Source organism: Flaviflexus sp., assembly GCF_052087705.1.
Taxonomy (GTDB): Bacteria; Actinomycetota; Actinomycetes; order Actinomycetales; family Actinomycetaceae; genus Flaviflexus; species Flaviflexus ciconiae.
The window spans coordinates 1-57,671 of the sequence record NZ_JBQCYC010000010.1; the positions used below are offsets into that span (position 1 = coordinate 1).

The following is a 57,671-nucleotide window of genomic DNA, read 5'->3' on the forward strand; positions in this document are numbered from 1 at the left end:
CGTTTCATGCCACGACGCGCAAAACGCCCGCTACACACTCAATTATGAAGAGCCCGTTATCGACTCCTGCACCGTTCGGGTGGGTATTCGCACCGTGGACGTCGTGGGGCACGAGTTCCACATCAACGGGAAACCGTTCTACTTCCGCGGGTTCGGCATGCACGAGGATCACGACACGATCGGCAAGGGCCACAGCGATGCCCTCATGGTCCACGACTTCGAACTCCTGTCGTGGATCGGGGCGAATTCGCTCCGAACCTCCCACTACCCGTACGCGGAAGAGGTTCTCGACTATGCGGACGAGCACGGCGTCGTCGTCATCGACGAGGCCGCTGCGGTCGGAATGAACAAAGTTGTGGGTGCAACCTTCGGTGGGAAGATCGACAGGGTGTTCGGACCGGATGATGTTTCCGAAGAAACGCAGGCAGCTCATGCGGCACACCTGTCAGAACTTGTTGCGCGGGACAAGAACCATCCCAGTGTCGTCATGTGGTCCATTGCGAAGGAACCCGAATCGCATACGGAAGAGTCCGAAGCTTATTTCGCACCCCTCTTTGAGCTCACTCGCCGCCTCGATCCGACGCGTCCCGTCGGATATGTGAATGTTCAGTTCTCGCCGGCTTCCGACGACCGGCTCGCCACATACTCCGACGTACTCATGATCAACCGGTACTACGGCTGGTACACGCAAACCGGTCACATCCCTCCGGCATTGACGCTCTCGACCAGAAGCTGACCGACTGGGAAGCGTACGGTAAGCCCAAGATCGCGACAGAGTTCGGGGCCGACACGGTTGGGGGACTTCACTCGCTTACCGGAGCCATGTGGTCGGAAGAGTTTCAGGCGGAGATCGTCGAAGCCTATCTCGACCTGTTCGCCCTCCACCCCGGTGTGCAGGGCGAGCACCTGTGGAACTTTGCCGACTTCCAAACCGGACATGGGATCGTCCGCGTGGACGGTAACAAGAAGAGCGCCTTCACCCGCGATCGGAAGCCCAAGGCCGTTGTGCATCTCCTGCGCAAGCGCTGGACTGGTCTACGCGATCTTGGAACACCGCAAGACTAGCGGGTAGGGGTCGAAGCCAGGGCGTACGCAGAGATCCGGGGTGCCTAAGCGTGAACCTATGTCGGAATGGGAACTGAGGGGTTTACAGGATGCTCGGGAAGAGAGCTTTCCGCTGGGTATGAGCGCTTGGAGGAGAGTAAAGAATTCACCAGGTGATGCTCGCCACCTTTACGGGAAACGTTCAGGCTAAACCCAGGTTATGACGCGGGAACAGTCACGGTAACCCCCGAGAATAGGAGGGAAGGCGCTGGGGCCCTCCGGAAGGCGGGGATGCTCGCCGCCGGAAGGACCTCCAACCGCCCGGCCGGTCACGTGACCGGAAGAAGAGTTCGTATGAAGTACGCCCCACGGGGCGCAGACATCATCCGACAGGTGAGGGAGACGATGGCAGAAGGACAGGCAGGACCGCATTCGCGCAGTATCGACGATATTGCCAAAGAACTTGAAGTACAGGTTGAAGGCTTAACGAACTCGCGAAGTGCCGTGAACGAGGAGTGTAATGAAACAGTGCCGGAGTACCCCAAGGGTGCTGCGGCACTGCCCGTCGATACTGCCAACTCATAATCGACTCGGTAACGATGTGCCACCGGACAGCCGAAAGCAACTTGCGCCGCGGGACGTCCTCGCCGGGCGACGAAGATTCACCTGGCTCAGGTGCGACGGAGGAGCGGATTACTGCCTGGTGGCGTGCCGTCGACACCGGGCTTCGTAGGCCTCGGCGCCACCCACCTGACGCTCATCAATCTCCAGAGGATCGCCCAAATCCTGGTTGGAAGCGGGCTGGTGAAAGGAGGCGGGTGCCCCGCATACCGAACAGTCCGCGGTGAGCTTCTCAACGCGCTCGGCGACTGCCATGAGCTCCGGAATCGGCGAGAACGGCCTGCCGTCAAACGTGACCGACAGGCCGCAGACCACGACATCGACGCCTCGATCGAGGAGTGCGTCTACCACATTCATGAGCTCCGCTCCAAAGAACTGTGCCTCGTCAACTGCCACGGCCTCCGCGACCTCGGCGAACGGCAAAATGTCGCGGGCCTGGGTTACGGGTATCGCCGGGATCGACCGACCATCATGTGTCGAAATATCACCAATCCCGCGGCGAGTATCGATGGCGTGAGTAAAAACAGCAACGATCTTTTCGTGAACTGCAAAGCTCTTCACGACCTCCAGCAAGCGAGCCGACTTGCCGGAAAACATGGGCCCGGCAATCACCGTGAGAGTGCCGGTGCCTCCGCGATTATCGTTACTGAATTCGTTCATCTCCATGCCTCCTCGCCCGATCTTATCGGGAGCAAAGGGCAAACCTCCCGGGCTACTTGATTGTGAATCGAGTGCTGAAACGGCGCCCATAACAAGTGTCAAGAAAAACGGGTGCGGCCACCTATACGACCGCGCCGGTTAGGAACTATTCGATCGTGTCAGCCAATGCATTGGTTCGCGGTGAAGCGTTACTGACCCTGGGGAGGCATGTACCGATAGTCGTTCTGGGGAGAATGCTCCGACCCCAGCCCGGTTCCCGACGCCTGCCAACCAGACTGCGGTGCTTGCTGGGGGCTGGGCTGGTAAGGGGAGTAGCCATGCGGGGCTGGAGGCTGCTGGTACGAAGCCTGCTGAGGATACGTTCCCTGCCCTTGGTAAGCACCGTGGGTGGGATAAGACACCTGCTGGTAAAAGTCCTGATGTTCGGCGACCGGCTGCTGAGGCTGGCCGACCGGTGACTGCCAGCCCTGCAGACCGCCCTGGGTTGGGGGCGCCCCGGCGGTCCCCGTGAGCTGGGCCTGGAGTTTGGCCAGGTCGTTCTTGTCGTAACCGAACTTGAGGGAGACGAGCTTCGAGTTCGTCGGTACGTGCCACAGCTTGCCGTCAACCAAGGCAAGGTCGCCCGGAAAGCGAACGGGGTAGGTGCCGGTCGTGATGCCGATCGGTGTCTTCACCTTCACTTCGTGGCGGCTGATCTGAACTGTCGGGATGAACCGAACGAGGCAACCAAGGATGAGGAAGATCGGGCCGGCGAAAAAGTAGATCGGCCGGTCGCCAAAGATCGCGATGCTCAGAAACACTGCACCGAGCACAAGGTACAGAATTGTGATGGGCAGGCTAATGCGAATGTTCAGAGGAGTCACCACGTTAGGGTAATCGAATCGGTTATCCGAAGTAACCGCGAGGCTGCCTTGCAGACGGGGTGAACTCCCCAAATTGCACACTCTCCTTAACAACATAGGGCAGGGCTAGTCTCTGTTGCGCGTATGAATTGCCCTCACTTGGCCATATTGGGCCTCGCCATACCCCATGACAGGCCGCGTTCAGGAAGGAGCTCGGCGGTCATGGACAACCTGCAGTCAGGAAGACGGGTATGCAGAAAGACCGCCTTCCATTCCCGCGCCGTGCGGGGATGGTGAGCGGCCTTCTGTTGTTGCTTGGCTTATGACGGGTAGGTAGAACTCCGGCGTCACCACTTGACGGTAACGGGGGAGTGAGGCGTTACGTTACCCTCGGCATCGGTTGCGCCCAGGCAGTCGGCAAAAGCGTCGATGAAGGCGCCCATGCCCTCTTCGAATGTTTGCCGGTCCGGCCCAAGGGCCTCGAGCGCCGTGCGATAAACATCGAGGGCGTATTCGAGGCTACGTTCGTAAAGGTCCCGGCCTTCCGGGGTTGGTTTGAACTGGTAGGCGGTTCTTCGGTCCGGTCTGGTTCGTGACAGCAGCCCCTTCTCCAAGGCGCCGTTGACCTGTCTATTTGCGGTTGACTGTTCGATTTGGAGACCTTCGGCGATCTCCTTGAGCGTGCGCGTCCGGCCATCCGTAAACAGCCACATGATTCTCATATGGGCCGACGTCATCGCCGACCTCAGTGTCAATATCCGGCGTAGTCGATCGAGCCGGTCCAAATGTCCGGCCATAACTCTCTCTTGTCTCTCCCTTGGGATCTCTTCTGCACTCATGTCCTCACATCCCTCAGCATCGCGCCTCGTCGCACGGGGCACGACGAACGCTTTCACGGTGCCGATCATCCTTTTCATTCATCACTGAACTCATATCATGCTAGTACTTAAGACCCGCCATGTATATGGCATTTAAGGTATGTCAACGTTTATGACAGGTCGACTTGTTGCCAAGCAGGCACTGTTTACATCGCTTACATCGGGTTATGGCCGTCTAGAGTTAAATCTGTTCACTTTGCTGTTGGCGGCTTATGAACGAATCCCCGTCTCTCGTAGCAAAATGCTCGCAATTGGCGCTAGCACGCACTTACGCGCATGCTGCCCTTCGGGTTCTCACGGTTATGCGCGGGAGTCGGCGATGGCAGGATGGGCAAGCGGGAGGACTCACCTCTCGCGTTTTGTCGGCGTTTCCCTGACGGATTCACCGGCACTCTCACCGGCGAAATTGCCTCGATCTATCTCAGCGTGTCCGAATCGGCGTGTCGGAGGATGTGGACACTCTTTGAGCGACGCTTACCTTCTTCATGTGGCCTGGATAGGTCGTGCGCCTTGGGAGTCCTCAAGCCGCTCGTCCTACTCGTCCGCGACAAATTGCTTCCTCCCCTTCCACGACGTGCGGCCCGTGGCCAATTTGGACTCTCGGGCATGTACAAATATGATGCTCACCACGCAAGAGGTCATTACGTGGGCAACCGTGATTTTTGTTGGATTTTCAATCTAAGATGAGAGCCGTATTATCCACAGAGTATGTGCGTCCACCCGGCGCTCCTAAGGTCATCGAATGTTTAGCTTCCGCCGTTCCACGGCCCTTCCACTTGTTGCCGCACTCAGTCTTGTTCTAGCGGGTTGTTCATCCGAAACGGATAATGGCGAAAGTAACGGGGGAGAGCCCGTTGAAGGTGGCACTCTCACCTTCGCTACCGGCGACGCCGAACCCACCTGCCTGGACCCTCATGTTGGCGGCAACATGCCCCAGCAGATCGCGGGCATTCACGTCACCGAGTCTCTGTTTACGATGACGGAAGAGGGCGAGATCGAGCCGTGGCTTGCGGAGTCGGGGGAGATGTCCGAAGACGGCATGACCTGGACCTTCACGCTCAAGGAGGACGTTGAGTTCACCGATGGAACCCCGTTTGATGCCGAGGCTGTGAAGGCAAACGTTGAGCATCTGCAGGACCCTGCGACCGAGTCCTCAACCGGTTACCTGGCCCTGGAGCACGTCGAATCGGTTGAGCCTGTCGGTTCTCACACGGCCGTGTTCCACATGACTGAGCCGGATGCTGCTCTCATGGAATCCTTCGCACAGACCTGGCTTGCCATGCAGTCACCGACCGCCATGGAGCGCGGCATGGAAGAGAACTGCGAATCCCCGGTCGGCACCGGCCCGTTCATCGTCTCCGAATGGAACAAGCAGCACTCGATCACCTACACGCGCAACGAGAACTACAACAGCGCACCCGCCACCGCCGATCACGAAGGTCCCGCCTACCTGGAGACACTGGAGATCCGGTTCATGCCGGATGCTACCTCCCGCTATGCTGCCCTTCAGGCCGGTGAAGTCGACGTCATCGACTCGGCCCAACCCGACACGATTTCTCAGGCCCGGGCCTCCGACGGCCCGATCAAGGACCTGCTTGGTGTCCGCTCCGGTGCCTCCACCCGCCTTGAGCTCAACACCGGCGGCAACACCTTCTCCGATCCGCTCGTCCGCCAGGCCTTCATGCACGCCTCCGATATCGAAACGGGTGTCGAAACGCTGTTCTTCGGGACGGTAGAACGGTCGACGAGCATGGTCGCTTCCAGCACCCCGCACGGCACCAGCCACGATGATGGTGCGTTCGACTACGATCAGGAACTCGCCAACGAACTGCTTGACGAGGCCGGTTGGGAGATGGGCGAGGATGGCATCCGCACCAAGGACGGCGAACGCCTCACCGTTCGGATCCCCGTCTCAACGCACCAGTCAATCCCTGCCGAGCAGTCGCTCATCGAACAGATTCAGGCCCAGTCCCGCGAGGTAGGCTTCGATGTGACGATCGATCCCATGGATCTGGCCTCCTGGTACGCGGCGGCCGGCGCCTGGAAATTCGATGCGATTACCGCCCCGTACGGCAAGTCAAGCCCCGACGTGATGCGTATCATCTTCCACTCCGACGGCATCGAACCCGCGCCGTCTGGCTACCACGCCAACAACATCAACGTCCGTAACGACGAGCTCGATGCACTTCTGGAACAGGCGAACCAGACGACAGACGAGGCCGAGCGCGGAGATCTTTACGCACAGGCTCAGCAGATCATTGTTGACGGTGCTTATGTCATGCCGCTGTACGACTGGCAGACCCGCGTTCTGTACTCCGAGGACGTCCAGGGGCTGCGGCTCGAGACAAACCTGTCGACTCCGTGGTTCGCTGACGCCTGGATTAACGAGTGACACGAGTCGCGAAAGCGACCGTACTACGGCTCGGAGGATTCATTCTTGTCCTCTGGGCCGTAGCCACCATCGTCTTCTTAGCGATGAAGGCGATCCCCGGCGACGAAGTCGATGCGATCCTCGGCCCGGGCTCCAATGCCTCGGATGAGGCGGTGGCGTTAGCGATCGACACCCACGGTCTCAACAAGCCCCTCGTCATCCAGTACCTCATCCAACTGAAGTCGATCTTCACTCTCGACTGGGGAATCAGCTTCTCGCTCGACGACCCCGTCATTGACGTCATTTCCGAGCAGCTGCCCGCAACCCTGACGCTGGCTTTCGCGGCCCTCGGTCTCGCCTGGGTCCTCGCTCTTGTCATGGCTCTCATCAGCGTCTTTGGCAGGCTCCCGTGGCGGATCATCTCCATGATCGAGGTTGTCTCGGCTGCGCTACCGCACTTCGCGCTTGCCATCGTCCTCATTGTCATCTTCTCGACCTGGTTGGGTGTCCTCCCTCCCGTCAGTACCCGAGACCCAATCTCAATTGTGCTTCCAGCCCTCACGCTCGCACTACCCACCGCAGGTTTCCTGGGGCAGGTGATGCGGGAATCGATGATGGATGCGATGGAGGCGCCGTTTGCGGTCTCCGCTCGTGCTCGCGGTGAAACCACCATCGGCCTGTTCCGCCGCCACCTGCTCCGCCACGCCATCCTCCCCGCCATCTCCCTGGCCGGATGGGCGTTTGGCTCGCTCATGTCCGGTGCCGTTGTGGTGGAAGAAGTCTTCGCACGCCAGGGAATCGGTAAGACCCTGCTATCTGCCGTCGGGGTACGGGACATGCCGCTCGTTATCGGAATTCTCATGGTGATTGCGGTCGTCTACTGCTTTGTCACCATTGTCGTCGATCTCGTTGAGGCCGCTGTCGATCCGAGGGTAAGGAAGGCCGCATGAGCGTCCCGGTTCTTGCCAAAACAAAGTCCCGTACCGGTCTCGGCTGGGCAGGCTGGCTGTCCGCCGCGTTTATCGCCCTGCTTCTTGTCTGTGCCTTCTTCCCTGGACTCATTGCTCCCGGCAATCCGCTCGCCGTTGATCCCGGTTCAGGCTTCCAGGCACCATCAGCGGAGCACTGGTTCGGTACCGACGAGTCGGGGAGAGACACGTTTACTCGCCTCGTTCACGGCACCGGTGATTCCCTCGTCATCGGCGTCGCAGCCACGAGCATAGGTCTCATTCTCGCCATCATTCTCGGCATTGGTTCTGCACTCGGTCCCCGCTGGCTCGACTTCACGCTCAGCCGCTTTATCGAGGTTCTGTTCGCCCTCCCCGGCATCGTCCTCGCCCTCCTCCTCATCACGGCCATTGGCCCCGGCGTTGTCACATCCACGATTGCCGTTGGCCTGGCCACCGCACCCGGATACGCCCGGATGATCCGCACCCAGACGGTAAAGATTGCTCGCTCCGGCTACGTCGAAGCGGATCGTGCACTCGGCCGCACACCGGGCCAGATCCTCCGCAGGAGGATCCTCCCGAACCTGGTCGTCCCACTCTTTGTCATCGCCACCCTTGGCATCGGCCAGGGAGTCGTGTGGGCATCATCCCTGTCCTACCTTGGCCTTGGCGTATCACCACCGTCGCCCGAGTGGGGAGCAATGATGAATGCTGGTCGCACCTACCTGACCTCGAGCGCCTGGTGGTTAACCTTCTTCCCGGGCCTCGCCATCATCCTGACCGCCGTATCGACAACTGTTCTGTCACGAGCGATCTCCGCAGCGTCGAGGAGGGCATGATGGAACCGATCTACTCCGTAAGCGACCTCTCGGTCTCGTTCGATCGCCAGGTGGTCAACAAAGTTTCCTTCGACCTCGTCCCCGGACGATGCCTCGCCCTCGTCGGCGAATCAGGTTCAGGTAAATCCGTCACCGCCCGTAGTCTCCTGGGTTTGGCGGGAACCGGTTCCTCGGTGACCGGCAGTTTGCGCCTGAACGATCAGGAGATGATCGACGCGAAGAACAGAACCTGGACGAAGACCAGGGGCCGAGACATCGGCCTCGTCCTCCAAGATGCTCTTGTCTCGCTCGATCCGCTTCGTCCTATCGGCCGGGAGGTGGGGGATGCTCTGCGGCTGTCCACGGATACCAAGCCCGCTGATATTCCGCTTCGCACAGTAGAGCTACTCACCAAGGTCGGGCTCGACGATCCGCAGCACCGAGCACGCCAGCGTTCCGAACAGCTTTCCGGTGGGCAACGCCAGCGCGCGCTCATTGCCGCAGCAATCGCGGCCGACCCGCCGATCATTATTGCGGATGAGCCGACCACGGCTCTTGACCGTACGGTTCAGCGTCACATTGTTGACCTGCTGGGTTCCTTGCGGGACGAGGGGAAGGCCCTCCTTCTCATCACTCACGACCTCTCCATCGTCGAACAGATCGCCGACGATGTGTACGTGATGATGGACGGGGAAATCGTGGAATCAGGCCCGGCGAGCCGGGTGCTCACCGCACCGGAGCATCGAAAGACCCGCCAGCTCATCGAATCCGTCCCCATGCGAGCAACGCGCCCGGCTCGAGCTCCTGCTAAGGCCGTACTTCAAGGAACAAATCTTGTCCGGATCTTCCCCAGCAAGGGTTCACTACCTGACAGTCACGCGGTCGACGGAGTAAGTGTGGCACTTGAAAAAGGGGAGACTCTTGGGCTTGTCGGGGCCTCCGGCTCGGGCAAGACAACCCTTGCTCGTCTCCTCCTGGGACTCGACACCCCGACAAGAGGTGAAGTCACGCTTCTGGGCGAGCCCTGGTCGGATATCCCCGAACAGGAACGGCGCCAGCGCCGGTCGAAGATCTCAATCATCTACCAGGACGCACTGTCGTCCTTCGATCCCCGTACCCGCGTTGGTTCGATCCTCGCGGATGCTGTTTCTCTCGGCGGCGAACCATCGTGGAAGAGGGCTAGCGAGGCCACGAAGGAGAAGGTTTACGGACTTCTTGACGACGTGGGCCTAGCGCACGAGACCGTGCAACGCCGTCCCCTTCACCTCTCCGGTGGCATGCGTCAACGCGTTGCAATTGCCAGAGCGTTGGCAACCGAGCCAGAAATCCTTGTTTCCGACGAGCCAGTATCTTCCCTTGACGTCACTGTCCAGGCCGAGATTCTTGATCTGCTTGATGAGCTACAGCAGTCCCGCGGGCTTACCCAGCTGTTCATTTCCCACGACCTTGGCGTTATCGGCCAAGTCGCCGACCGCATTGCGGTCATGGCTGAGGGCAAGATCGTGGAAATCGGCAATCGGGACGAGGTTCTCGACAATCCCTCCCACGACGTAACCCGCACTCTGATAGGTGATCTGGATAGCGGGGCATAGTCCGCATTTAGCTGCCGACGTTCTTTGTCGGCGCCGTATCGTTGTTACGCGGCGGTTTCCTCGAGGCTGGCCAACGGAGCATTCACGAAGGCGGGCACAATGATAATCGGCTCGACGTGGGGTGGCCCTGGCCGCATCATCCACGGGGCAGCGTCATCCACGTGCTGCACCGCATTGCTGTCGAGTACGTGAGGCGTGCCATCGTGGATAGTTTCGGAGTGGACGGCGAGAGAGCCTCCTAGGGGAGGAGATCGAAGCCGGCACGGATCGGTGAGCACGCGATAACGGCGATGAATGCACCGCCAAGAACGAACACCTTCTTCACGGTTCCGCAGTAAACGCCACTTGCAAACGTGCGGTTCATAAGAGATGTGCACGCGTGCGGTTAAGAAGAGCTGTACAAACGTGCAGATAAGAAATGAGGGCGGATAGTCATCCCCAATTAATTCGATACTGGGTTCGCCTTGGCTGTTCGCCCAGACCGTAATGAGAGCGGGGCTCTAGGGCTGTGGCTGAGCATATGGCTAGGGTGTCCATATGACCCATTACGATCTGCTCCTTATTGGCACCGGTTCAGGTAACTCGCTCCCGGGCCCAGAGTTTCACGACCTGTCCATTGCCCTCGTGGAGAAGGGAACCTTTGGCGGCACCTGCCTCAACGTCGGTTGCATCCCGACCAAGATGTTTGCCTACACCGCCGAAGTTGCTGCCACCCCCGCAAACTCTGCCCGGTTCGGTGTGGATCAGACTCTGAACTCGGTTGATTGGCCCGCGATTCGCGACCGCATCTTTGGTCGCATCGACCCAATTGCCGAGTCGGGCGAAGAGTATCGGGTGACCCACGAGGACAATCGGAACATGACCGTGTACCGCGGCGTCGGCCACTTCACCGGTCCGAAAACTATGGTGGTGGCCACGGCTAATGGGGATGAAGAGATTACCGCCGACCGTGTGGTTATCGCAGCCGGTTCGCGACCGTCGTTCCCCGATGTCGAGGGAATTGAAGCCATTAGCGCCCACACCTCGGATTCGGTCATGAGGCTCGAGGAACTGCCTGCCACGATGATCGTTCTGGGATCCGGGTTTATTGCGGCTGAGATGGCGCACGTATTCTCGTCCCTCGGTGTTCACGTCACCCTGATTGCCCGCTCTCAGGTCATGCTCCGGGCCCAGGACCACGACGTAGCCGAGACTTACACGCGACTTGCTGGCGACACGTACGACGTCAAGCTGGGCTTTGCCGCATCGAAGGTCGTCCGCAATGAGAATGGCTCCGTGACAATCACGGGTGCGGTTGACGGCGTGCTCAGCTCGGTCACCGCCGACGAGATCCTCGTTGCCACGGGACGAGTCTCGAACGCGGACAATCTTGACGTCGCTGCCGCCGGGATCGGCATGCGCACGGACGGCCGGGTGGCTGTCGACACGTACCAGCGCGTTCTAAACCCCGCCGGAGAAGTCCTTGACGGAGTCTTCGCCCTCGGAGACGTGTCGTCGCAGTACCAGCTCAAGCATGTGGCAAACAAGGAAGCAAAGTCGGTCCGGCACAACCTCCTCCACCCGGATTCCATGATCGAAACAGATCACCGCTTCGTCCCCTCCGCCGTCTTCGGACACCCCCAGATCGCAACTGTTGGGCTCACCGAAAACCAGGCGCGAGAAGCAGGGTATGACATCGTGGTAGCCCGCCAAGAGTACGCCGGCATCGCCTACGGATGGGCGATGGAGGACACGACAGGGTTCACGAAGATCATTGCCGAGAAGGGCACGACCAAGATCCTCGGCGCCCACATCATCGGCCCGCACGCGCCCACCCTCATCCAAATCCTCATCCAAGCCATGTCGACCGGACAAACCGCCGCCGACATCGCTTCCACCCAGTACTGGATCCACCCCGCCATGCCCGAACTCATCGAGAACGCGCTCCTGCAGATCACCGACTGATAACACGTTAGCGGGATTTGGCTGATCACTATAGCCGGATCCTGCTACCTGATGAGCACCGTCGGGGCACCCGGCTTTAGCTTCTGCGGAAGCCTAGCCCCAGGCACTCGCCAAGACGCACGTGTGGGCCGCATATTGCGGCCCACACGGCTCTGATAGGTCAGTATCAGATACTCGCTGGTGTTGTCATCCGCGCTGGTTGCCGCGCACGACGTTCACGAACGGCTGGCTGGTCAGGTAGTTGCCGACCTGGCGGCGCACGAGGCGGTTCATGCGGGGGAGCATAGCCTGCGTGTTGCCTCCCACGTGAGAGGTGATGAGAAGCGCCTTGTCCCACAGCGGATGGCCGTCGGGGAGCGGCTCCGGGTCGGTCACGTCGAGAGTGATGCGCAGACGGTCCGCGTGCTTGATTAGGGCGTCGGTATCGGCAACCTTGCCACGGGCAACGTTCACGAGGATCGAACCATCGGGCATGGCTGACAGGAACGCATCGTCAACGAGCTTGTCGGTCTGCTCGTTGTGCGGGACAACAACGATAACGGAGTCGGCCTTGGGGAGGAGTTCCGGCAGGTCGTTCATGTCGTACACCTGGCCGTACATGTCTTCGCGGCGGCGGGAGGCCACACGGATCACGTTGGTCTCGAACGGGGCGAGGCGCTGGGCGATTGCGGTGCCGACGCCACCGATGCCGACGAGAACGATCGTGGTGTCCGCAAGACCAAGAGTGTCGAACTGGTCCCACGTCTTTTCGCTCTGGGAGGCCAGAGAGCGGTCCACCTCGCGGGCCGCATACAGCAACATTGCCATGGTGTGCTCTGCGGTCGCGGTCTCGTGAACCGTTGCAGCGTTAGCAACGAGTAGGTCGCCTGGAAGTTCCTTCGGGATCGAGTCGTATCCAATGGAACCAAGCTGCAGGAGCTTCGTGCCAGTGTCGGCAACCCGCTCGACAAGATCGGGAGTGGTGGCGTGGGGTGCGACAGCAATGTCAATGTGATCGGCGGGCGGGGGCGACTTAAAATCCCACTCCAGGACGGTGATGCCAGGGATGTCGAGATCGATGGTCCAGTCCGGGGAGATTGCTACGGTTACGTTACTCACCTCTCCAACCTACAACGCTTCTGTCGTCCAGACCACCTGATTGGAGCGGCGACCCGTGGATGATTCACGCCGTGAGATAAATTCCTTACCGTCCGGCCCTGAAGGCCAACATGTGTAGGGGAACGGAATTCAGATGTTGTAGACAAAGTCGGCGGCACCCCTGGGCGCCGCCGGCTGTTTACTTATCAGTCGATTCGATTATGAGTTTGTTTTATTCCGCTGGTCGTTGCGGAAACTCAATCTAGTCGGCGGCGTTATCAAGAACGGTCTCGAGCTCGGTGAGGGGCAGATCGAACGCTTCGGCCACGCCCTTCTCGACAAGCTTGCCCCGGGTCGCTTGGAGGCCGAGGGCAAGATCGTGGCGTTCCTTCATGGCAGCGAACGGTCCGTTTGCAAGGGCCTTGATGTAGGGCAGGGTCTGGTCCGTCAGGGCCGTCGTAGCGGAAACTGGGACGGCGCCCGGCATGTTACCCACGCAGTAGTAGATCCGGTTATCGGTGCGGTACACCGGGTCGTGGTGGGAGGTGGGGCGGGAACCCTGGAAGCAGCCGCCCTGGTCGATTGCGACGTCAACGAGGAGAACATCGTCCTTGAGGCTGTCGAACATGTCTTCGGTGACGAGCTGGGGTGTGCGGGCACCCGGGATCAATGCCGTGCCAATGATGACATCGGAGAGGGCCGCCTCATCCCGGATGTGTGCGGGGGAGGACGTGTGAGTGCGGACCTTGGTTCCGTACTCCCGGTCAAGTCCGCGCAGCTTCTCGGTGTTGACATCCATGATTGTCACGTCTGCTCCCATGCCGACCGCGACCTTCGCTGCGTGAGAACCAACGGTGCCCGCGCCGAGGATCAGGGTACGTACGGGCGGCACGCCGGGAACGCCTCCCATGAGGCGTCCGGGACCACCGAAAGGCTTCATAAGCTGGTGGGCGGCCTCCTGCGGGGCGAGACGGCCCGCGATCTCGGACATCGGCATGAGAAGAGGAAGGGACTTATTCCGAAGCTGGACAGTCTCGTACGCGATAGCCGTGACACCGGAGTCAACGACCCGGCGGCTCAGTTCCTCGTCAGCTGCGAGATGGAAGTAGGTGAAGACCGTCAGCCCCTCACGCAGATATTCGAGCTCGTGCCCGATCGGTTCCTTCACCTTGATCAGTAACTCGGCGTTTTTCCAGACCTCTTCGGCGGAGTCCGTGATTTCGGCTCCAGCATCTCGATAGGCATCATCGGAGCAACGGGCTCCCATGCCGGCGCCCGACTGGACGAGGACGGTGTGACCGGCGGCCGTCAGTTCTGCCGCTCCTGCGGGCGTGAGACCAACGCGCGCTTCGTCGTCTTTGATCTCGACGGGGATACCAATGATCATGCTCAGGCCTTTCTTCTGTGCGTCCTATCGTAGTTCGGTAAAAGCAGGACGCCCACTTCAACGCTCGGGAAACTATAGGACCGAGATGTGGTAAAGACTGTGTCAATCGTTCTACGATGACACGGTGACTGAGAACCTAACACGCGAAGAAGCGGCGACACGAAGCAATTTCACCATCGATTCCTACCGGGTGCTCCTCGATGTGAGGGGCGAAGACACCTTCTACATTGAAGAAACCCTGACCTTTAGCGGGCAACGGGACGAAACGTTCCTCGATTTTATTGGCGTTGAAGTCTCCAAGGTCATCATTAACGGCACCGACACCGAGGTCGACTGGGACGGGTCCCGCATCTACCTCAAGGGCCTCGCCGAAGAGAACACGGTGACCGTGCATGCTCGCGGCATTTTCTCCAACTCAGGCGAGGGCCTCCACCGATTCGTCGACCCCGTCGACAATTCCGTCTATCTGTATACGCAGTACGAGCCAGCCGACTGCCGCCGCGTCTTCCCGACGATGGAACAACCCAACCTCAAGGCTTCCTTCACCTTCGAGATCACGGCGCCGGAAGAATGGGCGGTGTTGACCAACACCGAAGAGGTCTCGGCTACCGAGGTCGACGGGGGAGTGCGACACGTCTTCGCACCCACCAAGAGGCTCTCCACGTACCTCACGGCCCTGGTGGCCGGTCCCTACCACGAGGTCCGTTCCGAAAAGGACCCGCGCTTCGGCATCTTCTGCCGTCAGTCGCTGGCCGAGTATCTTGACCACGAAGAGATCTTCGACATCTCCCTGTCCGGCCTCGACGTGTTCGACAAGGCCTTCAACTACCCGTACACGTGGGGCAAGTACGACCAGGTGTTCGTACCCGAATACAACCTCGGTGCCATGGAGAACCCGGGGCTTGTCACCTTCACCGAGCAGTACATTTTCCGTGGCCAGTCGACCCGCGCACAGCGCGCCGGCAGGGCCAACACGATCCTGCACGAAATGAGCCACATGTGGTTCGGTGACCTCGTCACCCCGGTCTGGTGGGACGATCTGTGGCTCAAGGAATCGTTTGCCGAGTACATGGGAGCCTGGGCCTCCACGCAGGCAACCGAATACACGGAAGCCTGGGTTGCCTTCACCGCCCGCCGCGCCGCGTGGGCATTCCTCAACGACAACCGCCCAACCACCCACCCGATCGTCGCCGACATCGTCGATCTCGAAGCAGCCGACCAGGCCTTCGACGGCATCACCTACGCCAAGGGTGCCGCAACGTTGCGTCAGCTCGTCGCCTACGTGGGCGAAGAAGCCTTCTTCGAAGGCGCAAGAATCTACTTCAAGCGCCACGCATTCGGCAACGCCAGCCTTGATGACCTGCTTGTTGCTCTCGAGGAAACGTCGGGCCGGGACCTGCGTGCCTGGGCCGAGCAGTGGCTCCACACCACGGGAGCCTCTTTCATCGAGGTCAACGGAAAGTCGCTTACCCAGACGGGTACTCAGCCGCTGTCCGGCGAAGCAATTGTGCGCCCCCACCGGATCAGCGTGGGCGGATACTCCCGAGAAGGGGCCGAGCTCGTCCGCGTCGACAGCACCACCGTGGAACTGACCAACACCGCAGAAGTCGATCTCGAGGGCGATGTCATCATCCCGAACGACGAAGCGCAAACCTACGCAATCGTCGCTCTCGACGAGCAGCAGCTTGAAACGGTCCTCACCACCCGGATCGCCGATCCACTCGCGCGCAGCGTTGTCTGGTCTGGCCTGTGGGAGGCCGTCCGCGATAGCCGACTGGACCCGGCACGGTACGTCGAAGCAGTCAGCCGCTTCCACTCCGAACCTGACTCCACTCTGCTTGGCCAGATGATCCGCAACTGCCAGTACATCGTCGAGCACTACACAATGGATCCTGACACGGCGCGCACCATCTGGCTCGGCATCTGCGACGACTCATGGCGCGTGGCGATAGACGACCAAGATCAGGACCGGATCTACCTGTGGCGCTCCGCCCTCGCCGTAGCTGGCGCGGCACTCCCCGAAGCTGAAGACCTGCTACGCGAAGCGCTCGACACCGTCCGCGGTGACCGTGACGAACGGTGGAAGCTACTCATCGGCCTTGCCTCGACAGGCTCGGTCAGCGAGGCGGACCTCGAAGCCGAGCTCATCAACCCCAGCGAAGCCGACATTGTCGCTCACTCCCAGGCGGTCGCCTCAATCCCCGGCAACCGCCGCGAGGCCTACCGCAGGGCGCTAGAAGAGTCCCTCTCTAATAACCGCATGTCGGCATTGCTCGCCGGTGCCACCGCCACCTACGAAGCCGAGGAATACCCGTTCTTCTCGATCGCGCTCCCGGTCTGGAGAGAGCGCACCCAGGAGCTCGCCGAGCGTATCCTCTACGCCCTGTTCCCGCAGGGAGAGGAAACAATCGAACAGGCCCAGGAGTGGCTCGAAGGCGACGGCGCGAACGCACCCTCCGCCCTCCGCAAGATCGTGCTCGACGGCCTCGATTCCCGGCTGCGAGACAAGCGTGTTCGAGACACCTTCGCAGGCACGACAAGGTTCCTACCGGAGGAACGTTAACGCACCGCCAAACCAGCCCGGGCACGCATTCTTAACACTGCGAGTTCTTAACACTGCGAGAATTGTGCCGTAACAAAGACGTAGAGCGTACCCCGCGTCAACTAAGTTGGCATTCTGTCCCCCGTTTCCGCAAGCCCGCGGAGCGGGGGACAGATTACTTCTTGATAACAATCCCGATGTAGCCTCACAAGACGCTCGTGAACGCGCTGGAAAGCGCGTTGCTGTGCGAGCCCGCGAAACCCAAAAGAGCCCCCTGCCCACTGGGCTAAACCGGAGTGTGCCGGCGATGTTCACGAAGGTGACATTCCCGGCTATGGCGCCACTTTCTGGATATTGATTGGGGTGCGGAGAAAACTGCTCGAAGAATATTGCGTCCCATCATTGCGGCTTGGCAGTAGAAAGCGCGAGAATTAGACCACGGACACCTTGAACGAACCCTGAACGACAAAAGTGGCCATGGGAAATTTCCCGCAAAACCAGGTAGTATATTACAAAGCGGTAACGGCGAGGAGGTCGCGATGACAAGCAACGTGAATGATCCCACTGCAACATCACAGTTCTCTGCACTATCCGGCTCCCCAGACACTGGCGAGCTCGATGCACGCAGGGTAGGAATGAGCGAGCAGGATTTTGCTGCCGTTCAGGCTCTTCCGCCGTTCTCGGCTCTTCTCCTCGTCCAGCGCGGCCCCAACCAGGGTGCGAGATTCCTTCTCGACAGCGAGTCGACCATGGCGGGACGTCACCCCAAATCCGACATCTTCTTGGATGATGTGACGGTCTCCCGCCAGCACTGCGAGTTCCTGCGCCACGAAGGCACCTTCTATGTGCGTGACCACGGCTCGCTTAATGGCACTTACGTGAACCGTGAGCGTATCGACGAAGTCGGACTTGTTACCGGAGACGAGGTACAGATCGGCAAGTACCGAATGACCTTCCACGCCTCCCCGAACCGCGCCCAGTAATGGGCGAAGCAACACAGCACCTTCACAGCCACGATCCGGAGCAGGTTTCGTGGCCCTTTGACGTCTCTCACGAACCGACGCTGAAGATCGGTGAGGTCAAAGAGATACTGAGCGCCGAATTCCCGATGCTCAACGTGTCGAAGATCCGGTACCTCGAGAACATCGATCTCGTGATCCCGCACCGGACATCATCGAACCAGCGACTCTTCTCGCGTGCCGACGTCGAGCGCCTTCGGTTCATCCTCACCGAGCAGCGCGATCGCTACCTGCCTCTCTCGCAGATCGGTGAGCTCCTCAGCCAGCTTGACAGCGGTCGCGCCGGCGAAGGCCACCCCGGACGCATGCGTGCCGTCGAGCACGATGATGTTCCCCGTCCCAAGCCGGGCACGCGACTGACCAAGGCGGAGGTTTCCGAACTCACGGGTGTTGCCGTCGAGGACATCGAGGAACTGGCACGCCTCGGCGTTGTCGAAGTTGACCCCCGCGGTCGCCTCACGAGCCACGCCGTCGACATCGTCCGCTACTCGCAGATGATCACCGACCTCGGACTTGATCTGAGAAATATCAGAGCAGTTAAGAACTCTGCACACAATCACGCCACGATGATTACGACGTCACTAGCAGCCCAACTGGCGAAGCAGTCACCAGTTGCACGGGAGCGTGCTTTCGCTCAGGGAAATGAGATGTCGGCCCTCGTGGTCAAGCTCTACCAGGCACTTCTCGTCGAGAACATCGAAGTCGAACTCGACTGATAAATCTCAAGGTAAGCTTGAGGTGCGACACGCCGAATCGTTTATGGCCCAGGTGATTGACCGAGCAATCCTGGGAGCCTAACGTTAGGTGAAGTTAGACAGAAATTGGAGGCCGTGGTGAACGAAGCCGCACATCCCCAGCTCTTCCAGCCCTCGCTTTTCGGTGAGGACAAGCCGCTGGACGAGACCGAGGGTTACCGTGGACCGGTTGCCAGCAAGGTTGTCGGTATCACCTACCGGCAGCTCGACTACTGGGACCGCACCGGCCTTGTATCCCCGAGCATTCGGGGCGCGAAAGGCTCGGGAACACAGCGTCTCTACTCTTTCCGCGACATTCTTGTCTTGAAGGTTGTCAAACGTCTTCTCGACACCGGTGTATCGCTCCAGCAGATCCGGGTCGCAATCAACCAGCTGTCCAAGTACGGCGTTCAGGACCTCTCGGGGATCACCCTCATGTCCGACGGTGCCTCCGTCTACGAGTGCACCTCGAACGACGAAGTGATCGATCTCGTCAACGGTGGCCAGGGCGTATTCGGAATCGCACTGGGTCGCGTCTGGCAGGAGATCGAATTCTCGCTGTCCGAGCTCCCCACCGAAAAGGCCGAGCAGGAAATGGCAGCCAACGTGAAGGACGAGCTGGCTGAGCGCCGCGCCCGCCGCAATATCTCATAACGACAGCCTCTAGAATGCTTGAGTGAGCCCCGCTTCGGCGGGGCTCCGTCGTACCGGCCTCTTGTACGTGGATATGTGCGTGGACTACTGAGCGGCTGGTAGCCACATTCCCACGCTCAATCCTTCCGGCAGATAATCGGGCGGCTATCCATGACCGAGCATCAGACGCTGACAGTGCACAGATCTGCGGGGAAAGCTACACGCGGAGCTACCGTGCACCGCGGCTGACTGTGGCAAGTACGGAGGGCGGCATATCGTTCCCCCGCCCTCCGACATAGCTTCCCAACGAGAACCTCATTGCGTTACTCGTCCGGGGTATTCTTCATGCCTTTAACTTTCTCAACATCCTCGGGATCGCCTTCAAGCTCGACCTGGGCGACGGACCGACCGAAGGTGTAGAGCGCGAGCTCAAGAGGCGTGCCCACGATTGTCACGGCGTTCTCGTGACGCTTGGTGGTGAGTGCGGTGAACTCACCATGCTCGGGGGAGCGGAGAATGATCCGCACCGGTGCCATAGCGAATGACACCTGGCCGGTTGTCTTAAGAGAACCCCAGATGGCCTTCTGATCTTCGTCATCCAGGACCCGACCCAGCTCGGGTGTCTGCGCCCTCCGGATGTCCTCGTGGTGGATCACATACTCGAGAGTGTTGAAGGCTCGGTTGAGCGCGGAAACCTGCAGAGGAGAATACTTTTGGGGACCCTCGCGGTAGATATCGAGCAGCTCATCAAAGGATGCGGTTTCGAGACGCTCATTCTTCTCACGAATCGCGTCGGAGAAGTTCCACGGCACCTTTGCCGCGAGAGTGATGTGGGGGTAGATCTCTCGGGTCACCATGTGCCGAAGAAGATCTTCTGTATCCCAACCTTCACACAGCGTTGGCGCATCGGGCCCGATTCGTTCGAATGTGCTGATGAGGTTTGAGCGTTCGTTCGTGACAAAGTCCATGACTTCAACAATAGTTGGTGCCCAATTGCGGCGGTATGAGTTGGGGTACGTGCCGCCAAAAGTTACCAGGTAAAGCACAGGGAAATCCCGGAAAACCAAGATGTCTAGACCTAAAGTCCTGGGCCATAGCCGGTCTATCGGGCCGATCTAGACAGTGCTGAACGATGCAGGGCTAGCTGAGCGCCTGAAGAAAACAGCGGGCGATGACCTGCCATGTCGAAAACTCAAAGAGGGTGCGGCACAGATATTCTCCGTGCCGCACCCTCTTCAATGCTGGATGAAAGCTCAGCCAAGCACCGAGTCGCTACTAGGCGACAAGCTGGTCGATAAGAACACCGAGCTCACCGGGGCGACGATCGAGGGGCTCGAAGCCATTGTCACCAAAGTCAAGGAACAGGCTCAGCTCGACCGTGGAACGGATGTCCCACATGTTCATATTCGCAACGATGGTCCGCCACTGCTCGATCGAGCGCACACCATTAGCGGCGCCGTAGCCGACGAATGCCACCCTCTTGTTCATCCACTCGTTGGCGATGGAATCAAAGGCATTCTTGAAGGCGCCCGGGACACCGTGGTTGTACTCGGCGGTCACGAAGATGTAGGCGTCAAACTCGTTGATCTTGTCGCCCCACGCCTGAACCTCGGCGGAATCGTACTTGCCGTTGGCCATAGCCGGGTGCGTGGACGAGGTCAGCAGGGGAACATTGAACTCCCGCAGGTCAACAAGCTCGAACTCGGCGCCGCCATGCTTGACAGCCTCATCGTAAACCCACTTGCCAATCTGCTCGCCTGCTCGCTCCTCGCGGATCGAACCGAGGATGATTCCAACCTTCATGTGTCTTCCTTTCAAGATGAACTAACGAACTAATCCAAACATGGAATTAGTTAAAAGCGAAACTATTGTCGAGGAATTCACTAAGGGGGGATTCCGGGAATAATCCGCGGTATTTTGCAAAACAATTCCATACACAGACACGGTTGATTCACGATTGATATGGGCGGGATATCAGCCGATCATCTTCGTGGCTTCGTGGCTTCGTGGCTTCGTGGAAGAGGTGGGGGGAGAGGACCAGCTGCATCCCTACCTGAGCTGGACAGCGGCTTGGCGGGGATGCGCGGCTTTCATCAGCTTGGCAGAGCTGTCAGCCGAGTGGCTTGTGAAGATGAGCGCAGTGTCGTCGATAAACCTGGTGGATAGACGAAGTGGTGGGGTGGCCCGGAACGAATCCGAACCACCCCACCACTAAACGCGTAAGGCAGCGTGTGTCGCGATGGCTATAGGAGTCCCATGGTTGTTGGGAGCCACGTCGTCAGGACCGGTACGTAGACCACGATGAACAGCGCAACAACAATTGCGATGAGGAATGGCCAGAGCTTGCCGGTGACAGGCTCGATCCGGAGTCTTGCGACTCTAGCACCGACGAAGAGGACGTTGCCGACAGGCGGCGTGATTACGCCAATCGACAGTGCCATGACGACGAGTGCACCGAAGTGGACCGGGTCGACACCCAGCTCCGTGACGATCGGAAGGAAGATCGGAACGAAGATGAGAATGGCGGGGGTTGGGTCCATGAAGGTGCCAACGAGAAGCAAGATAATTGTGACGATCAGCAGGACAACTGCGGTCGAGTCCGTTGTTCCCAGAACAGCATCGGAGATGAGCTCGGGGATGCGGGCAAAGGACATGACGAACGACAGGGCCGTGGAGACCGCGACGAGCATCATGACGATTGCTGTCGTGCGGCTGGCGTCGACGAGGATATCGGGAAGGTCCTTGATCTTAATGGTGCGGTAAACCATCGACAGGATGAGGCAGTACACGACGGCAATCGAGGCGGACTCGGTTGCGGTGAAGAGGCCGCCGAGAATACCACCGACAACGATGACGATCATGAGGAGCGACGGAACTGCGCGCCAAATAATCTTCATGCCGTCCGCGAACGACACGCGTTCCTCGGACTTAAGACGACCCGGCTGTTTTCGTGCGTACAGATAAACGACGAGCATACAGGCAAGGGCCCACATCATGCCGGGAATCAAGCCCGCCATGAACAGCGCCGCAATCGATGTTGAAGAGACCAGCGAGTAGACGATAAAGGTGTTCGACGGCGGGACGAGCATGCCGGACGGCGCCGAGGCGACGTTGACGGCAGCGGCGAAGCGCTTGTCGTAGCCATCCTTGACCATGCGGCCATGCATGACGTTACCGACAGCGGCGGCCGAGGCCACCGCGGCGCCAGAGACGGCACCAAACAGGGAGTTGGCAACAATGTTTGTCTGTGCGAGCGACGCCGGCATGCGGCCCGTGAGCACCTTTGCGGCGTCAACGAGTCTGCCGGCAATACCGCCGTTATTCATGATCACGCCCGCCAAAACAAACAGCGGAATCGCGAGCAGAGGGAACGAGTTGATGCCCGTAAACATGCGCTGGGCGGTGACAAGCGATGCCTGCTCGAGACCAAGCAGCGGGACCGCCGCGAGCATGGTCGAGACACCGATGGTGACGGCAATCGGGATCGAGACAACAATGCCAAAGATGATGCCAACAATGAGGATAAGACCAGCAAGGGTATTCGGATCCATCATGCCTCCTTAGACGTATCGGGCGAGCGCGGCGTTACTGGATCGACCAGCTCGGACTCGGCTCGAGCGGTTTCGGCGGTCTCGGGATCGAGAGCAACCTCGACGTCTTCGTCGGAGTGGTCGCCGTACGCTTCCTCAAGTTTGAGGGCCATGCCGATGATGTAGTAGATCGAGTAGAAGGCGATGAGAACACCGCTGATGGGCAGGGCTAGATACATCTGGCCCATGGTAAACGGCAGAGCAGAGAGTTCCTGGTTCCATGCGTTCTGAGAGGCTCGGTAGCCGCCATAGATGAAAACAATAACGGCGAAGGCCAGGATCGCAACCTGAACAAAGGTTGCCACCGCACGCTCCGAATTATCCGGGAGCTTACGGACGAGGAACTCGACCGCGACATGTCCGCGCTCACCGAATACCAGGGCTGCCGCGAAGAGACCCAACCACACGAACGTGATCCGGGCACCCTCCTCGGTCCAGGTGGAGGAATCGTTAAGGACCTGGCGGGAAAAAACCTGCCAGACAACGATGACAACAAGGGCTGCGAACAGGATCGTCACAATGACGTACAGAATTCTGTCAAGAGTTTTCTTTAGGAGAGGCATGATTACTCCACATCCTTCTCGGACAGGGCGCGGGCCCCTTCGTAAACCTCAAGCTGAGTATCGGTCGTGAGGAACTGATCGACGAGCGGCTCAAGGGCCTCATCAAAGATAGTTTCGTCAACGATATGGATCGTGGCGCCATCTTCTTCGGCCTGGGCAATTGAGTCATCGGTGGCCTCGAGCCACAGCTCGACGTGGAGGGCACGCGCCTCATCCCAGCCCTCCATGAAGATCTCCCGATCTTCATCGGTCATGGAGTCCAGCATTGTCGAGTTAATGATGAGATAGTCGAGACCCACCAGGTGGTTAGTCTGCGACCAGTGCGGCGCAACCTCGTAGTGACGCTGCGTTGCGTAAGAAACCTCGTTGTTTTCTGCAGCATCAACGACTCCGGACTGAAGACCGGAATAGAGCTCGCCGTACGCCATCGGAGTTGCCGAGGCACCGAGTGCCTCCGCCATGGCCAGGTTCAGCTCCGATTCCTGGACACGCAGTTTCATGCCATTCAGATCATCGGGCGTCTCAACCGGACCAAACGTCGTGTAGACGGAACGGTTACCCTGTGTGAAGCCACCAAGAACAACAATGTTATTGGTCTCGCGCAACGAGTTAAAGAGCTCGCCCACGACTTCGTCCTCCGCCAGCACCTTCATCTGGTGATCAATATTGTCGAACGTGGTGGGGAGGTTCAGTGCGATGAAATCCTTGTTCAGATTCTCGAGCTGGGGGCCGGAGACGATGGCCAGTTCCACCGACCCATCGGAAACCAGCTGAAGAGCCTCGGCCTGTGCGCCGAGCGTCTCGTTGGGGTAAATCTCCAGAGTCCACCTACCGTCGGTGTACTCTTCCAAGTAGTCACCCCAGTGGTCCAAAGCAATATAGGAAGGGTGGGTCTCTGTCTGGTTCAATGCCAGATGGAGGACGTCCCCTTCGTTTTGCCCAGGTTCCAGAGTGCCACTGCACGCTGCCAGGAGCATCGCGGTTCCAGCCGCCGCCCCTATCAATCGTGTATGTCGCCTCATAGCGCCTCGCTTCCTTGCGTTTCGCTGCTACCGACACTGTGGGGATTGTCAGTATCTGGAATGCATTTGACAATCGTTGGTAGCTTCGTGCCCTCATACTATTTACCCAAGAGCTGAATTCCGCCGTGTTGCCGTGTGTTGCCATGCCGAGCCATTTCATGTCATGTAAGTAGCTCAAACCGGTGAATTTCGGTGCAAACTAGCCCTATATCCTCGGGCTTTGTCAGTCGATAAGTCACGCTGGTAGCAGTGTTGCCTTCGCCATAAGCCGTAGTGGGGGAGAGTTTCTGTCCGGTTTCTTAAAGTACGCGCGGATTGTTGCAGTCGTGATGGCAACTGATGGCAAAGCCCAAGAAATTCTGCGTAGAACAGATTTTTCTGTGAAATCTTGGGTCATCGAACGGGATCTACGTCCTAGAGAATGTATGCCGCAGTCACCCGACCACCGTTTGGCACCCGAATTTCAACGGCGAGAATAACGCCCAGCCAGGGGAGTGGCGGGAAGCTGTTCGGGAGGAAAAAGATTTCTCCTCCCCAACGACTCTCATGACGGGGTAGAAAGACGGGGTGGAAGGGGGAGTGCGGTGTTAACTGTGCATTTCGTGATCTGCGCGCTGAGCCAGTTTGTCCTTTGTCGCCCACAGGCCAGCTGACGGCGTGGAAATATAGAAGACCTCTTCACCATCCGGCATGGTATTCCAGCCATCCTTCATAACTTCGGGGTTATACCGGTTGAGGGCTTCGTTCACATCCATGTACTCGTAGCCGACAGATTCAATGTCTTCCCGGGTCAGTTTTCCCGGCGCATACCTGATGGTGAACCGGCCCTCGGAGGAGCCATGAACAAGATGCGCTGTGCCGTGGGGGATGTCCTGCATATCCTCCTGAGTTGCGAAGAGCTCAAGGACTTCGGCCTGACTTATGTAGCCGTACTTACGGACAAGATCATCGACTTCGGGCTGCTCCCCAAAACGCTCAACGCCGCGGGCGATAACGAGAAGCTCCCCACCATCCGCAATTGCCATGCGAGTGCGGTACACGGCCTTGTTGGCAACCCAGGTTGCCCGGAACTCGTCCGCCTGCATGACAGCCACGATCTTCTTTACCGGCTTATCGAACTGCGTAATGTTTTGCGCAAGGGACGCACGTGCTGCGTCGTAGTAGGTTTCAAGGTCGTCACCAACATAAACACCTGTGTGGATCAGTTCCCCGTCATGGTTATAGTCCATGACGACCTGGATGTAGACATCCTTAAGGTGGCCAAGGTAGCGTTCCTCGGCTTCGTTAAAGCAGGCACGGACCGGTGTAAGCAGGTTACCCAGGTTGTTTTCTATGCCGTAAACGGCTGATGCCATGTGGGAGCCGCCGAGCAGACGCTTACCGCCAAGCCCAATGAAATAATTCTTGTTGTGATTGGCAAAGCCAAGAACCTCGTGGGGGACGACGTGCCCAATGTTGATGATGAGATCCCAGTCCTCAGTGACCGTCATGGTGTTCAGATCGATCGGGATCTCCCAGTCAACAAGCCCGCCCGTCTTCTCCTTCACAAACTCCGCCTCAATCGTGCCCAGATGGGTGACGCCGTTCTTCCAATCGTGGGCATGGATCTTTTCCTCGGGAACGGATCCAAACATCCACGTGTTGTCGTCGGGCGTGTGTGGCACGTGCTGCCCGAGCGTCGGAATCACATGAACATCGGCACCCGCCTCGGTCAGATGGTGGTAGAGAAACTCGGTCATCCAGCCGACTCCAGCATGCGCTCGGGTAATATCGGGCGGAAGGAGAAGTACCCGGTTGAGTCTCTCAATTCCGAGCCTTTCCCTCGACTCTGCTACCGTGCGAAGCAACATTTCTTCAATCTTTGGGCGATCGATGATAGACGCCTCGCGCTTAAACCAGGTCATATGGGCAGACTACGAGAATGACCGTATCGGTGTGCGGGAATGCACTATGTTGCCACTTATGAACTCGAGGCCCGTAAGTTGCGTCGGTTCGGTCGCTGTCGGCAAGGTCCTGGCTCCTGTCGGTGCCGCCGTCACAAGCGAAACAAGTATCGATAGACGGCGGGGTTTACCGTTGTCGATTCGGTGTTCGAAAAACAGTTATGACAGGCCGATGAGGGTAGCCTAAAACCGCGCAATAACAGTGAAAGGTGAGCCTTCCCTTCGGTGACAACAACCGATTATGAGCCTAGGCTCAGGACTGAGCAGGTGATCGCCAAGCATCTGAGCGGGAGTGGAGGGCACCATGGCACAGGTAACCGATATCGAGTCAAAGGCAGACGGGCTATCGAGCAAGCTCAACTGGCTACGTGCCGGTGTGCTCGGAGCAAACGACGGCATTGTTTCCACTGCCGGCATCGTCATGGGAGTGGCGGGTGCCGCGGTTTCTGATCAGGCACTCATTGCATCGGGCGTTGCGGGTCTGGTTGCGGGCGCGATATCTATGGCCGTGGGGGAATACGTCTCTGTTTCAAGTCAGCGCGATACCGAGAAAGCGGAAATCGACGTACTGAGAAAGCGCCTTGATGAGAATCCCGAGAACCAGCGCCTGAGCCTTGCCCGCACCTTCGAAACAGAAGGATTATCCAAGAAAACGTCGCTTGCCGTTGCTGCTGAGCTGAGCGATTCCGACGCCATCGGAGCACACGCTCGCTACGAGCTAGGGATCAATGCCGACGAACTAACGAATCCCTGGCACGCTGCCTGGGCCTCCATGATCGCCTTTGTTGTTGGAGCTATCATTCCGCTGATCGCCATGGTGGCGTCGCCAGACTCCGTTCGAGTCGTTGCGACGATTGTCGCCGTTGTTATCGCACTCATTATTACCGGGACAATTTCCGCACGCCTAGGTGGTGCTCCCGTTGGGCGAGCCATCGTACGAGTCGTCATCGGGGGACTGGCAGCCATGCTCATCACCTACGCGATCGGTGCCCTCGTGGGGGTAGTGCTCTAACTACTCCAGGCCCCTTATTGTGCATGTAACGACCACGGATACCGTTAAATCGGAGAACGAGCATGATCGATCGTTTCCGCTAATACCCCCGTAGGGCGCCATTCGGACTAATCTGTTGTTATGAAGGTAAACCTCAGGACGGAGTATGAGGACGACTGGCCGTGGCTGTGGCACTGGCGCCATGAACTAGATACTGCGGAATGGAAGCAATGGGATTCTCCATTCCTGCACGACCACATCAGGAGACTGAGTTACGAAGAGTTCAAGCAGGCCCAGGTGCTGAACACGAGGTTCGGCTCCATCATCGAGGCCGATGGGCAACGCGTGGGAACAGTTAATCGCTCAGAATTACCGCCCAGGGGAGGCGGCTGGTGGGATATCGGTATCGTCATTTACGACCCCACATACCGTAACCAAGGCATCGGCACCGAAGCCGGCAGGCTCTGGATCGATCACACCTTCAACCACACACGCGCGCACGTCGTTACGCTCAGCACCTGGTCCGGAAACGAACCCATGATCAAGACCGGCGAGCGACTCGGTTTGAAGGAATGCTCCCGAATCCCTGAAGCACGTTCCTGGAAAGGCCTGCGCTACGACGTCGTGCAGATGTCGGTACTACGCGCCGACTGGGAGAAGCAGCGACTCGATCGAGCCCGCACGCGCTAACACTCGACGCGCACACTGATCTCTCATTGTGACAACCAACCGCGTCATGACGAGAAACCGAGCGGAGGAGTGGTGCTTCCCGAATAAGAGAAGAAGCGGGCGCCATTCAAATAGTAAAATGACATAATATGCATTATCGGAATTGCGTTGAAATGTTGCCTTGGGGCGAAGAAGATCCTCTCGCGACTGTTATTCCCGGACAGAGGCCTTTTGCGTGCTGTTCTTATCGGCGCCAAACGCGACATCGACGCGGATCTTGGAATCGCGGTGCAGAGCCCGATAACGCCTGAGTTCTGCTTACAAACCATCGACGAGGGCCGGTCCGGACAGTCGAAACGCATGACGGTTGCCGGGCTCACTCGCGTCGAGGTTGACGACGTCGAGGAAGCCCTCGAAGACTCCCCTGCGCTGTTGCGGTCGATAGATAGACGGCTTGAAGAGGACTCGGTCGTGTTCTCCTTTGCGAAGGCCGGCGGGCACTGGCTGGGAATCTCGCTGCTCAATAATTGAGGATCTACCGGCCTGTCTCGGACAGACTATTGACCAAGTTTCCGTTAATTAATAGGTATCTATTGTTTATCGATAGCTATCGAGTTATTCTCAGGTTATGATTCCCGACAGTTTAACCAGCGCTCTCAAAGTTGCACTCGTGTTCCTGCTGTTCTCCCTGGCCCTGGCCCAGGTTTATGCCGTGTTCATGATGATTGAAATTGGAGCCACTACTCCCGAGGTGGAACCGCTGGTTGTGCCTTATTCGATCGGCGCTGTTCTCGCCCTTGTCGGACTTCAAGCCGCCGTCATTATCGTCTGGCAACTTCTCAGCATGGTTGAGGAACGGACGATCTTCCAGGATAAGTCGATCAAACGTGTCAACCAGCTCATTGTCAGCATCGCCATCTCAATCATCATTGTCACTGGCCTACTTGCACACCTGCTGTTCTTCATGGGATTTGGCGGCCCCATCTTCCTCATGGCGCTCGTGCTCATTCTCCCCCTCGGTGCGGCAGTCGTACTCCTGCTACTTGTCATGAGGGGTCTGCTTGTTGAGGCGGTCCGCAACCGGACCGAGTTGGATGCGGTGATCTGATGCCAATCGTCGTTGACCTGGACGTCATGCTCGCTAAACGGAAGATGAGCGTCGGTGACCTCTCTGAAGCTATCGACATTTCACCTTCGAACATTGCAGTTCTAAAGAACGGGCGAGCACGTGCAGTACGCTTCTCCACACTCGAGGCAATCTGCGAAGTCCTCGACTGCCAGCCGGGTGACGTGCTTAGGTACGAGCCGGACCTGTCGGATTAGCGCATACCCGCATCGCCGCTGAAGGTTCGTCCTAGCTCAAGAATCGAATCATTCTAATCCCTTTCGTAGGTGGCCCACCCCCTCCCATAGTTGTGGTGATCCTCGATCGGACGGAATCGACAAAGATTTTGTCGGACAGTTCTAGATACCAATGAGTAACTCTAATTTGCGCCGTGATCGGGGTGGACCTACCGACAGCCGTGCTGTGCACGAAGACATCATATTCAGTTGAAAGCGGTCGCCGTGCTAACCGTGAGCGGTCTCTGACGTGCTCTTACCGTAGGAGCGTGAATCGAATTGCCGCTCTTATGAAATGGACGCTTTGCTGCTTACGGAATGAGGTTGAGGCCCCGTAGTACAAGATCGGCGGTACTTTCCTGAACCGCCCATTTTTCTTCGTCGCTGTGATTGCGAAGTGAGCCGAGGGTACACAGGAAGGTTGCTCCGTGGAATGCAGCCCACACCGGGACGGCTTCGGCAAAGAGGTCTTCCGCATCGGGTTTGACCTCTTTCATGAGCGACGTCAGGATCTGCATGGGTCGGCCGCTTGCCGTGGCCCAGTCCTCGGCGAGCGGGAAGACGAAGGTGAAGACCTCGAATTGCTTCGGGTTGTCGAGCGCGAACTTGAAATAACCAACTCCGAGGGCGCGGATTCTGCTTACTACGTCCTCCCCCTCGACCTCGGACAATGCGAGTTGCAGCTTCTCGTCCATGGATTCCAGCAACCTGTTACGTACAGCCTGGACAAGATCAGCCTGGCTTTCGAAGTGGCGGTAGGCGGCTGATGGGGATACACCGATCCTTCGCGATGCTTCCCTAAGACCAACGGCGTTGAGACCGCCTTCGCTCGCGAGCTCGAGCCCTACGCGAATGAGCTCATTTCGTAGGTTGCCATGATGATACGGCCGGTCGACGGTCTTCACAGAACCACTGTCCTTGCATTCGAGGTGCCAGCTTCGACACCAGGGTTGATAACCGCTCCAGTTTATCCCGGCTTCTCCGGTAAACGGCATATTTTGGCGAGATATCGCGCATTTGTCTCGTCAGATCTAAACTATTCATTCAGACCGTCATTAACAATGATCGTTGACTATTTCTGGACGTACTCGGCCAGGTGTTTACCCGTCAGAGTGGTTGCGCTGGTCACAAGCTCAGATGGTGTTCCCTCGAAGACAATGTGCCCGCCTTCTGTACCGGCACCGGGACCAAGATCGATGATCCAGTCGGCGTGTGCCATAACGGCTTGGTGGTGTTCGATAACGATGACCGAGATCCCGGAGTCGACCATGCGGTCCAAGAGTTCGAGAAGCTGCTCAATGTCGGCGAGGTGGAGACCCGCGGTTGGCTCATCCAGAACGTAGATTCCGCCCTTCTCCGCCATCTGCACCGCCAGCTTAATCCGTTGGCGCTCACCGCCCGACAGGGTGGATAGTGGCTGGCCGAGGGCGACGTACCTGAGACCGACGTTGACGAGGCGGTCGAGAATGGTGGATGCCGGTTTGGGGCCGGCCTCGGCAAAGAACTGGGCTGCCTCCCCCACCGACATCCGGAACACGTCGGCAATGTTCTTGCCGTGGTACTCGTAGTCGAGGACGTGGTCTTGGAAGCGATCTCCCCCGCAGGCTTCACACGGTGAAGATACCGATTCGAAGAACGACAGTTCGGTGTAGACGACTGCCAGGCCCTTGCATACCTGGCAAGCACCCTCGGAGTTCGGGCTAAAGAGACCCGGCTTAACGCCGTTCTCTTTAGCAAATGCCTTACGAATGTGGTCGAGTAGCCCCGTGTACGTGGCGGGATTGGATCGGCGGGATCCTCTTATCTCCGACTGGTCGACGTAAACCAGTCCTTCCGTTTCCGGAAGAGACTTTCTCAGCAGGGTGGACTTGCCAGAACCTGCGACACCGGTGATGACGGTGAGGATGCCGAGCGGTATATCAACATCGATATTTTGCAGGTTGTGGGTGTGCGCCCCGCGTATCTTGATGGCGCCACTCGGTTTACACACCGTCTCTTTGAGGGCAACCTTGTCTGCCAGATGCTTGCCCGTCACGGTATCAGAGGACTGCAGCCCTTTGAGGTCCCCTTCATAGATGATCTCACCGCCGTGGGAGCCTGCGAGCGGGCCAATATCGACAATGTGGTCGGCGATCGCGATGGTTTCCGGCTTGTGTTCGACCACAAGCACCGTGTTCCCCTTGTCTCGTAGCGCCAGTAGCAAGTTGTTCATCCGGTCGATGTCGTGGGGATGAAGTCCGACGCTCGGCTCATCGAAGACATAGGTAACGTCGGTGAGTGCTGAGCCAAGGTGCTTGATCATCTTGGTTCGCTGGGCTTCGCCACCCGAAAGGGAACCGGCAGGTCTGTCGAGTGCCAGATACCCCAGGCCGATGTCGACGAAGGAATCGAGGATGCCGGTGAGGTTGTCTTGGAGGGGGCCGATGCTGGTGACCTTGAGGGCCTTCACCCAGTCTCTTAGTTCAACGATCGGCATGGCGCACACATCGGCGATCGACTTGCCTTCAATCGTCGAGGTGCGCGCGTGTTCGGCAAGCCGGGTGCCACCGCAGTCCGGACATGCGGTGAAGGCCACGGCGCGATCCACGAAGGCGCGAATGTGGGGCTGCATGGAAGCCCGGTCCTTCTGCAGGAAGGATGTCTTGATCTTCGGTACGAGCCCCTCGTACGTGGTGTTGATTCCCTGGAATTTCACCTTGGATGGCTCCCGGTACAGCAGGTCGTGGAGCTCCTGTTTGGTGTAGTCCTTGATCTTCTTGGCGGGATCAACGAAGCCCGATTCGGAGAACTGGCGCACCGCCCATCCTCCAGCTTTATATCCGGGAACGGTGATCGCACCTTCCTCGAGCGAAAGGTTGCGATCGATAATCTGATCAACATCCAGATCAGAAACGGTTCCCCGGCCCTCGCAGGTGGGGCACATTCCCCCGGTTACGTTGTAGGTGGCGAGCTGCCGCTTGGGGTTGTTGCCTTTTTGAACGGTAATGCCGCCCTGGGCGCTGACCGAGGGCGTGTTGAACGAGTATGCCTGGGGTCCGCCAATGTGGGGCTCGGCAATCCGGCTAAACAGGATACGAAGGAGTGCGTTGGCGTCGGTTGCCGTTCCCACGGTCGACCGTGGGTTCGTCGACATGCGCTCCTGATCCACCACAATCGCGGTCGTGAGGCCATCGAGCAGGTCAACGTCCGGCCGAGCATTGGACGGCATGAAGCCCTGAATAAAGGCGGAATAGGTTTCGTTGACTAGCCGCTTCGATTCGGCAGCGATCGTTTCGAAGGCGAGCGAGCTCTTGCCCGAACCCGATACTCCGGTGAAGACCGTCAACCTTCTTTTGGGAAGGTCCAGGTCAACATTCTTCAGGTTGTTTTCACGTGCGCCGCGCACGCGAATGGTGTCGTGGCTGTCCGCCGGATGCTGTGCCATGGCCATATCCTTCCCATCGAGATTCACTGTCACAAAGAACCCTAGAGCGGAAGAGTACCAGGCACATAGGACAACTACTGCCCCGGGGTTGTCCCCGCCTCGTATTCCTCAAGTGGCAGACTGTCGTAGCTCTCGAGGACGGATTCAATAATGCGCCATCCTTCTTCCGCTGCCGCGGCCGTGAGACGCAGGTGCTTTTCTCCGGTTAGCAGGCTCCTGGCAACGCGGCCGTAGGCACCGAGCTTCGATGGCACAAGCCCTGATGAAAGCGTGATGCGAGCATTCCATTCCGAGGCATCGGGATCGGACGGATCGTTCGCATTAACCTCGATACCGAGCTCATCCGACTCGAACGAAAGCCGCAAAACATTTGCCGGTGCGCCATCCTGGGTTTGCCGAAAGACAGCTGAGATTTCCCTGCGGGGATGACCGATTCCCTTGCCGGACTCCAAGATGATGGGGATGCCCCGCCACCTGTCGGTATCGACTGTAAGTTGGATGCGGGCCCAGGTTTCGGTATTCCGTGACGGTTCGACTCCGGGCTCATCGACGTAGGAAGGCAGCTCTTTGCCACCAACCGTTCCCGCCGTGTATCTCCCCCGCCTGGCCTCAACGGCCTTCGACATGCACAGAATCTCCGACGGACTCGTATCTTCATCTGCCAGGACGTGGGACATGACCTGGATGAGGTGGGACTGGATCATGTCGACAGCAGCGCCGGTTTTGTCATAGAACGCAGCACGGCCCTCGAGCCCGATTGTTTCGTTGAAAACGATCCGGACCTCATCGATGTGCTGAGCATTCCAGATCGGATCGATCAGCATATTGCTCTCTCGGAGGCCCTCGATGTTGACAGTCCCGGACAAGCCAAGGAAATGGTCCACCCGGAAAATCTGTTCCTCGCCAACCAGCTTCGCCAACTGTTCATTCACGGCTCGCGCGGTCTCCAAGGATTCCCCGATCGGCTTTTCAAGTGCGAGAACAACACCATCGGGTAGCTTCACACCCTCGAGTGCCTTGAGCGCACGCGCGGTAATCATCGGTGGCAGAGCGAAGTAAAGAATTGGGCCAGCAACCTGCTGCTCTGTTGCAACGTCCATGAGTTTCTGTAGATCTGCGGCGGAGGTTGCATCAACCTGGAAATAGGTCGACTGCGCAACGAGGGAAGATAAGGTCTCAGTAGGCGTCCCGGAGGCTTCCAGGGCTGCGGCGAAGTATGCGGGATAGTCAACATCGTCAGCCATATCGGCGCCAATGATTCGCACGTTCGTTCCCGACATTGCGGCGTACTCCGCCATGCCGGGCAAGAGGAGCTTCTTAGCAAGATCGCCCGCTCCCCCGATGATCGCTATCGTTGTCGCGGGACTCGAATTGTTTCCAGCGCGTACCTGTTCCTGCTGCTCGGTAGTGGACTGGCTTGCTGAGTTTACTGTGCTGGACGAATGGTCGTTGCGTTCACTCACGGTTAAACCCTACTGAAAAAACGCCCTTGGATCAGTAGGGTGAAAGGGATGGCTTCGACACCGATTGAACAGTACGCATTCCTTTCCGATGGTCAGACCGGCGCCCTCGTTTCCGAGGCCGGCTCGATTGACTGGCTGTGTTTTCCTCGATTTGATTCGGAGGCGCTCTTCACGGCGCTTCTTGGAACGGAGGAACACGGCAGGTGGCTGATGGCTCCTCGAGATGGCACGCTACTGTCGCGAACCTATCGTGGCGACACTTTTATTCTCGACTCCGAATGGGAAACGCCGACCGGTAAGGTCACGATCACGGAGTTCATGCCAATCAACGTTGGCGAGATGACGTCCTCGGACCTGGTCCGAACCGCTACCTGCACGGAAGGCACTGTTGAGATCGTTCACGACCTGCGGTTCCGATTCAACTACGGTGCTTCGGTTCCGTGGGTAGAACGAGCAGAATTACACGGACAGCCCTGCCTCACGGCTATTGCTGGTCCAACGGCCATCCACCTCGTGGGCCCGTTGCCCGATCCGAAAGGCTATTCGCACGGCGGCACATTCACCCTCGGCGAAGGCGAGGCCGAATCCTGGCACATGCTGTGGTCGCCCAGCTATGAGCCAGCTCCACAGCTCGACTCGATCGACATGCTAGAAACCGTCACGGAAGCCAACTGGTCGTCCTGGGCGTCCCGGATCGATGCCGAAGGGCCGTACGCCGACGAGATCGTTCGCTCCCTCCTTATCCTGCGGTCCTTGACCGACACGAAAACTGGAGGCATCGTCGCGGCCGCGACAACGTCCCTTCCAGAAGAGTTCGGGGGCTCAAGAAACTGGGACTACCGGTACACATGGCTACGGGATTCTTCACTGACCATTGAGGCGCTCGTCGCTCACGGTTTCACCGACGGCGCGAGGGCATGGCGGGACTGGCTCCTGCGTGCCATCGCGGGCGACTCCCATTCTCTTCGAATCATGTACGGGCTCGGCGGGGAACGGCATCTTCCCGAGTTCGAGCTTGACCACTTGCCCGGCTACGAGAACTCCGCACCCGTGAGAATCGGCAACGGTGCAGCAGGCCAGTTCCAGGGCGACGTCGTTGGCGAGGTCATGATCGCACTCGACAAACTCCGCAAGGCGGGTGTTGCTGACGATCACCGGTCCTGGGCCCTCCAAAAGGAGCTTCTAATTTTCGCGGAAGAGAACCTGGACCGCAAGGAGCACGGGATCTGGGAGATGAGAGGCGACCTGCACTACTTCACGCACTCCCGAGTGATGATATGGGCGGCGTTTGATCGTGCCATCAAGGCCGTTGAAGACCACGGCTTCGATGGTCCCGTCGACCACTGGAAGGCACTTCGTGCCCGGTTGGCGGACGAAATTGAAGAAAAGGGATGGAACGACGAAATCAACTCGTACACCCAGACCTATGGCTCCACTGAGGTTGATGCTTCCCTCCTCCAACTCCCCCAGGTTGGCTACCTGGACTACAACGATCCGCGCATGCTGTCCACCATGGCAAAGATCGAGGAAGACCTCGTTGACGATCAAGGATTCCTCCACCGGTACCGCACCCAGTCCGGCAAGGACGGGCTGACAGGCAACGAATATCCGTTCCTCATTTGTACGTTCTGGCTCGTTGAGCAGTGGGCCAAGACCGGCCGAGAAGCCGTAGCGAAGGACCTCATGGACCGACTAGTCGGGGTTGCATCCCCGCCGGGGCTGCTTGCCGAGGAGTACTCACCAGCCCACGGCAGACTCGCCGGGAACTACCCTCAGGCCTTCTCCCATCTCGGTCTTATCAGGGCCGCAGATTCCTTTGGAACAAAACAGAGCTAAAATGCGTTGCAGGGAATGGAGATAAAAGGAGAAGAATGGCTGAACGTTCACTACGCGGCATGAAGATTGGCGCATCCTCGCTGGAAACAGACGAGGGCGTACGCTTTGTGGCCCGTTCCGACTACGAATACACCTGCCCCAACGGACACGACTTTCACAAGACTTTCGCCGAAGAGGCGGAGATTCCTGCCGTCTGGGAATGCCACTGCGGTGCTAACGCACTCCTCAAGGACGCCGAGGAACCGGAAGACACCAAGAAGGCCAAGCCGCAACGCACCCACTGGGACATGCTGTGCGAGCGTCGCTCAATGGAAGAGCTCGAAGAGCTCCTCGAGGAGCGCATGGCGCTCATCAACAAGCGGGGCATGAGAAGCCGCATGTAGTCGACAGCGACTTTGTGGCCCGGGAGCAGATCAGCAGATCACACTCCCGGGCCTTTCTCATGCCTGAAAATTAGATTCGGTGGAATGCGAAACGACCTGAATCGAAGACCCATAAAGACCTATCCCGTGCAGCAAGCTCATCATCGCGGACGAACCGAGACCCGCGCTGCCAGGGACAGCGTACAGATTGTCTACACCTGACCTGTTGCTCGGGCACAATGCAGCCAGCGCTCAGTTCTACATAGAGCCCCTGTTCTACACAGAGCCCCTATTACTTCACGGACGCATTAGTTCGTCAGCATCCTCTTGACCTGGCCGGTGCGATGGCGGAAGCCACGGCGCGTTGATTCGGCTAGCGATTCGAAGAAAATGCTGGACGACAGCTTCGACTGCCCGGCTTCCCGTTCGTGGAACGTGATGGGAGATTCCACGATGTGAGCTCCCACCCGGTGGAGCCGTTCGGTCATGTCGGTCTGCCAGTAGTAGCCAACGATCGCGACCTCTGAGAGGTCAATCCGTGCGAGCGTGTCGGCTCGGTACACGCGGAAACCGGCGGTGATATCGGTATAGGGCAAACCAAGGGCTACCCGGTTGTAGAGGTTGCCGAGTCGAGACAGGAGCTGCCTGGACATCGGCCAGTTCACGACTCCCCCGCCCGGAACCCAGCGGGAGCCAATAACGAGATCGGGCTCATCGCTCTGCGCCGCTCGTTCCAACATGGTGACAAGATCGTGAGCGCGGTGGGAACCATCCGCATCCATCTGCACCAGGTGAGTAAAGCCGTGTTCCAGCGCCCACCCAAAGCCCGCTATGTAAGCGGCCGCAAGACCACCTTTGCCGGGGCGGTGTAGCACGGAGATACGGTCATCGGCTTCCGCCCGTTGATCCGCGTAGTCGCCAGTCCCGTCCGGTGAATTGTCATCGATCACAAGCATGTCGATCTCCGGGAGGACCTTCCGCACCCGGTCGAGAGTCGACGGCAGTGCGTCGATCTCGTTGTAGGTGGGGATGATGACGACTGGTCTCATGAACGTTCCTTCCGACGAGCAATCGCCCATACGAGCGACAGGAGGGCACCGATAAGGGCAACAATCCTATAGATGTGACCATATCGGGTTGCGGGTGTGAGTTCGTCCCGAAGCGGGATCCCGTAGACACCGGAAGCGGCTTCCAGCTTGTCCGACTGGGCGACCACGGTCCCGTTTGGCATGACAACACCGGAGACGCCAACGGTGGAAACCTGGACGGCTGATCGGGAGTGTTCGACCGCTCTGAAGATTGTCTGCTCCATCTGCTGCAACGACTCGGCGCTGTCACCGAACGAAGCGGAGTTCACGGGGACAATGAGTGCCGTGCCGCCGCCATTAATGGCATCTTGCACGACCTGGTCGACCGCGATTTCAAAGCAAATGGGAACTGCTAGAGCCACCGTCCGCTCCCCCACCGGAACATCGAGAACCGCGGGCCCTTCGCCGGCAAGCATGTCGGTGCTGACCTGGTCAACGGCGTCCGTAAAGTTCCTGAAGAAGTCCCTCATGGGAATGAATTCGCCAAACGGCACGGGCCGGGACTTGGAGTAGTGGTCGACGAACTCCCCTTCTATGATGAGGGAATAGTCGTTGTAGCGACCATCATCAATGTATTCCTGGGTACCAAGAAGAAGCGGAACCTCCGATGCTGCGCTGACTCGTTGAACTATTTCCATGGCCTCCGGGGTGGTGCGAATGTCCCGATCGGATGCTGACTCGGACCAGAGTATGAGATCAAGTTCGGGCTCCGATTCCAGTAACCTCATCGTCTCCTCTTCGTGCCGCAAGGTGACGTTCAAAGCCCTCCCAGAGTCGTGTTCCCCCACGTCCGGGCCTCCCTGTACCCAGCCAACTCGGAGCGTCTCAGAGCCTCGCACAGAGAGCGGAATGGATACGCACAGGGTCACGGCAAGTACGGGGGTGAGAACCAGGATCAGGCCCTCGACGCGAGGGCCCTCGTACAGGAAGCGAACTCCCGAGGCGAGCAGGAGCGAGAGTGCGACGGTCAGGAAGGTGACGCCGACGGCAGCAATATAGGGCGCCGTGCGCAGGAGCGGGGTTCCCACCTGGGAGAAGGCCACCATGCCCCACGGGAAACCACCGAACGGGAAGTTGGTTCGGATGACTTCAGTGCCGGCAAAGGCGAAAGCTCCGAGAATTGCTGCCGGGATTGTCGGCATGGTCGAGACCCTCGCCCATATTCCACCCGTAAGTCCGATAAAGAGTGCCTGGGATATGGAGAGGGCAACCCAGGGTAGCGGCTCCCCGACCGCGGTCCACGACCACGACACGAGCGGCAGGAAGAAGGCGAGGCCCCATACGGTTCCCGCAAGAAAGCCAAACAGCATACTTCTGCCGCGGACAGCCAGGGCGAGAAGGACGAGTGCGGGGAAAGCGAGGGCCGCAACATCGATCGGATCAAAGGAAGCCCACATGAGGCCACCGCCGAGCGCGGCGACAAGGAGAAGCAGGAGCGAACGCACTCCTTAACACTACCGAAAAAAATCCCGCCGCCTCTCCCTCGGACCGGTGGACTAGTGTCCAACGTTTTCTACCGAAGAGGCGACGGGATACACGGAAAACCGTGCGTCACACCTACGGTAAGAGGGATGGTGCCGATGTGCAAGCCAGGCTGTGAAGATCTTGTCACACTCCCCATCACCACGCCCCAAGATCAGCGTGTCCGACGATCTTCGGCGAGTCGTGAAAGCACGGGTAACGATCGGTTTTGGCGGGAAAGATAGGGCGATCAGCACGGTGCTCAGAGGTCGACAATTCGCGATGTGAACGAGCAAAACTCCTTATCTGTGTGCACGGATGTCATTCCACCACAAAACTTCGGAGGAGTTGTTCCTGAACTGTGCGTAGAACCGGTTGGGTGCCCTGGAAAAGGCCTCCGGCCCCGGTCGATTAGGACGGGGCCGGAGGGCGTTAGCTGACGTGGGCCGGTTGTGGACCCGGTCAGCTTTAGCTCGGGCGGTTCACGCCGGGGGTGTCGGTGCCGTCGCCATCCCAGTCACCGATGAACAGAACGTCATCGGCCTTGCCGTAGGCAATGCTGGTCTCGGCGGGGCCGCCATGAAGGGCGTTGTTGAGGTAGAAGACATTGCCGCGGCGCAGCGAGACGGAGTCGGTTCCGTCGCCGTCGAAGTCGCCGGCAAAGGCTTCGTCACCGTCGCGTCCGTAGCGGTACTCGGTCTCCGCGTCGCCGCCCTGGAGGGCGTTGTTCGGGAAGAACGTGATCCCGCGGCGAACAGCGATCGTGTCGGACCCGTCGCCATCCCAGTCGCCAATGAGAATCTCATCGGCGTCACGGCCGTACTTGAATTCGACCTCGGCGTTGCCGCCTTCAAGGGTGTTGTGCAGGTAGAAGGTGTGGCCGCGGCGAAGGCCGAGGGTGTCGGTTCCGTTGCCGTCCCAGTCGCCGACGAGAACCTCGTCACCTTCGCGGCCGTACTTGAACTCGACGTCGGCGATGCCGCCCTCGAGGGTGTTGGTGAGGTAGAAGGTGTGGCCGCGGCGAACGCCGAGGGTGTCGGTTCCGTTACCGTCCCAGTCGCCGACGATAACTTCGTCGCCGATGCGTCCGTAGGCGAATGCTACGTCGTGGGTGGTGGACTCCCAGTCGTTGACGAGAGCGAAGGCGTTACCTTCCGGAAGCGGATCCGGCTCGACGGGAGCCTCGGTGGGCTCACCCTCCATGGGGACGCCGTCGGCGTCAAGGTAGACAGACTGCTGACCGGACAGCATTTCGCGACGCTCAACGGTTGTGAGGTCCAGGTTGTCGTCGAGAATCGGGAAGAGCGCGATCGGGGTCATGATGAGTTCTGCTGCCGGGGTCTCGCCCGAGTCGAGCGGGGTGCCGGTGTAGGGCTCGATGATCATGTCGAGGTGACCGTAGTGCTTACCACCGGAGACCAGCTTCTTAACGCCCGCCTCGTTGGTTTCCCACAGTTCCGGCTCATCAACCTGAGCCATCCAGGTGGAGGACGTGTTGAAGTTCAGCGGAACACGCTCCTCGCCACCTTCCGGGTCGGCAATGAGCTTATCGCCACGCAGACCGTCGGAAGCAACACCGACGTCCCAGTGGTAGACGCCAACGCCATCCTCGTCGAGATCAACGTAGGAGGACTGGAACATTTCGTCATGACCGGAGATCACGGCGGCAACGTCGTACTCTTCGAAGATGGGCTGGAGGTGCCTCATCGGGGTACCGGGCTGAGCATCGGTGGCCTGCTCGTGGTTCATGGTCGTGCCATGGGTGCCGTTCGAGTAGGCAACGTGGTGGTACTGAACGATGATGGTCTGACCCTTGGCACGAGCCTCCTGCAGCTGGCCCTCGAGCCAAACGTACTGCTCGGAACCGGGCATGAAGTTTGGCTGATCGACCGGGTCCTCGCGGTTCACGCCGGGGAACCATCCTTCATCGACCGCCAGCGGGAAGTCCCGCTCGTACTGGTCGCGGGTGAACGCATTCTGCGTGTCGGTGCCGTACTGCTCGGGGGTGATATCCGAGTCGTCACCGGACATCAGGGGCGGACGGGTCTCGTCGTTCGGGTTCTGGTCGGTGCCGTTCGTCGAGTCGAGCGAGATAACGGTGACCGGGCCGTAGTCGACACGGTGGTAGGCGTCGAGCGAATGCTCGTTTGATGAGCCGTGCGTGTCGATTGCCTGGTTGTAGGCGGCACGCGCCCTCATGACAGGCGTGCAGTCGTCGGCACTTGCACAGTAGCCGTAAACCTCGTGATTACCGAGCGAGGTAACGGAGGGAACGGACTCGAGGAGCTGACCCTGGTCACCCGCGAAGTAGCGGAACCACTCGTCCCAGTGAGTCTGCCAGGAGGAACGCTCCGTGAGGTCGCCTGCAATGAGAAGAAGATCGGGATCCTGCTGCGCAATGATCTCGTTGTTGAAGCGCTGCGCCTCATCCTCGGTCACCGGGTAGTTTACTGCCCAGTTGCCGTCGCGGGTTGCGGAACCGTACTTCGCATCCCATGCGGAGTCCTGCTCGGGGCGGTCCTCGGAGCCCTCTGCGAGGGTGCGGGTCTCAACCCATTCGCGGTAGGTGACGCGACCAATCTGGTCCGTCTCCGTATCGGAGTACGCAATAATGTGGATCGGTTCGGTCAGGTCGGAGCCGTACACCGGGAAGGTATCGAACGATGCCTCGTGCACGTAGCCGTCCTCATTCACCGAGTACCTGTACGTGCTGTCCGGGGAGAGTCCCTCAATGTGAGCGGAGTGCTTGTACGGGTTGTCCGCACGAATCCAGCTGCCCTGCGGGAGAACACCCTTCTTGTTGGTGCCGCCAACGGTGGAGCGGGACAGGTCGCCCTCATTGAGCTCGCCAGCCTGGTAGCTGTTGACGGGGTTCTGAATGCCCTCGACATCGAGTGTCAGACCGGCCTCGGGAAGGCCCGGGCCCTTAACGGTGATGGTCGACGTGCCGCCGGTCTCCGAGAACCAGTTGATGGTCATCTCGTCCGAGGCGGGGCGCTGGAGGTACGGGAGGACCCGGAAGCCGTCGCGGGCTTCCAGGGGAACCGTTGCTCCATCGACAACCGTCGGAGACTCATTCGTCGACACGAGAGCCGGCGAATCCAGGCTGTCCTTCGCGTCGACGGGGGCACCGACAGCTGCCGGTCCGGTCAGGGCAATGATGCTGGCCGCGAGGGCCGCCGCGGCGCTGGACGCCACGAACTTCCTCTTCGACATGCCTTTGCTTTCTGCAGAAGAGTAATTGCGTTTCAACGCTAGAAGCCGAGCCCAACCAGACTGCCAAGATCTCATGAACGAACGGCCAACAGATGGTACCTGTTCGATGTCTTGTCTCAACGAAAAGTGTTCAACAACCCGATAACGTCGCCATACCGGGCGGTAAGTGACATGAGAACGTTCGTGCTTTACCCGGCTTTCTTCAAGCTTGGTGGGCTTCATGCGCGCCTGCGCATAACCTGTCGAAGCCCACGCGCGAGAGAAGAACACCGCGCGCGGCTTGGAACTTATAACTTGGGTGCCGCCCAAGAAAATGAACCGAACATCCGGATTTCTTCCGGCATGCCCACCAATACGTGAGCGAAGGTGCCAGAACCGCCGCCGTATCGGCGCATGGGAACCCCAGTAGAAGACCCTGATCGAGCCCGCTAGGCCCGGTGGTCCCGCGTGCTTTTGCGGGGACTTAGATGGCCTGCGTGACTCCCGGACGTTCGAGCAGGCGCCTCGCGGCCGCGGCAGTATCGGCTGTCGGCGTGCCCTCCGCGGCGTGCATGACCTGCGTCAGCAGATCGGTGGTGCGGCGCAGACCGTTAATGAAGTCACCGGGAAGGTACTGGCTCATCTTGAGGCAGGTTTGAAGGGTCGCCCCCTCGGCCCAGGCAACCACGGCGCTCGTTGGGTGCGGTGTCGGCTCGGGTTGGCGGTCGAGGCCAAATCGTTCTTCCAGTTCCGTGAGGAAATCGTGGTTGTGCCGAATCACCCGCCACGCGAGTGGATCGGCCGGTGGACGGGGGCGTCCGCGCCGGTCCTTGAAGGCAAAGGGCGAGAGCATGCCGGCGAGCATGGCGGGAGACAGTCCTGCGAAGTGCTCATCCTTCAAGCATTCATAGATCAGCAGGTCAGCGTTGGAATGAAGGGAACGGAGCGGCCGCGCCCCCGCACCGAGCTCGTAGGCGCCGCGCTCGCCTCTCAGCACCCCAAGAACGGCAAGCAGATCGCAGGTCGCGTCAAACTCGGCACCAACCGAGTCGTCGTAGGACTCCGAGACCTCCGCAAGCTGTTCCAGCCTTGCCGATAGGGAGAGGTAGGCGGTGGCCGCCTCAATATGTTCGTCACGGTCGGGGCACGAGTGGACGGGATGCTCGAGCAGTTCCGGGATTTCCCGAACCGCTCCCCTGTCCCAGGAACGGAGCAGATCATCGTCGAGACCCACTTCGACGCGTTCCTCCACCATGTCAACGATCTGGTCGCCAAGCACCTCGCGATGTTCCGGGTCGCGTAGCTTCATTCCTGCCGGTAGCACCCAGTCACCAACGTGACGGAGCTCGGATCGAACGGCCTCCGGGGTGAGCCACACGAGGTCCCCCATCCATGTCGCCACCCGGAGCCTGTCGCCATCAACCTGGGTGACGTATGCGTACTCGAGGGACGTACCGTAAGCGTAGGCAATGACTTCACCGCCGTAGGCCCACTCGAAGGAGTCGGCGACGCGCTGGCGGTAGGCCTTCTTGGCTTTCTTGCGAGCGGCGGACGAAGCTCGGCCAGCGCGGGACCGGATCTGCGCATATTCGGCCACGTCCCCGTGCTCGCAAAGCCCCTCGAGTGCCGCGGTCTCCTTGTCCAGAGCTTGGCGGACGCGCTCGCGGGTCACCTCAAGTTTCGCGACTTCGCGGTTCCGCTGGAACTGCGCGAACGAACGAGCCAGGAGCGCGCGTGCACTCTGATAGTCGTGTTCGGACAGAACATTAACAACCGTGTTGTAAGACGGGAAGAACGCCGACATGAGAGGCTCAAGTTCACCCGCACCAAGTGACAGCAGAACATCGGGGTCCATGTCCGCGGTGGCGTAGACGAGGGTGTGGCCGATGTCGTCCTTGCCGCGGCGGCCCGCCCTGCCAATCAGCTGGGTGTATTCAATACCGGTGAGGTCCGTGAACTCCGTACCGTTGTACTTCGTCAGCTGTTCAACAACGGTTGTCCGCACCGGCATATTAATCCCGAGCGCAAGAGTGCCCGTGGCATAGACGATCTTGATGAGGCCGCGCTGCATGAGCTTCTCAATGAGTTCTTTGAACGGCGGATAGACGCCGGCGTGGTGTGCGGCGTAGCCGTTGGCAAGGGCCCGTTCAAAGGACCGGAATCGCAGAACGGCCTTGTCCTCCTCGGACAGTTCTTCGCGGATCGGGTCGAGGGCCTGGTGAATGAGTTTCCGTTCGTGCCTGTTCGTGAGCGCAACGCCATCCCGGACAAGGTCCTGGACGGCGTTGTCGCAGCCCTTGCGGGAGAAAATGAACTCTATGGCGGGTAGGAGTTCCCGATCGTCCATGAGCCTCAGGAGGCGTTGCCGCTGGCCCGGTCCGAGGCGCTCGGGAAGCTTAGCCCGAGCCATGGCGCGCAAAGCGCCCGAGTTCGGGTTTCTACCGGCACCGAGGGTGGCGGAGGGGCCACCTTCGTACAGGTCGTGGAGCTTCCTCCCGACGACAACCTGCTGGAGGAGCGGTACGGGCCGGTGAGATGTTTGGACCAGGGTGGTGTTGCCGCGTACCGATTCCAGCCAGGCATGAAACTCGTCGGCGTTTGCGACGGTCGCTGAGAGGGAGACGATGCGGACGGAGCGGTCGAGTTCGAGGATAACCTCTTCCCAGGTAGGCCCGCGCTCAGGGTCAGCCAGGTAGTGGACTTCGTCGAGAATGACGTAGCCGAGCTTCGTCATGTCCTCCCCCGCATACAGCAGATTGCGGAGCACCTCGGTTGTCATGACAACAATGTCGGCATTCCTGTTGATCGTGACGTCACCGGTCATGAGGCCCACGTATTCGCTGCCGTAGCGGGAAGCTAGCTCCCGGTACTTTTGGTTCGAAAGCGCCTTGACGGGCGTCGTGTATATGCAGGTGGTGGAGGAAGCAAAAGCCAGCTCAACCGCGAAAAGCGCCACCATTGTCTTGCCTGCACCCGTGGGTGCGCAGAGGAGAACGTCGCGGCCCTCCTCGAGTGCTTTTGCCGCATCGATCTGGAAATCGTCGAGTTCGATTCCGGAAGCTAATGCAGCGTCACGATAGTTGTCGAGGTAGATGCCCACGTGGCTAGGCTAGCGGAGGAACCTCAATGCGCGTGGACGTACTCGCACAGTAACCGGAAGTGGCCCGATCTCTTCGCCGTCAACCATGGCGGTAATGCCCTCGCCAAGAGTGGACAGAGTCACCTCGGAAACTCGCTTCGTATGAACGACGTCTTCCTCAAGATGCTTGCCCTTGTAGAGTTTCGGGAAGATCCTGCCAACCTCGGAAAGGCTGAGCTTCTTCGCCACGATAAGGTCGAGCATCCCGTCATCGAAGACGGACCGGGGTGAGATGGCGAGGCCGCCTCCGATCGAGGTGAGGTTGGCAATCGCGACGAGGATCGCTTCTCCGGCGGCCACTTTGCCGTCTGTTTCAATCCGGTAGGTGCGGGCACTGTACTTGGGCAGTTCCGAGACAATTGCTCGCAGGTACCGGGCGTGTCCGTGGGGCCGCGTGTACGTGTTGGCAGCCTGGTTGACGACGGCATCGACACCGGCGGACACGACGGCAAGACCGTAGGAAGTGCCGTGGGATCCGGTGATCTCGAGGGCATCAATGACGGAGGGCTCACGACTTTCGAGCGCGTCCAGTAGTATGCCGAGGCCGGTCTCCCACCGGGTGGTGAGGCCAAGGTCGCGGGCAATGTCATTACCGGTACCAAACGGCACGTGCCCGATAAATTGGTCGGTGCCGACAAGATGCTGGACGGCAAGGTGAACGGTTCCGTCACCTCCCAGGGTGACGATGCCGTCGATCTGACCGCTGGATACAGCGGAAGAAATAAGTTCGTGGGTTTCTGCGACTGTTGGAGCGCCCAGCGGGATAACACGATGACCGGCGTCAAACAGCCGGTCACGAACGATCTTCCCAACGGAAGTCCCACGGCCGCTTCCAGCCGTGGGACTAATAACCAGACCTAGGGTTGAATCCAATCCTGTCCTTCGCTCTCATCTCCCAGGAGCTCGCCGAGTTCGGCGGACCGCCTTTTAGCCTTGCGACTATCGTGAAGGATACACAGGCCGGTAGCGATGAAGTAGAAGAAAAGCATGGGAAGCAGAATGGCAAGCATCGACCATGCGTCAGGGAGCGGGTTAACGAGTGCGGAGAAGACCGCACATCCAATGACAGCCCACCGCCAACCCTTCAGGTAGCTCGTGCCCTTGATAAGACCAACGAAGTTCACGCCAACCATGACCACGGGTAGCAGGAAGCTGACGCCGAAAGCGGCGATGATCTGCATAAAGAACCGGTAGTAGATTCTCGCGTCCAGCAGGTTCACCGCGAACTCGGGCGCGAAGCCCGTAAGAATCACGACAGCTCTCGGCAGGATCATCCAGCCAAGCAATCCGCCGGTCAGGAAGAGAAGAGCAGCGACGCCCGTAAAGCTCAGCGCCATGATTTTCTCTTTGCGCTTCAGTGCAGGGGCGATAAAGAGCCAGCCCTGAAGGATCCACCATGGGGAAGAGATGAAGAGGCCGATAAAGGCCGCCATCTTCAAATGCAGTTCGAAGCCGACGCCGACGGAACCGAAGTTCAGCTCGGCATGACCGCCCCGTTCGTTGATCCCGTCGAGGGGCTCCACCATGATCGCCGCAAGCGGATCGTAGAGAAACCACCCGACCACAGAGGCGAGTGCAATGCCAATAAGGGCATAAATTAGCCGGTTCCGGAGCTCTCGCAGATGCTCTGCGAGAGGCATCCGTCCCTCCGGATCACGGCGTTTCGTGATCCGTTCAGTCACTGCTTGGTCTGGTCTTGTCCCTTATCCCCGACCTGGGGAGGGGTTGCGTCGTAGCTTGACTGCGGAACATTCGATCCGGACTGGTCCGCCTGCTTGGGCGGGGTATTTGGATCGGTGTCGTCGCGAAGCTCCGTCACTTCCTTCTTGAAGACCTTCATCGACTTGCCGACCGACGATGCGATCGTCGGAAGCTTTGCAGCACCGAAGACAAGGATGAGGACGAGTAGGATGATGATAATTTCCCAGCCGCTGAGGTTCATGAGCGCTCCCTAGTGTTCACAGTTACATTGTAACCCGAGTCTAAACGGACAAATCTCCCCGCCATCGCCCAATGGTCCCAGCCAGCCTGCGTGCTCGCCCACATTCTCGTTCTCCCGCAATCCGGGCGCGGGTCTCCAACGGTGTTTCCTTCGGCCGTTGCGGAATAAATGGGGCCCGCACCGAGCTCATCCGTTCGGCCGCTTCCCCAACGGATTCGCCAAGTTTGGCAAGTCCGCCCCAGTAGAGCCGGAACAGTCGCCACGTCGCCCACCCGGCATACCCTAGTCCAAACAGAACCAGGGCAATTGCGACAATCCAGGCGATCATTGGACCTCCATAATCCGGCGAGCCTGCTTGACAACCTCGTCCTTCACCTCGGCGGGGAAGATATCGATGAGGTCCGTGCCGACCTTGATGGCGGAGTTCCGCACCCACGTCGGCGAGACCGCCCGGAACGTAATGTCGATACTGTCGCCGTTGTCGGTCACGGTCGCACCCGGGGTGGACTCAGCGAACCAAATAGCCTGCGGCTCCACCCGAAACACGACGTCGTCGCCCTCGGTGGGGTGTAGCTCCGGGTGGTTCCGGAGCTTACGCCGAGCCCGGTTCGCGTCCGTCTGCGTGAACTCCTCACCGACAGTAGCGTGCGACATCCGATCCAGGCGGAACCAGCGCAAGTCGTGCGACTTACCCTGCAGGGCCGCGAGGTAGCCTTCTGCCTCGGACACCACGGCGCAGGGAATCACCGACCGTTGCGTCACGCGCTCACCGAACTCCGCCGGACCGTGGTAGTCGAAAGCTAACATGCGAGAGTGTCGTAGCGATGTCCATACGGTCTCCAGCACCTGATCCGAACCCCTTGGCGTGGGCGGCTCGGCACCAATCGAACCGCCGACAGCTTGCCGGATCTTCTCCCGCACCGACAGAAGCGACTGCGCAGACTCGGATCCCTGCGCCGACAGCTTGAGCAGCTGGTCGATCATCTCAATCGATACGGCGGACTCCCCCAGCGTCAGATAGACCCGGGGATCGTCATAGTCCGTGGGGAAGTAAGTGATCCGATCATCGGCCGAATAAATGACATCCGTGCCGTCTTCGGTTTCCTTCGCGTCGACATGGAAATCGAGGAAATACCTGCCGGCGCGGTCCGTTACCTCGGTTAGGTTAATGATCTTGATCGCCTCGATGGCTTCATCAACTTTGATGTCGAAGACCTCGGCGATCTCCCCCGGGGTGGTCTCACCCCGGTTAGCGATAAAAGTCGTGATTGCCGTTAACAGGACGACGTCTGGTTTCCTCATGACTCCCCCAAACCCGCAATATGTTCGAGGCGTTCCCGGTAATCAGGATTGGTTGACCGGGCACCCGTTCCGATTACTGCGAGCTGGTCGAGCAGGCGTGGCCAGTTGGCGTTCTCAAACGCATACTCGGTCCACCCGTTGCCGTCGGTGCCACGCTCCCGCTTCTTGTCCCGCAGGTGATTACCTGCCTCGGGTGCGAGGAATATTGAGGTGTCGACCGGATCGAAGGCTCGTTTAAGCTGAGGATTGGCCTCGTAACCGGTGGACTCAAGCGCCTCGACGTTCTTGATTCGGGAGAACCGAAAGTTGCGTTCAACCGGCTCGCACTCGGTCATGTCACCCCGAGTGGGACCAACCGCTACCCGGTTTCCCTTGCAGTAGAAGGAGCCGAGGGTTTCCCACACGCCGGTTACTTCGATTATGTAGAAGCGGCGCTCCGGGGTGCGCGGGTTCTCGTATTCGATGACGATAGGGGCCCTGCGGTCCATGGCTTCGACAATGTCGAACAGGTATCCCATTTCCGGCAACGTGATCCGGACGGTTGCCTGATCGTCGGTCACGAAGGCTCCGCCGAGGAGCTTCTGAACGGTGCGGCGCGCAACCTTGTGTAGCTCGTCCTTACCGGTCAGCGACTGAGCAGCAAGACGTAGCAACGTAAGATCGGCCGAGCTCAAATCAACGCCAATGAGCCCGTCGCGGTCCAACGAGTACAGCGGATCATTGTCTTCGCCCTCGTCGTGAGTAATCGGATAGCCGAACTCCCTGAGTTTCGTGATATCCCTGTTCAAAGCCTTCGCCCGGTCAGCACCCGACTTCTCGTAGCCCAGCTCGTATAGCTCCGACCGCAGGCGTGGACGGTCAACAAGATGAGCGAGAAGCACAAACATGCGCTTACCCGGATCGTATGTACGTGTCTTCGTCACGTTCACAACACTATCCCAGGTTAGGCTTGTTCGGTGATGACCTGGCGTGAAGGAACTGTTGTTGAACCTGGCCGCTCCTGGCATGGGGCGGCCGAATGGTGGGTCGACTGTGACGGCGAGCGAATGCGCGCCCTCGCCTACCCCGACCTCGTCGGAGAAATTGCCGTTGGTGCACGAGTCCTTCTCTCCTCAACCGCGGTCGACAGGGACCTGGGAACAGGCGGATATCTGTTCGTCGTGGCGCCGCTCGATCGGCTCCCGCCCCCGCGCACGGGCCCGGGACACATGGTGAAAGCTCGCTACACGCCCCAGCAGACGATGGTCCTCGGAGTCGACGAGCAGGAATCACCCCATCATCACACCCTCTGCGACGCACAGAGCGTGGAAGGCATGCCGTGCGTTGTCGCCGATCTGCACTCGGCGCTACCCGCAATAGTCGCCGCGGCGCGGCACCGCTCCCCCGAACTCACCATCGCCTACATTCACACCGACACGGCGGCACTCCCACTGGCCTTCTCACGGACGGCTGCCAGCCTCGTCGACCGTGGGCACATTGAAACCATCACGGCAGGCCAGTCCTTCGGCGGTAAGTACGAGGCCGTGAACGTTCACACGGCGCTACTCACCGCCAAGCACGTTGTCGGAGCAGATCTCGCCATCATCGTCCAGGGCCCCGGCAACATCGGCACGGGCACACCATGGGGATTCTCCGGAACCGCTGTCGGCGAAGCGATTAACGCCATCAATGCCCTCGACGGCACGGCAATCGCCACCCTGCGAGTCTCGGGGGCCGATGCGAGGCCACGGCACCGGGGCATCTCGCACCACTCGCTCACGGCCTACACGAAAGTGGCACTCACGCCGGCTCTCGTTCCCACGACCCGCGAAGCCATCGACGACGAAACACGTGCCAGCATCGAAAAGAGCTATCCACTGCTGGAAGCCACCGGCAGACTCACCCTCACCAAGGTGACAGGCATTCGGAAAGCCCTCGAACAATCCCCGGTTCCATTGCGGACCATGGGACGAGGACTCGATGAAGACTATGCCTCGTTCGCCTTCGCCGGCGCAGGCGGGGTGCTCGCCGCCGACATCGTGCTCGCGAAGAAGAACTCCAACACCGAGTAACTCCCGCGGAGATATTTGCTCGTGTGACGATAGCGGCTCTGGGCTGAGTATTTCAGTCCTGACGTGAGACGTCGGGTAGCTTCCTGCCCGCGAAGATTCCTAAGATTCCCATGACTGCTAGGAAGCCGAGCGCCCAGTTGATGTGGGCGATGGCGAGGGCGGAACTCACGCCGCCGACGAGGAGAAGAATGATTCCCATCGCCGAGTTCGAGACAGCCGTGTAGGTGGTCCGAAGATCACCCTCCGCCATATCCACCAGGTACGTCTTTCGAGCAACCCGCACACCCGTGTGAGTGAGCCGGAGCAGGAAGTAGCTGGCGATAAAGATGGTTGCGCCAATCCAGGATTCACCGGAGATATCGAAGATGGTCAGAGCGAGGATTGTCAGGATAATGATGGTGGAGGCAAGCGCAGCGCCGAAGCTCATGAGGTCCCTGCTTGACCTGTCTGCAGCGCGACCGAAGATCCTGCCACCAACAAGGTTCGCCACCCCGGAGGCAATGACGAAACCACCGAGGCCGGCGAGGGCACTTGTTCCCGACTGGATCGACATGGTGACGATAAAAGGTGGCGTCAGTGCCGAGACAAGCAAGAGGCTACGGGCAATGACGAAGGTGCGGAAAGGCTTGTCGGAGCGAAGCAGGTGGACCACCTGACGCAACCAGTTACGCTCGGAGTCCTTCTTAGCGGCGTCTGTGTCGTCTGGCTTGCTGGTGTTGCCGGGATTGTTTGTGTTGCCCGACTTGTTTGTCGAAGAATCAGATTCGGTCTTCGAGGGTTTGGTGGTCTTCTCGGTGGCGGGCTCCCTGATTCCCGCATAAACCAGCGCCACAAGAAACCAGAGGATCCCACCACCGACGAGTAGCCACACCAGCTGGGAGGCCGAAAGATCCCCGCCGCCGATGATCCGGATTGCCACGCCGAGGGTGATGGCAACGAGACCCGAGGCCATGGTTGCCAGGCCATTGATTTGTCCGCGCTCGCCCTTTGGTATCGTCCTGCCCTGAATGTCCTTCGAGGAGATCGAGCACAGGCAACGGCCGAGGGAGAACGCGACGAGGAACAGGAGGACCAGGACACCCGCGGTCATGCCCTCGGCGAGTGCCGCTGTCCCGGCCATTCCCATCACGGATAGGGCCTGGACAAGCGCCCCGGTGACAAAAACCCACTTGCGGTAGGTGACCTTAAGAACGAGAGGAGTGAGGAATGCTTGCGGGAGCATTGACCCGGATTCCCGTACGGGAACGAGGAAACCAGTGAGGGCAGCCGGTACCCCGAGCACTGAGAACAGCCACGGCAGAACGGTTGAAGCGTTGACGATCTGGTCGCCGGATGACTGAAGAGAGTTACCGAGAACCTGGCGCAGGCCGTTCCGGGGCACGTTCTGACGTACCGCCTCGGGAAGCTCGTCCTCTGCATCGTTGTTCCTATCCATGAGGAACGAATAGATTCTCTCGGTCATATTCACCCGTTGACTATAGGACAGTGACCGGGCAATCTCTGCCAATCCGAGAACGCAGATCAGCCGCTTTTCGTTAGCAATAGTGTGCGAAAAGGTGGACGTATTGTAAAAATCTGTTCGACGTTCCCGTCACAAGCAGCCGTTGAGCCACACCAGGCGGTGAGTACGCTTTGCAGACCACTCGGTGCTGGGCACAAGCTACAGAGCGCTGATGTATCCGTGCTCGTTGGACAGCACTCGATTGCCGGTGCGGGTTGATCGGCGCCGAGAACTGGCGCTAATCATTTTCTTCGGGGGTGGAGTGGTAGTCGATAAGGGTGGCGAGCCGAACCGCTTCCTTCCGCGCGAATTCACCATCTGAGCTCTGGATTGCCATGGCGCTGATCGTTTCGCCGGAGGTGGTGTCGATTCGAACCCACGGACCGTCACCAAATTCGACGGCAATGAGTTCAGGCCACTCAAGCTCGTGGGAGCGGACCAGGTTCTTGACGCGAATACCCCAGTCGTACACTTCGATCCGCACCTGGTATTGGATCCATAGCAGGCCGAGAAGAAGCGCCACAAAGACGATGGTGCCGATGTAGTCGACCGCATGAAATTCGTAGATCCCGAAGGACGGGGACACGGCGAATAGTGCGGCAGTGGCCAGGATAAGAGCCACCGCCAGCACCATGCAGACGATCCTTGCGAACCTGGGGCGGAAAGCGCGGGTCACAGCCTACATGCGAGGATCGGGGTGACGAGGATAGCCCTCGCCCCCACCTCGTACAGCCCGTCCATGACCTTGTTGCGGTCGTCCTTCTTGACCATGGCGCGCACGGCAAACCATTCACCATCGTGTAGCGGCGAAACGGTCGGCGACTGCAGGCCGGGCGTGAGCTCGACTGCCTCTTCCAGGTGGTCTGCGTGAATGTCGTAGTCGATAAGAACGTACCCGCGGGCGACAAGAACGCCCTGGATCCGGCGATCGAGAATCTCCAGACCTTCGGGAACCGCATCCGCACGGCGAATAAGGACAGCCTCAGACGTCATGAGAGGCTCGGCAAACACGGTGAGGCCAGCGGCCCGCAGGGTTGAGCCGGTCTCGACAACATCGGCGATCGCATCGGCAACGCCGAGCTGCACCGAGGATTCCACTGCGCCGTCGAGGTGGACGACGGTAGCGTCGATGCCCTTCTCCTCGAGGTGCTTACGAACGACCACGTCATAGGAGGTGGCGATTCGCTTGCCGGTAAGATCATCGATCGTCGACATTGAACCGCCGGGCGCTGCGAAGCGGAACGTGGAGCGAGCGAAACCGAGTGCGCGATGTTCGACTGCATGTGCCTCAGAGTCGACGAGCAGGTCACGTCCGGTGATACCAACGTCAACGGTTCCTGCGCCGACGTAGACGGCAACGTCGCGGGGACGAATGAAAAAGAACTCAACTCCGTTGACCTCGTCGAGGAGCACGAGCTCCTTCATATCGCGACGCTGACGGTAGCCAGCTTCTTTCAGAAGAGTGGAAGCGGGTTCGGACAGGGATCCCTTGTTCGGGACGGCAATTCGCAGCACGGATTCTTCCTTAGAGGTAGCGGTAGACGTCGTCGAGGGCGATGCCCCTCGCGATCAGCATGACCTGGAGGTGGTAGAGGAGCTGGGACGCTTCGAGGGCCACCTGCTCGTCAGACTCGTATTCTGCAGCGATCCACACCTCGCCCGCCTCCTCGATGATTTTCTTGCCGATGGCATGAATCCCAGCATCAAGTTCCGCCACGGTTCCCGACCCCTCGGGACGTTCCACGGCCTTGCGGGACAGCTCAGCAAACAGTTCTTCGAAGTTCTTCACGCCTCAATCCTACGGCCTTTCAAGGAAGGGGTCACACCCGTCCCGCGGGACGGGCGCGACCACCGCTCAATATATTGAGCAATTCCCGCGCTACGTCAGGAAGCGGTCTCATCGGTACCTACCCTGCATGAGCAGGTGGTTGGACACCAGCCTGGTTACTGCATCACGGGTGCTCGCATCAACCAGTCGTCTCCGCTCGTGAGAGCCTTATACGTGCCTCAGCCCGTGATTTCGGTGGTCATGACCTCATCGACAGGAACGAGTTCCTCAATGAGTCCAGCATCGACCATGAACTCCGACATGTCTTCCCAGCGTTCGACATCCTGGGTGCCGACCTTGCCGTCACCCACGTAAAGCGGAAGAGTTGCATTGAACGTGAGCGTGGCCGCTTCACGGACCTCCGGGTCGGTCATGCTCGGCACGTACTTCGTCACGATGTCGAGAGCCTCCTCGGGATTCTCTTCCGCAAACTCCACGGCCTTTTGCAGTCCAGCCATGATCGCCCGGTGTTCGTCTTCGTTCTCACCGAGATTCTCTTCCATGACGGCAAGGCCTGGTCCAATGAGGGGCAGGTCCGGGGCGAGATCGATGGTACGAACGTCAAAGCCCTGGGATTCCATGGCAACCGCATCGTTGTTGACGAAGCCGATGACGGAATCAACGTCGCCTCTGGACAGCGCCGCCATCTGGGTAAAACCGATCGACTCGACCTCCACGTTCTCCAGATCGTAGGCATCAATCATTGCGAGCAGACCGAAATAGTTGGAGCCGTACTCCCCTGGGAGCCCAACTGACCGTCCTTCCAGATCGGCGGGGGTCTCGATATCGGAGTCCTGCGGAACAATGAGTGTCGACGGGTATTCGCTAAACAGCGTCATGATGGACGTGACATCCATGCCTTCAGCGCGAGCAAAGAGAACTTCGTCGCCGCTGACAAACACCACATCTTCCTCTCCCGTTGCGAGTGCCGTGAACAGCGACTCCTGGGCCCCATGGTGACGGATATCGACCTCAACACCGGCGCTCTCGAAGTAGCCGTTTTCTACCGCGACGTAGAACGGGAAAAACTGAACATCGGGAATATAGGTAAGCCCAACGGTGATCGTTGAGTCCTTCTCGTCTCCTCCCCCACACGCTGCAAGCATCGATACGGTAGCGAATGCTGCGACGAACTTCTTAAGACCTGTTTTCTTCATTATGAACCCCTTTTCCGGTCCGAAATCTGCTCCAACAGTGTGAGGAGGAGATAAATGGTGACAGCAAGAGCAATAAGTACTGCGATAACCGCAAAGAGATGAGCCACGTTGGCGGTAGACCCCTGGCCTGCCGCCAAGGCGGCCCCCAAACCATCCCCGCCCATGACCATCTCACCGACAACAGCGCCGGTAATGGAAAGTGTGAAGCCGGTGCGAATGCCGGCAAGAACGGATGGCATCGCCAGCGGCATCTCAATCCTGCGGAACAGGTCCCAGCCTCCGGCACCATCGAGCCAAGCGGCGTCAATAACCTCGTGGTCGAGCTCTCGGATACCGAGGGCGGTTGAGATAACAACCGGGAAAACGACGAGGATCGTACACAGCACGGTAATCGACGGCAGTCCGTAGCCAATCCAGATGACTAGCAGCGGTGCTAGGGCGACAGCAGGAACTGCCTGTGAGGCAGCCAGGTACGGTCCAAACGTTGAGGCCACGACCTTCGACTTGGCGATCGCATATCCCAGCGGGATACCAAGGACAGCGGCAACGAGACAGCCCAAACCGGCTGCAGTTATCGTTTCTCCTGTTGCAGGACGCAGATCGCCTTCGGTCCACCCAAGCACGAGAGTGTCCCATACCTTGATTGGGTGGGGCAGGAAATAGGATTCGATGATGCCGCTTTCAGCAACAGCCCACCAAAGAGCTATGACAGCAAGCCCGAAAATGATGGGAGCTAGTCGCCGCACCTGTCCTCCGCGCACTTCGGGGACAGCGGGCACGCGTCACGCACTTAGGGCGTGACAGCCTAACGTGTTCCTCCCATCCGGACTTTGACCGTCGGTCGAGGAGTTTCACCTCGTCAGCCGCTTACGCGGGTCGCGGACTTTAACCGCCGGCTCGGATTTTCACCGACCCCGAAACACAAGACCATCGTAGCACTGAGCAAACGGGAAAGGCTGAGACCGTGCCCACGTCTCGCTATGAGCGAGCACAGGCCACGGATATACAGCGAGCAAGGGGAGCAAAAACTTTTGCAGAGCTTTCCTCAACGGATACCGAGATCCACAAGCGGGAGCCTCGAGGAGCATTGCGACGTATTACCCTCAAAAAGTTGCTTATCCCCCAGGAGCTTCGCCACGAAGAGCGAAGTCAGCCTCGCGTTATTCCCGTCCACGGTTCCATCTTTTGCGATGTCTTGGATGGAGCATGAGCTCCCGTAGGAGAGAAGCCCGAGTGTGGGCTCAGGCTTCTCTCCTAGGTGGGTGAAATGAGTGTCAGTGGCTGTGCTTCCTGGCGAGCTCACGGAGGTCGGTTACTGCTTGAGCTGCGTCTTCCGCCTTGTAGACAGCGGAGCCGGCCACGAAGTTGTTGGCACCGGCTTCGGCTGCCTGAGCAATCGTGTCGGCACTGACTCCGCCATCGACCTGGATCCAGGTTTCGAGACCCTTCTTGTTGACGAGTTCGCGCAGGCGCTCCACCTTCGGCATAACGGAGGAAAGGAACGGTTGACCACCAAAACCAGGCTCTACGGTCATGCACAAAACCATGTCGAACTCGTCAAGAATGTCGATGTAGTTATCGATCTGAGTAGCGGGGCTCAGGGCAAGTCCTGCTCGGCCCCCCATGCCACGGATCTCCCGAGCAAGCCGGATTGGGGCCTTGACGGCCTCGGCATGGAAGGTGGCGGATGCTGCGCCGGCCTCAATGTAGGCGGGTGCCCAGCGGTCCGGGTCCTCAATCATGAGGTGGGCATCAATCGGAATCGACGAATACTTCTTAGCGGCCTCAATGACGGGAAGACCCCAGGTCAGGTTGGGAACAAAGTGGTTGTCCATGACATCCACGTGTGCCCAGTCAGCTCCCGAGATCTTGTCCAGCTCCCCGGCAAGATTGCCGATATCGGAGTTCAGGATCGACGGTGAAATGAGAATGCTCATGGCTACCTCTTCCTACTTCTTGATGAGCAGTGCAGCGAACATGGCGTCAGTGTCATGCATATCAGGCCACAGCTGCATGTACGGTCCGGTGATCGAATCAAGGGTCCCAGGAACAACCATATCCTTGCCGATCTCCACAGTGTCGAGGACGTCGACCCTGTCACGCACCGTGTCCACAATCTCTCGCGTTTCCCGAACGTCCGGAGAACACGTGGAGTAGCAAACCAGGCCACCCGGCCGAGCCGCATCGAGTGCCGCTTCAAGCAGCCCAATCTGAAGTTCCCGCATACCCTCAGCATCCTCGACGGTCTTGCGCCAGCGGGCCTCCGGCCTGCGGCGGAGCGATCCAATGCCGGAGCAGGGAACATCAACGAGAACGCGATCGAAACGACCCGGCTCTTCCTTCGCAAGCGTACGACCATCGCCCTCGCGGAGAACAACATTGTCGAACGGGTCAACAGCATCGGCAACAAGATCGAGGCGGTGCCCGTGAAGCTCGTTCGCAAAGATCGTGACATCCCGGTCGGCTGCGAGCATAGCCAACGTGGCGGTCTTGCCACCGGGACCAGCACACATGTCGAGCCATTCGCTATCGCTTCCCTCAAGCGGAGCACCCGCGGTCAGGTATGCAACGAGCTGCGATCCTTCGTCCTGAACACCCGCGGAATGATCGCGGATCGAACGCATGCGACCCGGGTTACCCTTTTCCAACACAATTGCCTCAGGCATCAGCACACCGTCGGTCGTGACGGCGCGT

The 57,671-nt window shown here is 59.2% G+C and carries 53 protein-coding genes and 1 riboswitch (1 of these 54 running past the window's edge); of the genes, 20 read left to right on the forward strand and 33 right to left on the reverse strand.

Annotated features, from left to right (window positions below):
* The 3 genes from ACTHUY_RS06705 to ACTHUY_RS06715 all read left to right on the forward strand — a co-directional run.
* Window positions 1-736: glycoside hydrolase family 2 TIM barrel-domain containing protein (locus tag ACTHUY_RS06705; RefSeq protein ID WP_441654720.1), on the forward strand; the 736-nt coding region annotated here is incomplete at its 5' end.
* A gap of 29 nt (window positions 737-765) precedes the next feature.
* Entirely contained in the window at window positions 766-1,065 is a 300-nt protein-coding gene (locus tag ACTHUY_RS06710; RefSeq protein ID WP_441654764.1) for a glycoside hydrolase family 2 TIM barrel-domain containing protein, read from the forward strand.
* Window positions 1,066-1,449: 384 nt separating this feature from the next.
* Window positions 1,450-1,629: a hypothetical protein gene (locus ACTHUY_RS06715; protein ID WP_441654721.1), complete on the forward strand. Its 180-nt coding sequence runs from the start codon at window positions 1,450-1,452 to the stop codon at window positions 1,627-1,629.
* A 108-nt stretch (window positions 1,630-1,737) separates the two neighbouring features.
* On the opposite strand, the gene ACTHUY_RS06720 is transcribed toward ACTHUY_RS06715, so the two are convergent.
* From ACTHUY_RS06720 to ACTHUY_RS06730, 3 genes are all read right to left on the reverse strand, one after another.
* Window positions 1,738-2,331 carry a thymidine kinase gene (locus ACTHUY_RS06720; RefSeq protein WP_441654722.1) on the reverse strand — a complete coding sequence of 198 codons (594 nt, stop codon included), beginning with the start codon at window positions 2,329-2,331 and terminating at the stop codon, window positions 1,738-1,740.
* Window positions 2,332-2,513: 182 nt separating this feature from the next.
* The gene (locus ACTHUY_RS06725; RefSeq protein ID WP_441654723.1) at window positions 2,514-3,188 is read right to left on the reverse strand and encodes a hypothetical protein; all 675 of its coding nucleotides are present in this window, start codon (window positions 3,186-3,188) and stop codon (window positions 2,514-2,516) included.
* Between the two features lie 326 nt (window positions 3,189-3,514).
* Window positions 3,515-3,904 (reverse strand): MarR family winged helix-turn-helix transcriptional regulator, encoded by a 390-nt coding sequence (locus tag ACTHUY_RS06730; protein ID WP_164719763.1) that lies wholly within the window; start codon window positions 3,902-3,904, stop codon window positions 3,515-3,517.
* 883 nt (window positions 3,905-4,787) lie between these two features.
* Between ACTHUY_RS06730 and ACTHUY_RS06735 the strand changes: the two genes are divergently transcribed.
* From ACTHUY_RS06735 to nikE, 4 genes are read left to right on the forward strand one after another with little or no spacing between them, the layout of a single operon-like run.
* On the forward strand, window positions 4,788-6,437 hold the full coding sequence (locus ACTHUY_RS06735) for an ABC transporter substrate-binding protein (protein ID WP_441676002.1): 1,650 nt from the start codon (window positions 4,788-4,790) through the stop codon (window positions 6,435-6,437).
* A complete protein-coding gene (locus ACTHUY_RS06740; RefSeq protein WP_441654725.1) occupies window positions 6,434-7,366 on the forward strand; it encodes an ABC transporter permease in 933 nt (310 codons plus the stop codon). The genes ACTHUY_RS06735 and ACTHUY_RS06740 overlap by 4 nt, the downstream gene beginning before the upstream one ends.
* Window positions 7,363-8,202 carry an ABC transporter permease gene (locus ACTHUY_RS06745; protein WP_441654726.1) on the forward strand — a complete coding sequence of 280 codons (840 nt, stop codon included), beginning with the start codon at window positions 7,363-7,365 and terminating at the stop codon, window positions 8,200-8,202. Before ACTHUY_RS06740 ends, ACTHUY_RS06745 begins: the two co-directional genes overlap by 4 nt.
* On the forward strand, window positions 8,199-9,773 hold the full coding sequence (gene nikE, locus ACTHUY_RS06750; RefSeq protein WP_441654727.1) for a nickel ABC transporter ATP-binding protein NikE: 1,575 nt from the start codon (window positions 8,199-8,201) through the stop codon (window positions 9,771-9,773). The genes ACTHUY_RS06745 and nikE overlap by 4 nt, the downstream gene beginning before the upstream one ends.
* A 238-nt stretch (window positions 9,774-10,011) precedes the next feature.
* Here the strand turns inward: nikE and ACTHUY_RS06755 are convergent, their stop codons facing one another.
* Window positions 10,012-10,137, reverse strand: a complete 126-nt coding sequence (locus ACTHUY_RS06755; protein WP_441654728.1) for a hypothetical protein — start codon at window positions 10,135-10,137, stop codon at window positions 10,012-10,014.
* Between the two features lie 173 nt (window positions 10,138-10,310).
* On the opposite strand from ACTHUY_RS06755, the gene ACTHUY_RS06760 reads away from it, so the two are divergent.
* On the forward strand, window positions 10,311-11,717 hold the full coding sequence (locus tag ACTHUY_RS06760; RefSeq protein WP_441654729.1) for a mycothione reductase: 1,407 nt from the start codon (window positions 10,311-10,313) through the stop codon (window positions 11,715-11,717).
* 186 nt (window positions 11,718-11,903) lie between these two features.
* On the opposite strand, the gene ACTHUY_RS06765 is transcribed toward ACTHUY_RS06760, so the two are convergent.
* Window positions 11,904-12,815 carry an NAD(P)-dependent oxidoreductase gene (locus ACTHUY_RS06765; protein WP_441654730.1) on the reverse strand — a complete coding sequence of 304 codons (912 nt, stop codon included), beginning with the start codon at window positions 12,813-12,815 and terminating at the stop codon, window positions 11,904-11,906.
* Between the two features lie 241 nt (window positions 12,816-13,056).
* Window positions 13,057-14,181 (reverse strand): alanine dehydrogenase, encoded by a 1,125-nt coding sequence (gene ald / locus ACTHUY_RS06770; protein ID WP_441654731.1) that lies wholly within the window; start codon window positions 14,179-14,181, stop codon window positions 13,057-13,059.
* A 124-nt stretch (window positions 14,182-14,305) separates the two neighbouring features.
* On the opposite strand from ald, the gene pepN reads away from it, so the two are divergent.
* From pepN to ACTHUY_RS06790, 4 genes are all read left to right on the forward strand, one after another.
* Window positions 14,306-16,744 (forward strand): aminopeptidase N, encoded by a 2,439-nt coding sequence (pepN, locus tag ACTHUY_RS06775; RefSeq protein ID WP_441654732.1) that lies wholly within the window; start codon window positions 14,306-14,308, stop codon window positions 16,742-16,744.
* Between the two features lie 518 nt (window positions 16,745-17,262).
* Window positions 17,263-17,706 (forward strand): FHA domain-containing protein, encoded by a 444-nt coding sequence (locus ACTHUY_RS06780; protein WP_441676004.1) that lies wholly within the window; start codon window positions 17,263-17,265, stop codon window positions 17,704-17,706.
* Entirely contained in the window at window positions 17,706-18,458 is a 753-nt protein-coding gene (gene ftsR / locus ACTHUY_RS06785; protein WP_441676005.1) for a transcriptional regulator FtsR, read from the forward strand. Before ACTHUY_RS06780 ends, ftsR begins: the two co-directional genes overlap by 1 nt.
* Before the next feature lie 114 nt (window positions 18,459-18,572).
* On the forward strand, window positions 18,573-19,130 hold the full coding sequence (locus tag ACTHUY_RS06790) for a MerR family transcriptional regulator (RefSeq protein WP_206501791.1): 558 nt from the start codon (window positions 18,573-18,575) through the stop codon (window positions 19,128-19,130).
* Window positions 19,131-19,432: 302 nt separating this feature from the next.
* Here ACTHUY_RS06790 and ACTHUY_RS06795 read toward each other — a convergent pair whose 3' ends face one another.
* From ACTHUY_RS06795 to ACTHUY_RS06820, 6 genes are all read right to left on the reverse strand, one after another.
* Window positions 19,433-20,077, reverse strand: a complete 645-nt coding sequence (locus tag ACTHUY_RS06795) for a TIGR03085 family metal-binding protein (protein ID WP_441654734.1) — start codon at window positions 20,075-20,077, stop codon at window positions 19,433-19,435.
* 307 nt (window positions 20,078-20,384) lie between these two features.
* Window positions 20,385-20,912 carry an NADPH-dependent FMN reductase gene (locus tag ACTHUY_RS06800; RefSeq protein ID WP_126703366.1) on the reverse strand — a complete coding sequence of 176 codons (528 nt, stop codon included), beginning with the start codon at window positions 20,910-20,912 and terminating at the stop codon, window positions 20,385-20,387.
* Between the two features lie 440 nt (window positions 20,913-21,352).
* Complete coding sequence (locus tag ACTHUY_RS06805; RefSeq protein WP_441654735.1) at window positions 21,353-22,663, reverse strand: TRAP transporter large permease; 1,311 nt, start codon at window positions 22,661-22,663, stop codon at window positions 21,353-21,355.
* The gene (locus ACTHUY_RS06810) at window positions 22,660-23,262 is read right to left on the reverse strand and encodes a TRAP transporter small permease (RefSeq protein WP_441678225.1); all 603 of its coding nucleotides are present in this window, start codon (window positions 23,260-23,262) and stop codon (window positions 22,660-22,662) included. Before ACTHUY_RS06810 ends, ACTHUY_RS06805 begins: the two co-directional genes overlap by 4 nt.
* A 2-nt stretch (window positions 23,263-23,264) precedes the next feature.
* A complete protein-coding gene (locus ACTHUY_RS06815) occupies window positions 23,265-24,170 on the reverse strand; it encodes a TRAP transporter substrate-binding protein (protein ID WP_441678226.1) in 906 nt (301 codons plus the stop codon).
* Between the two features lie 701 nt (window positions 24,171-24,871).
* Window positions 24,872-26,188, reverse strand: a complete 1,317-nt coding sequence (locus tag ACTHUY_RS06820) for a lactate racemase domain-containing protein (protein ID WP_441675310.1) — start codon at window positions 26,186-26,188, stop codon at window positions 24,872-24,874.
* Between the two features lie 343 nt (window positions 26,189-26,531).
* Here ACTHUY_RS06820 and ACTHUY_RS06825 point away from each other — a divergent pair, with 343 nt between their 5' ends.
* The 5 genes from ACTHUY_RS06825 (at window position 26,532) to ACTHUY_RS06845 (ending at window position 29,210) form a co-directional block, all read left to right on the forward strand.
* Complete coding sequence (locus tag ACTHUY_RS06825) at window positions 26,532-27,239, forward strand: VIT1/CCC1 transporter family protein (RefSeq protein WP_441675308.1); 708 nt, start codon at window positions 26,532-26,534, stop codon at window positions 27,237-27,239.
* A gap of 120 nt (window positions 27,240-27,359) precedes the next feature.
* A complete protein-coding gene (locus ACTHUY_RS06830; protein ID WP_441678228.1) occupies window positions 27,360-27,908 on the forward strand; it encodes a GNAT family N-acetyltransferase in 549 nt (182 codons plus the stop codon).
* Window positions 27,909-28,118: 210 nt separating this feature from the next.
* Window positions 28,119-28,418 (forward strand): hypothetical protein, encoded by a 300-nt coding sequence (locus ACTHUY_RS06835; protein ID WP_441654741.1) that lies wholly within the window; start codon window positions 28,119-28,121, stop codon window positions 28,416-28,418.
* Window positions 28,419-28,515: 97 nt separating this feature from the next.
* Window positions 28,516-28,995: a DUF2975 domain-containing protein gene (locus ACTHUY_RS06840; RefSeq protein ID WP_441654742.1), complete on the forward strand. Its 480-nt coding sequence runs from the start codon at window positions 28,516-28,518 to the stop codon at window positions 28,993-28,995.
* The gene (locus ACTHUY_RS06845; protein ID WP_126703358.1) at window positions 28,995-29,210 is read left to right on the forward strand and encodes a helix-turn-helix domain-containing protein; all 216 of its coding nucleotides are present in this window, start codon (window positions 28,995-28,997) and stop codon (window positions 29,208-29,210) included. The genes ACTHUY_RS06840 and ACTHUY_RS06845 overlap by 1 nt, the downstream gene beginning before the upstream one ends.
* Window positions 29,211-29,539: 329 nt before the next feature.
* Here ACTHUY_RS06845 and ACTHUY_RS06850 read toward each other — a convergent pair whose 3' ends face one another.
* The 3 genes from ACTHUY_RS06850 to ACTHUY_RS06860 all read right to left on the reverse strand — a co-directional run bounded on the left by ACTHUY_RS06850 (window position 29,540) and on the right by ACTHUY_RS06860 (window position 34,115).
* Window positions 29,540-30,133 (reverse strand): TetR/AcrR family transcriptional regulator, encoded by a 594-nt coding sequence (locus tag ACTHUY_RS06850; protein WP_441654743.1) that lies wholly within the window; start codon window positions 30,131-30,133, stop codon window positions 29,540-29,542.
* Window positions 30,134-30,300: 167 nt separating this feature from the next.
* Window positions 30,301-32,652, reverse strand: a complete 2,352-nt coding sequence (locus ACTHUY_RS06855) for an ATP-binding cassette domain-containing protein (RefSeq protein WP_441654744.1) — start codon at window positions 32,650-32,652, stop codon at window positions 30,301-30,303.
* Window positions 32,653-32,726: 74 nt separating this feature from the next.
* Window positions 32,727-34,115: a hypothetical protein gene (locus ACTHUY_RS06860; protein ID WP_441654745.1), complete on the reverse strand. Its 1,389-nt coding sequence runs from the start codon at window positions 34,113-34,115 to the stop codon at window positions 32,727-32,729.
* Window positions 34,116-34,163: 48 nt separating this feature from the next.
* Between ACTHUY_RS06860 and ACTHUY_RS06865 the strand changes: the two genes are divergently transcribed.
* Window positions 34,164-35,951 (forward strand): glycoside hydrolase family 15 protein, encoded by a 1,788-nt coding sequence (locus ACTHUY_RS06865; RefSeq protein ID WP_441654746.1) that lies wholly within the window; start codon window positions 34,164-34,166, stop codon window positions 35,949-35,951.
* Window positions 35,952-35,986: 35 nt separating this feature from the next.
* Entirely contained in the window at window positions 35,987-36,334 is a 348-nt protein-coding gene (locus tag ACTHUY_RS06870; protein ID WP_441654747.1) for an RNA polymerase-binding protein RbpA, read from the forward strand.
* Between the two features lie 287 nt (window positions 36,335-36,621).
* Here ACTHUY_RS06870 and ACTHUY_RS06875 read toward each other — a convergent pair whose 3' ends face one another.
* From ACTHUY_RS06875 to ACTHUY_RS06920, 10 genes are all read right to left on the reverse strand, one after another.
* Window positions 36,622-37,362: a polyprenol monophosphomannose synthase gene (locus ACTHUY_RS06875; RefSeq protein WP_441654748.1), complete on the reverse strand. Its 741-nt coding sequence runs from the start codon at window positions 37,360-37,362 to the stop codon at window positions 36,622-36,624.
* A complete protein-coding gene (lnt, locus tag ACTHUY_RS06880) occupies window positions 37,359-38,846 on the reverse strand; it encodes an apolipoprotein N-acyltransferase (RefSeq protein WP_441654749.1) in 1,488 nt (495 codons plus the stop codon). The genes ACTHUY_RS06875 and lnt overlap by 4 nt, the downstream gene beginning before the upstream one ends.
* Window positions 38,847-39,330: 484 nt before the next feature.
* On the reverse strand, window positions 39,331-42,060 hold the full coding sequence (locus ACTHUY_RS06885; RefSeq protein WP_441675301.1) for a metallophosphoesterase family protein: 2,730 nt from the start codon (window positions 42,058-42,060) through the stop codon (window positions 39,331-39,333).
* Between the two features lie 481 nt (window positions 42,061-42,541).
* On the reverse strand, window positions 42,542-45,157 hold the full coding sequence (locus ACTHUY_RS06890; protein ID WP_441675299.1) for a DEAD/DEAH box helicase: 2,616 nt from the start codon (window positions 45,155-45,157) through the stop codon (window positions 42,542-42,544).
* 9 nt (window positions 45,158-45,166) lie between these two features.
* Window positions 45,167-46,069 (reverse strand): diacylglycerol/lipid kinase family protein, encoded by a 903-nt coding sequence (locus ACTHUY_RS06895; protein ID WP_441675297.1) that lies wholly within the window; start codon window positions 46,067-46,069, stop codon window positions 45,167-45,169.
* Window positions 46,054-46,878 (reverse strand): twin-arginine translocase subunit TatC, encoded by an 825-nt coding sequence (tatC, locus tag ACTHUY_RS06900; RefSeq protein ID WP_441678230.1) that lies wholly within the window; start codon window positions 46,876-46,878, stop codon window positions 46,054-46,056. The genes ACTHUY_RS06895 and tatC overlap by 16 nt, the downstream gene beginning before the upstream one ends.
* A complete protein-coding gene (tatA, locus tag ACTHUY_RS06905) occupies window positions 46,875-47,138 on the reverse strand; it encodes a twin-arginine translocase TatA/TatE family subunit (RefSeq protein WP_441654754.1) in 264 nt (87 codons plus the stop codon). Before tatA ends, tatC begins: the two co-directional genes overlap by 4 nt.
* 40 nt (window positions 47,139-47,178) lie before the next feature.
* Window positions 47,179-47,466 (reverse strand): hypothetical protein, encoded by a 288-nt coding sequence (locus ACTHUY_RS06910; RefSeq protein WP_441675293.1) that lies wholly within the window; start codon window positions 47,464-47,466, stop codon window positions 47,179-47,181.
* Complete coding sequence (locus ACTHUY_RS06915; protein ID WP_441654756.1) at window positions 47,463-48,440, reverse strand: helix-turn-helix transcriptional regulator; 978 nt, start codon at window positions 48,438-48,440, stop codon at window positions 47,463-47,465. The genes ACTHUY_RS06910 and ACTHUY_RS06915 overlap by 4 nt, the downstream gene beginning before the upstream one ends.
* Window positions 48,437-49,363 carry a helix-turn-helix transcriptional regulator gene (locus ACTHUY_RS06920; protein WP_441654757.1) on the reverse strand — a complete coding sequence of 309 codons (927 nt, stop codon included), beginning with the start codon at window positions 49,361-49,363 and terminating at the stop codon, window positions 48,437-48,439. The genes ACTHUY_RS06915 and ACTHUY_RS06920 overlap by 4 nt, the downstream gene beginning before the upstream one ends.
* 36 nt (window positions 49,364-49,399) lie before the next feature.
* Between ACTHUY_RS06920 and ACTHUY_RS06925 the strand changes: the two genes are divergently transcribed.
* Complete coding sequence (locus ACTHUY_RS06925; protein ID WP_441654765.1) at window positions 49,400-50,491, forward strand: DUF3866 family protein; 1,092 nt, start codon at window positions 49,400-49,402, stop codon at window positions 50,489-50,491.
* A gap of 52 nt (window positions 50,492-50,543) precedes the next feature.
* Here ACTHUY_RS06925 and ACTHUY_RS06930 read toward each other — a convergent pair whose 3' ends face one another.
* The 8 genes from ACTHUY_RS06930 to ACTHUY_RS06965 form a co-directional block, all read right to left on the reverse strand.
* Window positions 50,544-51,953: an MFS transporter gene (locus ACTHUY_RS06930; protein WP_441675288.1), complete on the reverse strand. Its 1,410-nt coding sequence runs from the start codon at window positions 51,951-51,953 to the stop codon at window positions 50,544-50,546.
* A gap of 277 nt (window positions 51,954-52,230) precedes the next feature.
* Window positions 52,231-52,626, reverse strand: a complete 396-nt coding sequence (locus tag ACTHUY_RS06935) for a PH domain-containing protein (protein WP_441678232.1) — start codon at window positions 52,624-52,626, stop codon at window positions 52,231-52,233.
* A gap of 38 nt (window positions 52,627-52,664) precedes the next feature.
* Complete coding sequence (gene hisG / locus ACTHUY_RS06940) at window positions 52,665-53,507, reverse strand: ATP phosphoribosyltransferase (RefSeq protein ID WP_441654759.1); 843 nt, start codon at window positions 53,505-53,507, stop codon at window positions 52,665-52,667.
* A 10-nt stretch (window positions 53,508-53,517) separates the two neighbouring features.
* The gene (locus ACTHUY_RS06945) at window positions 53,518-53,781 is read right to left on the reverse strand and encodes a phosphoribosyl-ATP diphosphatase (RefSeq protein WP_441654760.1); all 264 of its coding nucleotides are present in this window, start codon (window positions 53,779-53,781) and stop codon (window positions 53,518-53,520) included.
* A gap of 218 nt (window positions 53,782-53,999) precedes the next feature.
* Entirely contained in the window at window positions 54,000-54,977 is a 978-nt protein-coding gene (locus ACTHUY_RS06950; protein ID WP_441675285.1) for an ABC transporter substrate-binding protein, read from the reverse strand.
* Window positions 54,977-55,723 carry an ABC transporter permease gene (locus tag ACTHUY_RS06955; protein ID WP_441675283.1) on the reverse strand — a complete coding sequence of 249 codons (747 nt, stop codon included), beginning with the start codon at window positions 55,721-55,723 and terminating at the stop codon, window positions 54,977-54,979. Before ACTHUY_RS06955 ends, ACTHUY_RS06950 begins: the two co-directional genes overlap by 1 nt.
* Window positions 55,724-55,784: 61 nt before the next feature.
* A riboswitch (FMN riboswitch) is annotated at window positions 55,785-55,903 on the reverse strand.
* Window positions 55,904-56,251: 348 nt separating this feature from the next.
* A complete protein-coding gene (gene rpe, locus ACTHUY_RS06960) occupies window positions 56,252-56,914 on the reverse strand; it encodes a ribulose-phosphate 3-epimerase (RefSeq protein ID WP_441675281.1) in 663 nt (220 codons plus the stop codon).
* A gap of 12 nt (window positions 56,915-56,926) precedes the next feature.
* Window positions 56,927-57,671 carry the 3' portion of an RsmB/NOP family class I SAM-dependent RNA methyltransferase gene (locus tag ACTHUY_RS06965; protein ID WP_441675279.1) on the reverse strand. The gene runs 668 nt beyond the window's last position, so the window shows 745 of its 1,413 coding nt (coding positions 669-1,413); its start codon lies beyond the right edge, outside the window; its stop codon occupies window positions 56,927-56,929.

Coding starts and splice junctions, on each gene's coding strand:
- ACTHUY_RS06715 (WP_441654721.1), top strand. CDS start 1,450: ATGGCAGAAGGACAGGCAGGACCGCATTCGCGCAGTATCGACGATATT.
- ACTHUY_RS06930 (WP_441675288.1), bottom strand. CDS start 51,953: ATGACCGAGAGAATCTATTCGTTCCTCATGGATAGGAACAACGATGCA.
- rpe (WP_441675281.1), bottom strand. CDS start 56,914: ATGAGCATTCTCATTTCACCGTCGATCCTGAACTCCGATATCGGCAAT.
- ACTHUY_RS06915 (WP_441654756.1), bottom strand. CDS start 48,440: ATGAGGAAACCAGACGTCGTCCTGTTAACGGCAATCACGACTTTTATC.
- ACTHUY_RS06830 (WP_441678228.1), top strand. CDS start 27,360: ATGAAGGTAAACCTCAGGACGGAGTATGAGGACGACTGGCCGTGGCTG.
- ACTHUY_RS06925 (WP_441654765.1), top strand. CDS start 49,400: ATGACCTGGCGTGAAGGAACTGTTGTTGAACCTGGCCGCTCCTGGCAT.
- ald (WP_441654731.1), bottom strand. CDS start 14,181: ATGATCATTGGTATCCCCGTCGAGATCAAAGACGACGAAGCGCGCGTT.
- ACTHUY_RS06910 (WP_441675293.1), bottom strand. CDS start 47,466: ATGATCGCCTGGATTGTCGCAATTGCCCTGGTTCTGTTTGGACTAGGG.
- ACTHUY_RS06810 (WP_441678225.1), bottom strand. CDS start 23,262: ATGCCTCTCCTAAAGAAAACTCTTGACAGAATTCTGTACGTCATTGTG.
- ACTHUY_RS06755 (WP_441654728.1), bottom strand. CDS start 10,137: ATGAACCGCACGTTTGCAAGTGGCGTTTACTGCGGAACCGTGAAGAAG.
- nikE (WP_441654727.1), top strand. CDS start 8,199: ATGATGGAACCGATCTACTCCGTAAGCGACCTCTCGGTCTCGTTCGAT.
- ACTHUY_RS06875 (WP_441654748.1), bottom strand. CDS start 37,362: ATGAGACCAGTCGTCATCATCCCCACCTACAACGAGATCGACGCACTG.
- ACTHUY_RS06825 (WP_441675308.1), top strand. CDS start 26,532: ATGGCACAGGTAACCGATATCGAGTCAAAGGCAGACGGGCTATCGAGC.
- ACTHUY_RS06795 (WP_441654734.1), bottom strand. CDS start 20,077: ATGGACTTTGTCACGAACGAACGCTCAAACCTCATCAGCACATTCGAA.
- ACTHUY_RS06760 (WP_441654729.1), top strand. CDS start 10,311: ATGACCCATTACGATCTGCTCCTTATTGGCACCGGTTCAGGTAACTCG.
- ACTHUY_RS06735 (WP_441676002.1), top strand. CDS start 4,788: ATGTTTAGCTTCCGCCGTTCCACGGCCCTTCCACTTGTTGCCGCACTC.
- ACTHUY_RS06845 (WP_126703358.1), top strand. CDS start 28,995: ATGCCAATCGTCGTTGACCTGGACGTCATGCTCGCTAAACGGAAGATG.
- ACTHUY_RS06840 (WP_441654742.1), top strand. CDS start 28,516: ATGATTCCCGACAGTTTAACCAGCGCTCTCAAAGTTGCACTCGTGTTC.
- ACTHUY_RS06935 (WP_441678232.1), bottom strand. CDS start 52,626: ATGGTGCTGGCGGTGGCTCTTATCCTGGCCACTGCCGCACTATTCGCC.
- ftsR (WP_441676005.1), top strand. CDS start 17,706: ATGGGCGAAGCAACACAGCACCTTCACAGCCACGATCCGGAGCAGGTT.
- ACTHUY_RS06745 (WP_441654726.1), top strand. CDS start 7,363: ATGAGCGTCCCGGTTCTTGCCAAAACAAAGTCCCGTACCGGTCTCGGC.
- ACTHUY_RS06805 (WP_441654735.1), bottom strand. CDS start 22,663: ATGATGGATCCGAATACCCTTGCTGGTCTTATCCTCATTGTTGGCATC.
- tatA (WP_441654754.1), bottom strand. CDS start 47,138: ATGAACCTCAGCGGCTGGGAAATTATCATCATCCTACTCGTCCTCATC.
- ACTHUY_RS06730 (WP_164719763.1), bottom strand. CDS start 3,904: ATGACGTCGGCCCATATGAGAATCATGTGGCTGTTTACGGATGGCCGG.
- ACTHUY_RS06865 (WP_441654746.1), top strand. CDS start 34,164: ATGGCTTCGACACCGATTGAACAGTACGCATTCCTTTCCGATGGTCAG.
- ACTHUY_RS06950 (WP_441675285.1), bottom strand. CDS start 54,977: ATGAAGAAAACAGGTCTTAAGAAGTTCGTCGCAGCATTCGCTACCGTA.
- ACTHUY_RS06720 (WP_441654722.1), bottom strand. CDS start 2,331: ATGGAGATGAACGAATTCAGTAACGATAATCGCGGAGGCACCGGCACT.
- ACTHUY_RS06780 (WP_441676004.1), top strand. CDS start 17,263: ATGACAAGCAACGTGAATGATCCCACTGCAACATCACAGTTCTCTGCA.
- ACTHUY_RS06800 (WP_126703366.1), bottom strand. CDS start 20,912: ATGAAGGTTGGAATCATCCTCGGTTCGATCCGCGAGGAGCGAGCAGGC.
- ACTHUY_RS06855 (WP_441654744.1), bottom strand. CDS start 32,652: ATGGCACAGCATCCGGCGGACAGCCACGACACCATTCGCGTGCGCGGC.
- ACTHUY_RS06820 (WP_441675310.1), bottom strand. CDS start 26,188: ATGACCTGGTTTAAGCGCGAGGCGTCTATCATCGATCGCCCAAAGATT.
- ACTHUY_RS06870 (WP_441654747.1), top strand. CDS start 35,987: ATGGCTGAACGTTCACTACGCGGCATGAAGATTGGCGCATCCTCGCTG.